The following is a 57,671-nucleotide window of genomic DNA, read 5'->3' as shown; positions in this document are numbered from 1 at the left end:
ATACACTCCCGGCTCTTCAAGCGCAGTTAGAACAAGCAGGAGATGATCTGAAAGCTGAAGCATACACGAAATCAGAAAGTGATGCTGAAAAAGCGGTTATTGAAGGTAAACTGGATGGTCTTTTGATCTTAGATAAAGATGCTTCAGGAATCATAACAGGTATGTATAAAGCTGAAGACGTAACACAGCAGAGTCTGATTTCTGATATAGAGATGGCATTGCAGCAGATCAAAAATAAATCAGCAGCTGAGTCAATCGGATTGAATCAGGAACAGCTTGCAGCCATCTATCTGCCGGTATCATTTGAAAAAGAGTCATTGTCTACAACGGCTAAAAGTGAAGAAGAAGCAGCACAAGTCTATATCCTTGTTTATGTTGTTCTGTTTTTCATGTATATGTCTGTCATGATGTACGGCAGTATGATCGCGGTTGAAGTGGCAACGGAAAAGTCCTCAAGGGTAATGGAGATTTTGATTTCATCTGTATCACCCGTAACACAGATGTTTGGTAAAATCTTCGGTATCGTTCTTATCGCGCTTACTCAGCTTGCACTTTTTGTAGCCGGAGGATTTGCGGCGGTAAAATTAAACGAAAATCTTAGCGGAAGCGAAAGTATTATCCAGGAGCTGAAGCTCAACGAAATACCAATTTCATTAATCGTTTATGCTCTCGTTTTCTTTATTTTAGGATTCTTCCTTTATGCTACTCTCTTTGCCATGATGGGTTCATTGATCAGCAGAGTAGAAGAAGTAAACAATTTAATGACTCCAGTGGTTATCGTGATTGTGGCTGCCTTTATGATTGCGATGTACGGCAGAGAGAATCCAGAGTCTGGATTTGTAGCAGCGGCTTCATACTTCCCGCTGTTTACACCGATGCTCATGCTGCTACGTGTAGGTATGCTTTCGCTGCCAGTCTGGGAAACAGCACTTGGAATCAGCGTATTAATCGGGGCTATTTTGCTGTTTGCAGTAATTGGTGCACGCGTTTATCGCGGAGGAGTTCTTATGTACGGCAACGCGCCGTCATTGAAATTATTCAAACAAGCGCTTCTTTTATCAAAAGAAGAGAAAAAGGATACAACTGGACTGTAAAAATAGAGAAAGCTGACCCAAAAGGTAGAAATAATACCTTTTTGCGTCAGTTTTTTATTTTTGTTGAGAATATTTTAATGAAGAGGAAAGGGGATGAGGAGAAAAGGAAGGGTCACTGGGTGAAACTGCTTGATGTTGGGGTGGAACACGAGCAAGTCGGGGTGAAACGAGCACTTCAACGGGTGAAAGTTCATCTCTAACGGGCGAACGTGTAATAAATATAAGAACACGTACCGTAAAAAAAATAATGCTCTCCAATTGTTGTTTAAAATAGCGAACGTGCTTTCGTATATATGTTAAAATGAGGGGAAGAATGGTAGAAAAAGAGGATGAGTGAAATGATAAAGTTTTTACATTGTGCAGACCTTCATTTAGACAGTCCGTTCAAAGGGCTTTCCTCGTTGCCGGAAGGGATGCTTAAGCGTCTTTTTGAAAGTGCTTTTTTGTCGTTTAATAGGCTTGTTGATATAGCAATTCAGGAAGAAGTAGATTTTGTAATCATCGCCGGTGACCTTTATGACAGCGGGCAGCGGAGCTTAAAGGCGCAATCCTTTTTAAAAAATTGTTTTGCAAAACTAGAGTCTCATCATATAGAAGTATACATCGTTCATGGCAACCATGATCCACTCGATGGCCAGTGGGTTTCACTTGAGTGGCCAAAGAATGTTCACTTTTTTCAAGGAAGAAGCATTCAAACTTTTTGCTATGAAAAAGAAGGGAAAAGGGTTGCTTGTCTTCATGGGTTCAGTTATGAAACATCAGCTGTAACGGACAACCGTACAATTCATTTTCCAGAAAAACAAGACGAACTGTACCATATCGGTATTTTGCACGGACAAGCGGACAGATATAGCGGACATAGCCGTTATGCTCCATTTTTATTATCTGAGCTTTTGAAGAAGGGCTATGATTACTGGGCTCTTGGACATATTCATAAAAAAATGGATATTAATGATGATCCCCCTATCCGTTATTCGGGAAACATTCAGGGTAGACATAGCGGTGAAACAGGTGAAAAAGGCGGTTATATCGTTACTCTTAACGGCAACCAGGCCACGAGCGTTTTTCATGCGACTTCAGATATTGAGTGGCATGAAGCCATGATCGAATGTGATGCGGCCGAAAATTTACAGGAAGTTATTACACTTTGCGAAAAAATAAAAGATACATACAGACATCCGCATAAAGGCATATTCCTTACGATTCGATTAACTGGGCCTACACCCCTATATGAAGAACTATTGGATGGGGTTTTCTTAGAAGACCTTGAGGAGATATTGCGAGAAGAGAATGCAGAGATTTCGTTCGTGCATACTGTTTCATTAAAAAATGATGTTCGTCCTGCTATCCAAGATGAGTTAACTATTAAGGAGTCTCAATTTTTTCTAGATATTATGAACGTTCTGCAAGACGATCGAGAGCTTGAAACTGCTTTGTCTGAATTGAAGACACATAGAACGGCAAGGAAATTCCTTTCACTCGATGAAGAGGATTGGGAAGATGTGAAGAAGCAGGCTGAGCAGCTATTATTATCAGAACTGTATAAGGGATAGGTGAGGTTATGAAAATAGTATCTTTGCATATCTATCATTTTGGAGCATTAAAGGACTGTAAACTTACTTTGGAACGTTCGGGTTTTCAATTGCTGTTTGGTGAAAATGAAGCAGGGAAAACAACATTGATGGATTTTATTAAATGTATGTTGTTCGGTTTTCCTTTGAAGAACCAGTCAAAGCGACAGTATGACCCTAAAAACGGCAGCCGGGCCGGCGGAAAGATGACAGTTGAACATACAAACCACGGGATATGGACAATCGAGAGAGTTGCCGGGACAAAAGCTGCTGGAGACGTAAGGATCTATGATGAAACAGGTCAGCAAAAAGATGAATCTTTTTTGATTCAATTATTAGACGGAATGGACCATTCTTTGTTTTCGGGAGCGTATTGCTTTGGACTTGATGGGCTGCAGAAGCTCGATAAGTTAACTTCGGAAGAACTAGGTAACTTCTTGCTTAGCACGGCGATCTCAGGTGATCGAGACCTTCTGGAAATTGAACAGACTTTTGAAAATAAACAATCCGGTTTGTTTAAAAAAGCGGGGAAAAAGCCTGTTATTAATGAAAAGTTGGAGCAGTTAAAGAATGCAGACCAATCCCTGCAAAAGCTTAGGGAAAAAAATGAAAACTATCAAATAATTGAAAAGCAAAAAGAATCACTCGAGACTAGGATGCACGAAACAAGCCGAGATCTGGGTCATATTCAAAAAGAGCTAAGATCTATTAAACGTTTGTTTGAGCTTCGTCCTGTTTTAGAAAAGTACAAACAGCTGAATCACGAACTAAAGTCATTTGGAAAGATTCAGCTGACTTTTCCGGAAAATGGTATTCAGCGATATGAGCAATGGCAAAAAGAAGTATCTCTATTAAATGGAGAATTACAATACATCGAAAACCGATTGCTCAAAATAGATAAGGATCAGCAAATTCTAAAAACAGATGAACAAATGCTGTCTTATCAAAAAGAAATTAAACAATTGTTTAATAAACTTCCTCAATATGAGCATTTACAAGAGCAGCTCATACAGCTTACCACCTTGATAGATAAGTGGCGTGATGAAGAATCAGGATTACTTGAAGCTATTGGAGAAACATGGCGTCAGGAGGAACTTAAAGAATTGGCGCTTTCTCTATCTTCTCTCCAAGAGCAAGAGGAGCTCCTGAAACAGCATAATGCCATTCTGGAGAAAAAGAGAAGATTTGAAGATGATTTAGAAGATTCCAGAGTGAAGCTTGAAAACCTGGAAAAAGAGGAAGCAGAACGAAAAGCTTTGCTCCTGCCAGATGAAGAGTTAGCTAGATATGAAACAGAAAGAAATAAAAAGAATCAAATGACAGCTTTTCCTGCATACGCTTGGATGCTGCCTGTTATTTCGGCAGTTGTTCTGATTTGGTCTGGCTGGTCTACGGAAAACACAGCGGTGATGTACGCGGGGATCGTGCTGCTGCTTTTAGCGGGTGTTCTAGCATTCATCAGTGGTAAAAAAGCTGTTTATCAACAAGATAGTAAGCCCCGAACTAATCAGCGTTTCCTTGAGGACGAGGAAAACCGAAAGCTTTGGATTCAACTAACAGCAGCACTTCAGCACGAGAATAATGTTTACCTGCAGCTTGCAAAACAGCTTGATTATTTAGAGATAGAAGAAGCAAAAGTGTATGAAAAAGCAGAAAAATGGGCTGAACAGTATGGATATACTGGCGATAAAGAGAAGCTGATGTTATCAGGCTATATGAGCAGCCTTATGAAAATTAAAGAGGTTATGAAACAAAAAGAAAATGCGATCAAGAAACTGGAGAATACAAAAGCAGAACTCGACCGTTTAAATAATGAAGCTAGTAAGCTTGCTGATATCTTGGGGATTGACGCTGCTGAAGACTTCTCAAAGATAATCGAAGCGATGTATACAAAACTTGAAAACCAGTTGAAAAATGAAGCTGAAAGTGAGCATTTAAGAAAAAGCTTTAGTGAGTTATCAGAACGAAAAGGCTCTCTATTAAATCAAATTCAGAACATTAACGATCGAATAGCCGAACTATGGAATGAAGCTGAAGCTGATTCAGAAGAAGCTTATTACGATATAGGCAAAAGAACTGCCGCCTTTACAAAGATATCTATTGAGCGGGATGCACTAAACAATCAGCTGCAGTCATTAGGATTTGAACCTCATGTGATTGAAAGCATGGCTGAAAAGATGACTGAGAAATACGAAGAAACTGTTCAGCTTTTTGAGGATCTTGAAAGAAAAGAAGAATTTCAGAAAAATGAGCACACCGCTGCAACAGAAGACAGAGCGAAACTGCATTGGGAATTGAAAAATCTTCTAGAGGATGGCACCTACTCGGAGCACTTGCACCGATATGAACTATTAAAGGATGAATGGAATCTTCTTGTTAAGAAGTGGGCAAGCCTGCGTCTTGCTCAGCATGCAATGCAGAAGGTGAAAGAAGACTACCAGCAAACGAAGCTTCCAGCAGTATTAGAGACTTCGAGTGGTTATTTTAGTAAAATAACAGAAGGTGAATATCAATCTATTTTATTTACGGATGCAAATGAACTAGTCGTGTTAAAAGGGGATGGAACTCGCTTTTATCCGCATGAATTAAGCCGGGGGACCGCAGAACAAGTTTATTTAGCGATCAGGCTTGCTGTTGCAGCGAATGCCGGTCCAGCAGAATTCCCGATATTTATGGATGATATTGCAGTGAATTTCGATCAAAACAGAACACGTCGCACGCTGTCATTGATTCAAGAAATTGCACGGGACAGGCAGGTTCTCTTTTTTACTTGCCACTCGCATTTAGAGCCGCTTGTGCCAAATGTTCCTTTTATCCACTGGCCAGAGGGTTCTGTTTTGGCTGAAAAATAATCGCTCTTTTCTAAAGGATTGTTGCTTTTGGCTATTTCTATTCTCATCATTTACAAGTTGTATGTGAAAACAGCCAAAATAATTTAAGGAGGGGAATGCACATGTCAAATGAGTATACGATTTACTTAGTAGAGGATGAGCAAGATCTTTCACATGTCCTAAAAGCCTACATGGAAAAAGAGGGTTGGAATGTTTCTGTTTACCACAATGGAGAAGAAGCATTAAAGAATTCTGAAGGATCCCCTCCGCATCTTTGGATTTTAGATATTATGCTTCCAGGTATGGATGGCTATGAAATTATTAAAGAAATTAAAAAGAATTCCGATATACCCGTCATTTTCATCTCGGCAAGAGATCAGGACCTCGACCGGATCGTGGGTCTTGAGCTCGGAAGTGATGATTATCTCGCTAAACCTTTCATGCCAAGGGAACTTGTAATTCGTGTTAAGAAACTTTTAACAAGAGTCTATGAAACAGGCAACAGAATGCCGCAGATCATTGAGATAACTGGGTATACGATTGATCCGATCTCCAGAAGAATCACACGGGATGGAGATATCATTAGTTTAACTGGAAAAGAAATAGACGTTCTGCTCTATTTGATTGAAAACAAAGGCAAGTCAAGAAAAAGAGAAGAGATTCTGGAATATGTTTGGGGAGACGATTACTTCGGTTCTGAACGGGCTGTAGATGATGTGATCAGACGTGTACGCAAGAAGATGCCGCGGCTGAACTTGGAAACCGTCTATGGTGCTGGATATAGGATCATCCCATCATGATTCGATTAAATCTGACGCAGCGCATCTGGCTTTCGTTCGGGCTGCTTCTGTTTACGATCGGTTTATTGACAGCTATTATCTATCCGCTGTCCATTAAAGATACGCTGACAGAGGAAACATACAGAATCATCGAAAACGAGCAGCAGAAAGTGCGTGATCCTCAAAAGCAGTTTCCTCAAAAAGGGGAGTCATCGGTTGATTTTATTGAAAGGCGAAATGCTGAAAGGTCTGTCGGGCATTTTTTAATTATAGATCAGTATGCCAATTCTCAAGGCGATCCAGTTCCTCAAGAAGTATTAGTTGAGATGGCGGAAAAGGCCTATGAGCAAAAAGTGAATAAAGGCAGATATGAGTTAACATATGAAGGCGCAACTCTATTTTATGTGATCTCAACAGGAACGAATGCCAAAGGTGAAGCCGTCTATTTAATCTCTTATATGTGGGATACATACCGTGATCAGATGGTTAACAGACTGTGGCTGAGACTTGTATTAATCCTGCTGTTCACAGGTGTCTTTTCAATTATTCCAGCGATCTGGCTGGCAAGATATCTTCGGTCACCGCTGACGATTTTAGGGAAGCGTTTTGAGCAGATCGCAAAAAGAAACTGGCAGGAACCCTTTCATTGGAAGGGGGATGACGAGTTTTATGTACTCTCAAAACAGTTCGAGGAGATGAGGCAAAATCTTCTGAGGCATGATCATGCACAAAAAACGTTCATCCAGCATGCATCTCATGAGCTGAAAACACCGATCATGACGATTAAAAGCTATGCACAGTCTGTAAAAGACGGCATCATGCCAAAGGGAACGACTGAAGACATGATGGACGTTATTTTAAAAGAGACACACAGAATGGAAAAGCGTGTTCAAAATATGCTGTATTATACAAAGCTCGATGCGATGAAGCTTGATGTCCTCTCTAAAGAAACATTTGAGTTTGGTGATCTGGCTGAAGATATCATTGAGCGGTTCAGATATCAGCGTGAGGATATAAACTTTGAAATTACAGGCAATCATTACAAGATTAATGGCGATCATGAACAATGGAGTATCTTGCTCGATAATCTGGTTCAAAATGCACTCCGTTATGCGAATGAGACGATCAGGCTATCTGCATTCTTTAAAGGCAGCTACTTCATCGTCGAGGTCTTTAACGATGGAGAGCAATTGACAGGTGTGACAGGAGAAGAAATCTTTCAGCCGTTCCGAAAAGGTAACAAGGGCCAGTTTGGACTTGGACTCGCTATTGTAAAACGGATTGCTGAACTGCATGGCGGTAAAGCAACTGCGCTTAATAAGAAAAATGGTGTGGCTTTCCAGATCAAAATACTAATAAACGACTTGCAGGATAAGGAATAACAAGCTATTGTAAATGTGTTTTTTAGAGTTTACAAAAGTAGTTAAATAAACTGATATGCTATACTTAAAACAAAGAAAGGCGGGGTGGAATATGAAAAAAGGACTTGCTTTTTATAAGGTAGGAGAAATGGTGGACGGGTTTTTTCTCGTCAAATCGTCTGTAAAAGGAACTGCCAGCAACGGAAAGCCGTTTTTGACGCTGATCCTCCAAGATCAAACGGGTGATGTAGAAGCGAAATTATGGGATAGCTCTCCTGAAGACGAGGAGCTTTATGCGGCACAAGCAATTGTGAAGCTTGCTGGTGAAATGGGCAATTACAGAGGAAAAATGCAGCTTAAGCTTAAAGCGATCCGCCCTGCAACGGAACTTGACGGCGTAAAAATAAGCGATTTTCTTGAAACAGCTCCACTCACACAAGAGGCTATGGTGGAGACGATCACACAATACATATTTGAGATGAAAAATCCGAATATACAGCGAATCACGAGGCACCTGCTTAAAAAATATCAAACAGATTTTCTGGAATACCCAGCTGCTGTGAAGAATCATCATGAATTCGTTTCAGGCCTTGCTTACCATGTTGTATCCATGCTCAATATGGCCAAGGCATTCAGCAAACTATATCCTTCCTTGGACACAGATCTTCTTTATTCCGGGATTGTTCTGCACGACCTTGGAAAAGTGATTGAACTTTCAGGGCCAGTCGCAGCGACATACACATTAGAAGGTAAATTGCTGGGGCATATTTCGATCATGGTAAATGAGATCGGGATGGCAGCAAAAGAGTTGGAGATTGAAGGAGAAGAAGTAACTGTCCTTCAGCATCTTGTGCTTAGCCATCATAGCAAGCCAGAATGGGGAAGCCCGAAACAGCCATTGATCAGAGAAGCAGAGATTCTTCATATGATTGATAATTTTGATGCACGAATGAATATGATGGACCGTGCGCTGGAAAAAGTACAGCCAGGAGAGTTTACTGAGAAGCAGTTCGCTTTAGAGAACCGTTCCTTGTATAAGCCTCAGTTCCAAGCGGAATTTGCCAAAAATTAATTTGGAAGAAAACGATTGTGAATTATTTGAAATTATGTTAAATTTGGAATTGGAAATATAAGAAAACATTCAGGAGGCAATGACTCATGAAAAGCATTGTTCAAATTAAGGCAGGAAAGCAAGCTAAATAACGTCCAATCCTTCTAGGAAAGGCTTATTTTGCTATGCGATCACCTTCTTTTGAGCGATCTTTCTTGTGTCATCTTCAGCCTTTTTATGAAAAGTCTGTGGTATGCACATGCAAGGGTGCTTATCCATGGGCTTTTTCTGTTTTATTAGAAATCCCGTTGTTTACTCCATATAGCGCTCAAAAGACAGGTATAAGTGATGAAAATATCGGAATTTAAATTACAAGAAAAGAGTGTGCAACATGAAATGGAAAGACTGGGATACAAATATTAAAGTTCGTTTAATCGGAGAGTTTTTTGTAAATCTATTATTCTGGATGTTCTTCCCGTTTATGGCTATCTATTTTTCAGATGAGCTGGGAAAACAAACAGCTGGTATTTTGCTTGTACTCTCACAAGTAGTGGGTGTTATCACAAACTTGGTCGGTGGATATTGTGCCGACAGGTATGGACGCAAAAAGATGATGGTTATTTCTGCAAGGGGGCAGGCTGCTTCGTTCGTATTCTTCGTTCTGGCAAACTCTCCTTGGATGGATTCACCTATTTTAACGTTTATCGCTTTTTCAGCATTAGGATTGTTTGGATCTCTATATTGGCCGGCGAGTCATGCCATGATTGCTGATGTAGTTGAAGAAAAGCATCGTACAGAAGTTTTTGCTGTGTTCTACACATCCATCAACATTTCTGTGGTATTTGGACCCGTTTTAGGAAGTATATTCTTTTTCTCTCATCGTTTCGAATTACTTCTTGCATGTTTAATAGGGAGTATTATCCTGGCATTTGTTCTTGCTAAATACATTAAAGAAACGGTTCCGGTTAAAAAAGAAATTCTTGAACAAGTAGGTCCCGATAAAAAATGGCATGAAGCCGTTTGGGAACAATTGAAGGACTATAGGGTTATTGCTAGTGATAAGTTATTTTTGCTGTTTATCCTAGCAGGAATTCTCGTAGCTCAAACATTCATGCAGATGGATTTATTATTAGCTGTCTATCTGACAGAAAAGGTACCGGAACAAACGCTGATTGCACTCGGAAATTGGGATCTTAAATTAACGGGTGAAAAAGTTTTCGGATATTTAATTTCCTTAAACGGATTGATGGTTGCACTTTGTACAGTTTGGATGGCTAAATGGATGAACCGATTTAATGAAGGAAGAGTATTTATTTTTTCTGCTCTTCTATACGGTGTATCTATGCTTGTTTTCGGCGGCACGACGATGATGTGGGTTCTGTTTGGAGCGATGGTCATCTTTACGACTGCCGAACTGATGGTGGTAGGGATTCAGGAAAGTTTTATTTCTAAACTGGCACCAGAGAACATGAGAGGTCAATACTTCGCGGCAGCAGGTCTTCGTTTTTCAATCGGCCGCACGATTGCTCCGATTTCTATTCCATTAACGATGTGGATTGGCTTCGATAATACGTTTTATCTGCTCTTCATTCTAGCTGTAATAAGTGCGGGAATTTACTACGTTATGTTCCGTGCATTTGATAAGAAAGTGAAAACAAATTCAACGGTTGAAACGAAAGCAAAACCTGCACTTTCGTGACATATCTTTTGCAGCTCCCTCATAGACTTGATTAAAAGCTTGTCTAACAAAAGGGGGAGTTTATCGATGAAAGGATACGCTGCTTTATTTTTTGGTGCGATACTTATTGCTGCATTTGTGCTGAAAGAATATTCGGCAGGAGTAAGTGAGTTCTTTGTAATGACTCCATGGTGGATGTATTTTGTACTTTCCGGCATTATTTATAGCGGATACAGGGCAACAACACTTTTCCAGGAAGACCGTGCTATTGAGCAAAAGGTGATAGAAGAAGAAGGAAAGGTGTACATGAAACGCCTGGAATTGGCGAGAGCACATGAAGAAGCCAAGGAAATGAATGAGCACTTCGAAATGGCTGCTGAAGAGGAATTAGAGCCAGAACAGAAAGCTTCTGGAGAATAAAAAGGAAGACCTGCTGAGTTCAGCAGGTCTTTTGTTATGGCTGATTCGTAAACTTTGTTGCTTTTGTAAGAGGTTAATTTCCGCTACAGAACTCGCTTTCCGTAGGGTGTGCGGTGAGCCCTCGTCGCCTCGCGACATTGAGTGGTCTCACCTGTCCCACTGATCCTGCAGGACAAGGAAGGCTGCGACAGCGTTACATCGCACGAAGAAAATGCGATTTTCATTTTCGAGGAGTCTCGTCCTTTCGCTCCAATTAACTATTCATTGAAGAATTTGACAAGAATCTCTCAGTTGCAATAATCTTTTAGAAAAGAGCGTATGTTATTTATATGAGTGTGTCTTCCTGGTACGAACAAATTTTGTATGAAAAGCATTTTTGTTCAGTGAGATCGATTTTTTGTACGGTTGCCCCAATTTTTTGTTCGGTTCAATTTCATTTTTGTTCGTTCATGTTTTTTTTCAGGAAAATGACGCTAGAAAAATAGAAACCAGGCCCTTCATAAAGGCCTGGTTTCATATTAATTGATTATTGTTGCGGTTGTGGCATTGCTGGTTGCTGCGGCTGTTCAGCTTTCTTTTCGATCTTTTCTTTTAGTTCTTTGTCTTTGATCTTAACGTCCGCTTTTTTGCGAAGATTTTCTAGAATTTCAGTGATTGGTTTAGCTTTTTGCTGTTTTAATTCTTGTTCAACTTGTTCTTTCTTGTCTTCGAACTTGTTTTCACGCTTGTCCGTTACTTTGATGATGTGGACACCATAATCAGACTTAACAAGGTCACTCGTTTCACCTTTATCAAGAGTGAACGCTACTTTTTCAAATTCAGGAACCATAGCACCTTTACCGAAGAAGCCAAGGTCTCCGCCTTTTGATTTAGAACCAGGGTCTTTAGAGTATTCTTCTGCTAGTTTAGCAAAGTCTCCGCCCTCATTAAGTTTCTTTTGAACTTCTTTAGCTGTTTTTTCATCATCAACTAAGATGTGGCTAGCTTTTACTTCTGTTTTGTATTTTTCTTCAAATACTTTCTTCATTTCATCTTCAGAAATCTTAACACCTTCAGTTGCAGCTTTTTCATTTAAAAGCATAGACTTTACGCGTTCTTTTAGCTGTTTCTCATCAGATAAGCCATTTTGCTCAAGTGCTTGTTTGAAAGCATCTTCTCCGCCAAGCTCTTCCTTGATCTTGTCGATTTCTTTATCAATTTCTTTGTCTGTTACTTTGTATTTATCTTCAAGTACCATTTCATCGATCATTTGGTTAAGTACTTGATCACCATATTGTTCTTTCATTTTATTGTAAAACTGTTCTTTTGTAATATCTCCAGCTTTAGATTCAACAATTGCTTCTGAGTCAGCACCAGCGTTATTACAAGCGGATAGAGAAATTAGTCCCGCTGTTAGCCCTAAAGATAACATCCATTTTTTCATTTTCAAACACTCCTACTGTGAAGTAATAATTTAACATCTCTAACTATAGCATAAACGTTGTGAGTATTCCTATTCAATAAACGAAATATGAGAAAATTTACACATTATATTTTGCGTGTTTTAGCGTATAGTAATCAAATTTCATAAAAAAATTTTTAAAACCCGGGACATTCGTCTAATCAAAACAGGGCACATCACTATATGATATGGAGAAAGAAAAGGGAGGTATGATGATGAGTTACGGTTATGGTTACGGGTGTGGGGGAGGATTCGCATTAATTCTTGTTCTTTTTATCCTTCTCATCATTATTGGAGCATCTCACTGTAAATAATGAAAGTATGAAAATTCAGCGATATGAGGGCAGATGCCTATGCGTATCTTACTCATGATGCATAGGATAGTGTACTGATTGATGAAGGAGGTGGCAACATGGGCTCAGGACACGGACATGGAAGAGGCTTTGCGTTGATTGTAGTGTTGTTTATCTTATTGATAATTGTAGGTGCTGCTTGTTTCTGCTAATATAAACGCTAGTCTTGCAGCCTTTTCTTTTGAAATGGACTGTATGGCTTGAACTATTTAAGCAGATTCGTTATTGTTGTTTTTACTACTCTTGATCAATAGGTGCAGCGCATATGTATGTTAAAGTTACACAAGGGGGAATGCAGTCTGGTTCCCCCTTTTACTATTTGCATTAAAGGATTGACTTAAATCGTGCAGCCAGCAAAGTTTTCTCTAAAAGACGTTTGAAATATAAGAAGAAATGAGAAGAATGGTAATAGAAACATTTATGGTTCGGTAAACTGAATCTTCCTGTTTTGGGGACAAGTTTTTTTTATCACAGAGCTTGTATGTGAGTGAATTGAATACAAATAAAAATACAGGTGCTAAAAAAACGAATAAATAGCCAGCCATTTAAAAACCTCCAACATGAACTACTTGTTTAACTTTACCAAAATATGTGGAATATGAATAGAAAAAATACTTTTCAAACAAGGGGAGAGAAGATGCGAAATAAATGGAAAGCAGCATTCTTTATATTATTACTTATAACAGTAGCAATTCCAGCAACAGTCATCATTTTACTTTTTACAGATCCGAAAGGCGGGCATTTGGATAGAAGTGCACTAGATTCAGATATTCGCGATAATCAAAAATTGTTAAGCATACATACCGAGAAGGAACAGGTGGAAGACTTGCTGAACAAAGAGCTGAAGAAAAAAGCTCCAAATGTAAATGTATACGTTAATTTACGGGATGAAGCTGTACTGAACGGTTCATTTGTGGCTTTTAACCAGGAACTTCCTTATCAGATTACCTTTGAGCCGGAAGTTATGGACAATGGTGATCTGTTATTAAAAGAGAAGGATATCCATGTTGGACGTTTTCCTTTGCCAGGGGACGAGGTATTTAAACTGCTGAAGAATACGGTTAAGTTTCCAGAATGGGTAGATGTTTATCCTTCAGATGAAAGCATTTTGATGAGGGTAACAGAAATGCCAACAAAACCAGGATATGCTGTAAAAACAGAAGAATTTGATTTAAAGAAGAATTCCATTAAGTTTGGCGTTTATACGAAAGAATAACGAGAAACACTCTGGTTCGCAGATTTTTGCGGGCTAGGGTGTTTTTTTAAAAGGGCTGTTTTTGTAGAGCATTATTGAACTTGAAAGTAGTTGATCTCCGTTCCAGGTGCTCGCTTTCCGGGGGGCGTGCGGTGAGCCTCCTCTGCGCTTTGCGTCACCTGTCCCGCTCCAAAAAAGTATCCTTGCTCCTGCGTCTACAAGTATATGCTAACGATGTGAGCTTCCTCGTCGCATGCCCTACGAGAAGCTTCTCAGGTGGTAGGCACGCACCTTACACTCCTATCAACTAGTCGATGAAGAATATAGCAAAGGACTTTTAGCAACACTCTATCAGTAAAAAATCTTACGTTAACATTCTTGTTTTTGTTTAATCTCCGTTCCATGGTGCTGAATTTCCACGGGGTGCGTGTGGTTGTCTTTCACAAAAACATCATGCTTTTAGAAAATTAAAACCATATCCAAATGGGGAAAGTTGGATTATAATATAGACATAGTATGACTAGAAAGCAGGGTATGTATGGAGACGGTTGAAGAGAGGTTAGAAAGACTGGAATTTTATAATCAGCTGACGATTGAAAGTGTCGATCTTACTTCGTATCCATTCTTCAGGCTAGTCATGGAAAAAAAGCTCACCGAAACAGAAGTGAATGATATCATTCAGCTTTGCGATGAGCTTGAAAAAATATTTTTTATGCAAAAAGAAGCAGGTTTTGTTCATTACACACCGCTGTTAATTCACTTTGCAGGTATGCTGACACCAAAGCTTAATCCTAGAGAAACAATCCTGGCATTACTTCATCAGGAAAAATATACTTCATTGATGGAAAAGCTATATGAACTTTCTGTTCGTTATGAATGAGAAGAAGCAATTTCTTCAGCTGCGATAACAGGTGAAGCTGCTTGTTCTTCGATTGTTGCTTCGATTTTTTCTTCCAGTTTGTTGAAGATAGACATGAAATCTTCACCATATAAATTGCGGATAATTGACATCAGCTCAGGGAACTCAGGAAATCTTCCAAAGAGTTCTTTAATTGGCATAGATGCGCTGAATACACCGAATTTGGCTGGATCATATGTGTTTAATGTTTGTAATAGAAGTTCTTCACCTTTATCTGTTAAACAGATGTATGTATTTCGTTTGTCGTCTTCTTTTTTAGAAAATGTAAGGTAGCCTTGTTCTTCAAGTTTCTTTGAAAAGTTAAAGGCTGTTGATACGTGCATAACACCGAATTTCGCGATATCCGAAATTGAAGCGCCTTCTAGATGATGAGCAATCCAAAGGATATGGTGTTCGTTAATGTTTAATCCATAATCTTTAATCCAATTTTGCCAGTCTTTTTCTACACTTTTCCATAAAGCTTTACTAATTTGTGAAAGTTTGTGACTATAGATCATGGCTTCTTGAAAACTATATAATTGATCTTTGTTCATTTTTAAAATGCCCCTCCATCTTATAAAACACATCCTATTCCTCATTATGCCAGTATTTCCTATAATAAGAAAGTAAAATTTTTCAATTTCTGCTTATTTTTTAGTAAATTAGAATTATAACTTTTAGCAGATATAGTGATAAAGTCAGAGAATCTATATGTTTGTACATAAAGAAAAAAATTCCCCACTGCTGGAGAATTTTTTTGTTATTTATTTCGTATCCTGCTCGATTTCTTCTTCCATGTTTTCAATAGTAGAAGCAGCTGTTTCTTGCATCGCTTCCTCTTTTTCTTTATTAGCAAATTTGATCTTTGCTCTAAGCTGAATCCCGTCGCGCTTAATGCTGGAGAATGTAGATTTCATTTTATCCATATTTTCTTTCAGATCTTTTCTTACCTCTTTGCCTGCCTTAGGTGTTGAAAGTAAAGTAGCTGCTGCTGTTACAACCGTTCCTAATGCGAAACCTACTACCATGGATTTTGATTTAGACATCTTAAAATTCCTCCTCATTCTTTTATTATCTAATAAATTCGTGAATTTCTCTTATAATCCTATGAAAAATAATGACGAATATAAAAATATTTCCCGATAGATTTCGTCATGTTTGGACAAGATACACGTTGTGGGATATATGCTTATGAATATGATTTCAACCCTTGGAATGACGATGTCTATAGCTGCTTTCATTGTTTTTCATTGGACGTGCTTAATAACTCGCTGTATGTCTGATTTAGTAGATTGCTGGCATACTTTGACGATTAGAAAAGCAAAAATTAAAAAAGGGAAATCGTGATAATATTTGACGAAGAATATAAAAAGAGGGTATACATATAAAAAAAGACCAGGAGGGGAATGGGTTTGAAGCAAAATACAATCGGCAATTATTTTAATAAGATGAAAGAAAAGGCGAATGCTGTTTTAGAAAGTTCGACACAAACAGGTGAGCTTGTTACAAAAGCCGAAGACAAAACTTCTCAATCAGATAAGCAAGGTTTGAGAGATCTAGGAGCACAGGTGAAAGCACTTGTCCGCTTAGTAAGATCCTATAAAAAAGGTGATTACCGAGACGTCTCTAAAAAATCAATGGTTCTTATCGTTGCTGGTCTTCTCTATTTTGTGAGTCCGATTGATGCGGTTCCTGATTTCTTGATTGGGGCAGGTTTATTGGATGATGCTACAGTTTTGGCGTTTTTGTTTAAAACATTATCGAGTGAAATTTCAGCGTTTCAATCTTGGGAAGAGACAGAAGAAGACACATACATAAAGCCAGCTCCTTAAAGGAACTGGCTTTTTAAATTTTATTTTATGCAGTTAAATTTGATCGTTTTGAGAAGCGGTTTGCCACCGGATAAATAAAGAACATGATTAGTCCGCTAATTATGCTAGTAGGAAGTACGATCATTCCAATAAAGCTGAACAATGATCCTGGCAGACCAGCGACCATCATGGCTACGAGCAAGAATAATGTTCCGCTGACAATTGTTCCGATAACGGTTAATAGAACAGCACTGTAAGTATTTACTTTTACTTTACGTGCTAATAAGAACATTCCTAAAAATATAAATGCTGTAATTGGTTTTTCCACAATGTTTGCAATTTGTCCTCCAGCCATTCCGGTTGTCAGTGCTGAAATGACACCTGCTGCCATACTTGCGATCAAAACATTCTGTTTCGTTGGTGCAAGCATGATGGCTAAGAACATCATTACCAGAAGCAAGTCAGGCTTCATCCCGAAGAATAATGGCGGCACAACCGTGTGAAAAACATACCCTAATGCAATAAGTACTGATGTTAACGCTAATGATTTTGTTTTCATTTCTCATCTCTCCTCAGCTATTTCTTTTAGCCTAAATTTCTTTCCAATAGTGCCCTCGTGGCCTATTGCGAAAGTAACTCTACTGTATCAAAGATATTGAAAAATTTAAAGGCTATATACTTATTTACCGTATTTTCCCTGAAAGTGAAGCATGAAATCGGCAAGTTTTTCGCATGATTTTTCTGGTACAGCGTTATAGATCGAAGCTCTGAAACCACCGACAGAACGATGCCCCTTCAATCCAAAAATACCGTTTTCTTCACTTTCTTTTATAAAACGTTTTTCTAATTCGGGATCACTTAATGTGAAGGTGATATTCATATGTGAGCGTGACTCTGGCGTCGCATAACCATTATAAAAACCATCGCTGCTGTCAATCGCGTTATAGATTATCTCTGCTTTCTTTTTATTTTTAACTTCTAATTCTTTTACACCGCCTTGTTCTTCGATCCATTGCAAAACAAGATTAAGCAGGTAAATTGAGTATACTGGCGGTGTGTTATAAAGAGATCTGTTCTTTGCATGTACCTGATACGACAGGATAGAAGGGAGCGATTCGTTTTCTTTTAATAGGTCTTTTCGGATAATAACAGCTGTAACTCCAGCTGGGCCAAGGTTTTTTTGGGCGCCTGCATATATCAGAGCATAGTTAGAAACATTAAAAGGCTTGCTCATTATGTCACTCGACATGTCTGCAACGAGAGCAGGATGAGAAAATGCATCCAAGTCTGGCCATTGAGTTCCATAGATTGTGTTATTAGAGGTGATGTGCAGGTAAGCGTCTTGATCGCTTGGTTTATAATTCATTTCTGGAAGCGTCCGGTATTTGGTGTCTTTCCCTGAGACGACAGCTTCAGTTGAACCGATTTTTGATGCTTCTTTAAATGCTTTTTCTGACCATGATCCAGTTAATACGTATTTAGCGGTTTTGCCAGAACTGAGTAAATTCATAGGGAGCATGGCAAACTGGAGACTTGCTCCGCCTTGCAAAAATAAAACATCATGTGTTTCAGGGATATCTAATAAATTCCGCATAAGGGTCTTAGCCTGTTCATGAATTTCTTCATATGTTTCCCCTCTGTGGCTGTGTTCCATAATATTTAACCCTGTTTCCTTAAAGTCATCCCACTCTGACTTAGCACGTTTCAAAACCTCTTTAGGCAGAGTAGTCGGTCCTGCTTGAAAATAAATGCGTTCCATTTCTTCTCCTCCTCTGATGATGTGATGCTCTTGAATATGAAAAAACTGCCTTGGTAAGATAGGCAGTTTTACTATGTAGTGTTAGTTCTAGACGTTTTCTTTAATGTTTTGAGCGATCTCAGCCATTTCATTGGCAGGGAGCTCCTGCGTTTTCCAGACTGCACCAAAACCATCACCAGAACCATATCGCGGAATAAAATGCATGTGGTAGTGGAAGACAGACTGGCCGGCAGCTTCGCCGTTGTTATTTAAAAGATTCAATCCAATTGGGTTAAACGTTTGTTTAATGCTTGAAGCGATTTTTGGCACAGCAGAAAAAAGCTTGGCTGCTGTTTCTTCAGACAGCTCAAAAACATCTTTTGAATGTTCCTTTGGAATGATCAGCGTATGTCCTTTTGTAACCTGGCTGATGTCTAAAAAGGCAAGAACATTTTCATCTTCATACACTTTGTAGGACGGAATTTCACCTGAAACAATTTTACAAAAAATGCAGTTTGAATCGTGGGACAAGCGGCTCACCTCATTTTTTTTACTTATCATAACACACATTAACGACGAGAAAAATAAGACTGTTTTCTAAATGATTTGTGTTTTTGGATTATTTTTATTGTAGACACTTCATTGACAAGTTGATTGGAGCGCAAGGTGCGAGACTCCAGCGGGATCAGTGGGACAGGTGAGACCCCGCCAGCGCGAAGCGATAGGGAGGCTCACCGCACGCCCCGCGGAAAGCGAGCATCCTGGAGCGGAAATCAACCACTACTAACAGCCAAAAATAAAGAAGAAGAGTCCTATTAGAAAATAGAACTCTCCTTCTTATAGAGGTTAGAGAAGAAAGGAGAACATGAAAACAAAGCAATAAGATTTTTTAGCCATGCACCTCTAGTTTAAGAATCTGCAATTGCTCAAGCACTGAATAGTCCAAGAGAACCATCTCCTTAAATGAAAAGCATTTTAAAAAAAATCTGAACCGTTGTATCTTTCTCCCTGAAGAAGGGGGGATACCTTCTTCCCTTATATCTTGTCCATACAGTCTTACTTGTTATACATATAAAATTGGAAAAAAGGGCTTGAATTGAGCTATTATTAGATAAGAATGAACAAGAGGAGGGTCCTCTGTGAAAAGAAGACAACTAGTAATGACGATGACTCTTGCTGCTGGTGTTCTCATTTCAGGATGCGGGAATGAGAAAGAAGAAGAGCATAAGAACCATCAAGGACAATCACAGCAAAAACATGAAAAAAGTGGACATGAAAAGCATCTTGCTAATGGTGATATTCAACAATTAACAGCTTCCGTTGACATTATGCCTGCATTTTTAGATAAACAGCCTAAAGAAATTTCAGCGATTTATGCCGCTGCACCAAAGTTTAAAGAAGTGCTGGAATCAATGCCTTGTTATTGCGGCTGCGGTGATTCTGCAGGGCATAAAAACAATTATGATTGCTTTGTAGCTGATAATAAAGAAGACGGAAAAATCGTATGGGATGATCATGGAACAAAATGCGGCACTTGTCTTGAAATTGCAGCAATCAGTATGAGTGAGTCTGCAGAAGGCAAAAGCACACTTGAAATCCGGAAAATGATTGATGAGAAATATAAAGAAGGTTATGCGGAGCCTACACCAACTCCAATGCCTGCTTCTTAAAGGGTAAAACAAAAAATATGGTAAATAATAGGTGTGTAAAGATAAACCAAAGAAAAGGGAGGGTAAAAAATGAAACCTATCCTAGAAGTCAGTGACTTAACAGGCGGTTATATGCCGAATCAGCCTGTCATCCATAACCTGAATTTTTCTGTGAAAGAAAGTGAAATTGTCGGGCTGATCGGATTAAACGGAGCTGGAAAAAGTACGACGATTAAACATGTTCTCGGACTGATGGAACCTATGTCTGGCAGCTCGAAGATTTTAGGGCAAACCTTCCGGGATGAACCGGAAATTTACCGCAGCCAGTTTACTTATATCCCTGAGATCCCCATTCTTTATGAAGAGCTTACATTATGGGAGCACCTTGAGTTAACGGCTATGGCTTATGGTCTTGAAGAACAAACTTTTTTAGCGAGGGTACGGCCTTTGCTTGAAGAATTTCGTATGGATAATAAGATTAAATGGTTTCCAAACCAATTCTCTAAAGGGATGAAACAAAAGGTAATGATCCTTTGCGCCCTATTAGTGGAGCCAAAGCTTTATATTGTAGACGAGCCATTCGTAGGTCTGGATCCTCTAGGTATTCAATCTTTCCTTGAATATATGGTTGCGTTTAAAAATAGCGGTGCAGGAGTTCTAATGTCCACTCATATCCTTTCTACTGCTGAGAGGTACTGTGACCGTTTCTTGATCATGCATGAAGGCAGATTAGTGTTAAGCGGAACTTTGGAGGAATTGAGGGAAAGAAGCGGGCTGACCGATGCTACCCTTGATGAGATCTACCTTTATGTAGCTCGAGGTAAAGTAACATGATCGATGTTAAAAAATTATGGCGCAAACGCCGCAACGCACATTTAACTCAAACGTTAAAATATTTTAGTTTAATGGCAAACAGCGGACTCATTGTTTCATTAATTTTACTCATCATTGTGGGCAGTATTTATTATGCAAAGCTTCTTAAAGCACTACCTCAGGATTTCCCTGCAGTGCTTATTCTGACGGTGCTGTTTTCGTTCTTGCTGACGAAAAGTGCAATAAGAACTTTATTAAAAGAGGGAGACCTTGTTTTTTTACTGCCTGTAGAATCTGGGATGAAGCATTATTTTTCACAGAGCTTATTTTCTGCGATCGCAAGCGGTTCGTTTTTAACTCTTTTTGTATTTACACTGACGTGGCCGATTGTCCAGGTATTCATTACAGATGGATGGAAAATGTATGTCACTTTTGCTTTCTTTTTAATCGCTGCGAAAGTATTTAATTTATATGTTTCGTGGGAAGAAAGAAGGTTGCCGTATAAAAGCCACCAATTAAACTATAAGATCATGAGATTTATCGTGAATTTTGTTTATGTATATCTTCTGTTTAACGAAGCTTTTGTCTTCTTGATTGCCATGTTTGCTATTATGTATGTTTTAAAGAACTTTGTGTTCGGTGTTTTTAAGAAGATTCACGGTTACCAATGGGAAATGCTTTTAGCTGAAGAACAGACGCTAAAGATGAAGGGATACCGTTTAGTAAATTACTTTACAGATGTTCCTGCACTGAAACAAACCGTTCATAAAAGACCTTTGCTGAACATGCTTGGTACGTTCTCTTTTAAGAAAAAGAATATGATGCCGGCACTTTTTATGAAAACATTTACGCGATCAGGTGATTACTTAGGTTTGTACATAAGGCTGGTTTTAATCGGTTTTATCTTTTTATATCTGATTCCACCCGGATGGTGGCAGCTGGCTGTAGTTATATTGTTTTTTCAAATGCTTGCGCTGCAATTGTTTACACTCTACACGCAATATAAATGGAATGTGATTTTTAACATATATCCAATCGAGAATAAATTAAAAATTGCGGCATTTATTAAGTGGCTGCGAGGTCTTTTGCTGATGCAGGGAATCTTGTATGGAGTGTTTTACGGAATCCTCACAGGTGATTGGCTGATTGCACTATTGATGCCTGTTTCAGCATTCGTGTACAGTCTGTTACGCCTGCCATCCATGACAAAGAAACATATAACACTATCTTCCTAGCCTTAGAGGTTAGGAAGTTTTTTTGTTTATTGTAATTTCATTAAGGATTGGCTTGAACAATGCTATTTTGAAAATCTGCCCCGGTTGATTAAAGTGAAAACAAAATATGATCCAGAAAATCTATTTAATTTTCCATTAGGCATTCCAACGAAAAGGGAATTATAAGTGTTTACTTGAAACTAATAAGATCGTTAATCCGTATGTCTAGGAGAGGAGGAGAAAGATGAACACTTATGAACAAAAGGTTTTTGAAGAACTGAAAAGCTGGGAAGTTGAAATGACGAAGCGGCCCTCGCTTTGGAACAAAGCAACAAAATCGATTCAGACAAAAATTAATGAGAAAATACCTCAAAAAGTGCATGACGTGATTACAACTAGTATGAAACATATGATAAAAGCAACATTAGTAGGCTCGGAATATACGACGAAGCGGACGACTCAGCTCGAAGCAGAGCTTCGTGAAAGAGACGAAAAACTGAAGGAGCGCCTCGCTTTTTATAAAAAAACAGCGGCTGTAGAAGGCGCTGGTACAGGGGCTGGAGGTATATTGCTCGGTCTTGCTGATTTTCCTTTACTGATGGGGATAAAAATGAAGTTCCTTTTTGAAGCCGCAAGCATATATGGATTGGATGTAAAAGACTACAGAGAACGGATTTTCATACTTCATGTGTTCCGTCTTGCTTTTTCCGATCCTCATAAAAGGAAAGAAGCGTTTGAAAAAGTAGTCTTTTGGAAAGAAACGATTCATGAATTTCCTGAACATCCAGGAGCGCTTGAGAATATCAATTGGCAAGAACTGCAGCAGGATTATCGCGATCATATCGATTTGATCAAGATGCTTCAGATGGTGCCAGGTCTTGGAGCGATTGTGGGAGCATATGCAAATTATCATTTTTTGGAGGATCTAGGGGAAGTGGCTCAAAACTGTTTCAGATGGCGTGTTTTAATGGAACAGAATAGAGATTTATAAGAAAAAGGTTGCTTTTCTAAGCAGCTTTTTTTATTTCTGTTTGAATAGGCTGGAAACGGAAGAAATAATGAAGATTTTGATATTCAAAATTCAAAATTCCTCCGTAATAGATAGTTGGGGTGAAACTTAAGTATCATCGGGTGAAAGCAGTAATTCACGGGGTGAAACTCGGCAGTATTGGGGTGGAACATTTGTATTTGGGGTGAAACGAGCCTTTCAATGGGCGAACGTGTAATAAATTTTAAGAGCACGTACCGTAAAAGCCTCAGACACCAACAAACGAAAAAGCCAGCTAAAATGTTAGCTGGCTTTTTAATCATATATTTATTTAGAAGCGGCTATCGCTTAGTAAGCGATCCATTTCTTCCTTATGCTTTGTTTCATCAGCGATCATATCTTCCAGCTGAACAACTAACTCAGTCAGCTTTAGGTTAGATGCTTGCTCTTTACGCTCTTCATAACGTCTGATTGTGTCTTCTTCAGCATTGCGTGCTTCTTCAAGCATTTCGCGCACGCTTTCTACTTGTTTAACTGGCTTCGGCTGAGTAGTGGGTGTTCCGCCTAACGTTTTGATCTTTTCTGCTAAATAAAGAGCATGTCCCTGCTCATCCGTAATTTCACTTTGGAAGAAAGGTTTTAAGATCTGACGGTACAATCCAGATACTGTTGCTGCATTATGGTTGTACATAATGATCGCTGAGTACTCGTTTGCAAGATCCTCGTTTAGTCCATCAATTAGTGCTTGTAAGTCTTTTTCCATTTGTATAACCTCCTGAATCTTGTTCTACAAAAGTATCCTTCCCTTTTTCTAATCATAGTAAACCGAAAGTATGAATAGAAAAAACTGAAATAAATCAAACTGTATAAATAAGTTTAAGTTGTGTGAAAAAAAGGTAAATGGATAACAGACCTAACACAATAGTTAAACAAAGGTCATACACACACACTTTTAAGGAGGTAAAAAAATGGAAAGCAAACACATGGTGGACAAAGAACGTGATGTTGACATGAGCAAGGTTGAGGACACAGCAAGCCGTATGAGTGAAAGCAAAAAAGACGAAATCTTGTCTAATTTTGAAGAATTCAAAAGCTATCTTCACAGCAAAGTTGAAGTCGGCGAGAAGATGGGTATGAGCGAGGAAACACTTGCAAAAACGGCAGAAAAAGTTGCTGATTATCTCGCTGCACATGAGGAGCCTCGCAACTCTGAAGAAAACCTCTTAAAAGAATTATGGAAAGTCGGAGAACAAGAAGAGCGCCATAAGCTGGCTCATATGCTAGTGAAACTTGTTAAATAGAATGTATGACCAAGGGGCTGTCCCAAAAACAAGGTAAACTTGCTTTTGGCAGCCCCTAATTTTTTATTTTTAACAAAATAAAAAATAAATAATATCGTCCAAATTTAGCTATCTAATATAGGTTTTTTAATAACTTAATCTAAGACATTATCTAAATTGTATCAAATATAAAAAAGGAGGCATGCCCTCAATGTACAGCCCAGCTGAGAAAAAAGTTTAATACTCATTGAAACGGTGAAAACTTGAGGTATATATAATTTATAAAAGAGGAGATCTTATGTTACGAGACTTAGCAAACAAGTTACCTTTTCCGATACTCCCCGTTATCTATATTTTAGCCGGTCTCTTTCTTTCTTTTTATTCCTTAAATGTATTCTTTGAACTGTCTGAGGATTTGATGGAACAGGAACGATTTACGTTTGACCAAGTTATCATCCAATATGTATCGAATATTCGAACCGAGACGTTAACGGAAATTATGAAATTTATAACCTTTTTAGGTGGTAAAACAATACTTACCCTCCTTTTGATAGGAAGTCTGGTTTGGCTGATCGTGAGACGGAAAAATTATTGGGGAGCAATATTTTATATAATTGCTGTAGCAGGCGGAGGTCTCTTAAATCTTGGTCTTAAGCACTGGTTTGGAAGAGTTCGGCCGGAAAACAGCCTTATCATTGAACAAGGATTCAGCTACCCTAGCGGTCATTCAATGGGAAGTTTAATTTATTATGGATTCTTAGGCTATTTAGTAATAAGAAGCCAGAGGGGAAGATCACTCAAACTATTGTTGGGGATAGGTTTTATCACTTTGATCTTGCTGATCGGATTCAGCCGGATCTACTTAGGAGTCCACTATCCATCTGATGTGCTGGCAGGCTTTTCTGCAGGTACTGTCTGGCTGCTTTTATGTATCGGCGGCCGTGAGTCTATTCGGGCATACAAAAAAAGGACGCTTCCTTTTTTTAAAAGGAAACATCCCCAGTAAGTGCTGATATATGCTGTTTAAGGCATTTAACGACAGAAGGTGTTTTATGTTCCCGTTCTCCATCACAGTCAATTAACTGCTGGGGAGCGGTTTTTATTTGAATTTCTGAGCTTTGAAAATAGTGATAGCCCTGTCCCTCATAGGATGTGTCGGTAAGCCGATTTTGCAGAACATCCCAAATAAACGAAATAGAAGGTTCTTCGATTAGCAAACAATCCAGTTTGCCATCTTGAATATCAGTGTCTGGAAAGAAAGGTCTGATCCCGCCTGTAAAAGGTCCGTTTACGGCTAAAAACATGGCTGCTTTCCCTTCGAACTGAAACTCATCAGATTGAACCGAGATCTCAAAAGGTTCCCACGTTTGCATTGATTTTGCTGCAGATAAATAATAAGACAGTCTCCCGAATTTTTCTTTTGTATCCGGGTCTATAGATTCTGATACATGTGTAATTAATCCGACTCCCCAAAAGTTCGTAAAGAAATGTCCGTCGAATTCTCCTATATCAATATGCCTGATATTTTTCTGACTCAGCTGTTCGGCGGCTTTTACAGGATTTTGGTTCATGCCGAGAGCCCGTGAAAAATCATTGCAGGTTCCTCCAGGTAAAATTCCGAATGCGGGTTTTCTTTCTTCTAATGATAATAATGCCTCTGCAATTTCATGTACGGTACCGTCCCCGCCAGCTGCAAGGATCACATCTGTATCTGCATGAAGCTGCTCTACAAAAGATGCACTTTCACCAGGGGCTGATGTTTCGTATACTTGTACGTCATGAAAACCATTTTTCAATTCTGTAATGACTTCGTTCCAATTGTTGAGAAGACGTCCCTGTCCCGCTTTAGGATTTAAGATAACAGAAACACGTTTTAGTTCTGATGCATTCATACTCATTGAACGACCATGTATTCTTTGACAAATGACTTGCCAGAGAAAAGAGTTTCAGGAAGTCCTTTAGAAGTGCCTCTGTCCTTATGAGCTTCTTCATATGCTTTTGATTGCTGCCAATTAATGAAATCAGCATGGGAGTTCCAGAGAGTCATTATAATATACGGGTCTTGGTGAAGCGGGCGGAGTACACGAATTCCAATGAATCCAGGTTCATTCTCAACAAGCCCTGCACGATTCTGAAAACGCTCTTCAAAAAGACTGCGGCCATCCTCTGTTACAGGAACGTGATTCATAACGACAAAGCCTGCGCCTGATAAGGATCCTCTCTGGTTGATCACTTCATATTCATGTTTTTCAGTAAAAGGATTCTCTCCATCTGTTTCATAAACGAGTGCGGAGTTTGAATCACCTTCTAGCAGGAGCGCCTGGTTGTATTTTTCTTGATAGCTGGATAGATAGTCGGTTGTTCCGTACGTGATATATGTCTTCATTTGCTAATCCCTGCCTTTTAATCGATTTATCTTTGTTTTACCCAACCAACATGCGGGTTAAACAGTGTAAGAATCTTACTGCTTGTAATATACTTTCCATCTGAGGGAAAATTATATAAAATGTACTTTTCGACCTAGAAGGAAATGAGGTTTAATTATGGTGAAGAAAAGTCTTGTCGCACTTGGTATTTTAGTTGGTTCATTGATCATCGGATTTTTTGCCTATCTTTTTATCATTATGGCGGGAGACTATGTGATTGATGAAAAAGACCTTGTAATGGATTCGGCGACGTTTTTGGTGAACGAAAAAGGTGAAAGAATCACAAAAATATATGATGAAAACAGGGAAATCGTTGATATAAATGATATTCCTGTTCATGTTCAGGAAGCTTTTGTAGCAGTAGAGGACTCACGTTTTTATAAACATAACGGAATTGATGCAAAAGCGATTTCACGTGCCATTTATAAAGATATTTTAGCTGGAAGCAAGGTTGAAGGCGGAAGTACGATCACGCAGCAGCTGGCTAAAAATGTTTTTCTATCACATGAAAAATCCTGGCTACGCAAAACAAAAGAAGCGGTTATCGCCATTAATCTTGAACGAAGATATTCAAAAAACAAGATTTTGGAGATGTACCTGAACCAAATTTATTTTGGACACGGGGCATATGGCATTCAGCTTGCTGCCAAAACGTATTTTAATAAAGATGTAAGTGAACTAACTGTTGCAGAGGGTGCAATGCTAGCCGGACTTCCGAAAGCTCCAGGTCATTACTCGCCTATTAAACATCCGGTTGCTGCAAAGGAACGCCGAGATCTAGTGCTGACCCTTATGGAGAAACAAAACTATTTATCTCCGAATGAAACAGTAAGAGCACAAGGGCAAACGATCGCCGTAAACTTTACTCAGGAAGAACGAAATCCGGCTTATTCTACTTATATTGACATGGTTATTAAAGAAGCGAGAGAGAAGTATCATATCTCGAGAGAAGAGTTGAGGCAGGGCGGGTATAAGATAGTCGTGCCAATGGATCCTGCTGCACAAAATTCTGTTTATAAAAGCTTTCAAGAAGGAAAGTATTTTATCGGGACCGGAAAGGAAAAACCTGAAGGAGCCATGGTTCTCATGGACAGCCAGACAGGGGGACTGCTCGCTGTTCAGGGCGGTCGGAACTATGTGACAGAAGGGCTTAACCGCGTTGAAGTAAACCGGCAGCCGGGATCAACCTTTAAACCATTATCCGTTTATGGTCCTGCTTTGGAATCGAAAAAATATAAGCCGTATTCCATGCTGCTGGATGAGGAAATGAGCTATAACGGATACGAGCCGAAAAACTATAACGGCAGATACGAAGGGAAAGTATCGATGGTAGATGCTGTCACACACTCTGTTAACTCATCAGCTGTATGGCTTTTAAACGAGATTGGTATTTCTTACTCCAAAAAGTATTTGGAAGACCTCGGTATGCCGATTGAAGATAAAGGACTCGGCATCGCGCTTGGCGGAATCGATCATGGGGTAAGTCCTTTGCAGATGGTTAAGGGCTACAGAAGTTTCCTTCATGAAGGGAAGACCGTCGAACCTTTTGTTATAAGCAAAATTTACAATCATGAAGGCGAGCTGATCGGCAAGGCTAAGCGTGAAGAAAAGAAAGTATGGACGAAGCAGAATGCATGGAACATGACACGCATGCTGCAGCAGGTTGTGGAGAACGGAACAGGTTCAGATGGTCCGGAAAATATGGAGATTGCCGGAAAAACAGGAACGACTAATTATCCGAATGTGGATAAAGGAAATAAAGATACGTGGTTTGTTGGGTATACCCCTCAAGTGGTCGGAGCTGTTTGGGTAGGTTATGATAAAACGACAAAAGAATCCTATTTAAATAGCGGAAGTGCACAGCCTACTCTTCTATTTAAACAAGTGATTAACGGGATGCCTTCACAACAAGGATTAGCCTTTAAGAAACCTGATGGAGTAAAGGATTTAGAACCTCCGATCGAAATGATCGAGGTCGGTGATCTTTCTGCTGAATTTGGTATGGGTGACTATGGCATACCATCTGTCAAGTTAAGCTGGACGCCATCTAAGGACAAGCGTCTCCAATATAAAATCTATGCTATAAATGATGGGGAAACAACGAAATTGGATACGGTAAAAGGAAAGGGAGAGTATGTTGCTTCAGGCAAGCATTTGTTCACACTGCCTGACTTTTATGTCGTTCCCTCTAATCCTCTTACTAAAGAAGACGGACACCCTTCCAACACAGTTTCAATCTCATTCTTCCCAGGCTTTGGTGATGATGACGATGATAAAAAAGAAAGCCGCGGAAAAGGGAACAATGGAAAGAAGAAAGACAAAAAGAAAAAGAAGAATGATGATTAAGTTAAGGGAGATGGCTTTTGTGCCATCTTCTTTTTTGCAGTTTTTATTAGGCTCTATTCTAAAAGATTGTTGCTACAGAGTTCTTCATCGAAAAGGTTGATTGCAGTGGAAGTTGCGAGACTCCTCGAAAATGAAAGACCACATTTTCTTCGTGCGATGCAGCGCTGTCGAAGCCTTCCTTGTCCTGCGGGACTGGCGGTCAGGTGAGACACTTAAAAGTGAAACGTACGAATGTGGCTCACCGCCTGCCCCGCGGAAAGCGAGCAATTGGAACGGAAATCAACATCTTCCAAAAACAACAAAGTTTACGAAAACAGCCTTTTATTAAGAGGACGTTTGTCGAAAGTTAACGGAAATAGTATTTAATTAAAATACCGTGCGATTCTATCACGCTAACGTGCGATTAAGCTTACTACGTATTAATCAGGGACCGTGTGATGCTCATAAACTGTTAAACGAACAAAAAAGATGGGTACGAAGCCCATCTTTCACACTGTATTTTCATTTAATTCGCAAATGGACTTTTCACATCTAGTGTAAATGGAACATTTGCACCGGAATACAGACCTACATAGATATAAGATGTACCACCAGGGACAATTCCTGTCTCATTCGCCCCCGCTGTTGCGATGCTGCCGATCAGATTGAATGATGAATCATAGAAATAAACATCAAGATCATGTGCCCCATCATCAGGACCTGTGACAGATAAGTTATGCAATCCATCACGATATTGTTCAGGAAGACTTACTACATATCCATCTACACCTTGTGATGCCGGTTCAGGGTTTTGGGTCGAAACGAATTCGTTCTGTGTTACACTTCCTGTCGCGTCCAAGTCAGCTAAGCTTCCGATTCCTGTTGCCGGGTTGCCTGCCTGGATTACCCCTTCACTTTTAAATGGTTCTGTAACAACAGGAGGCAATGCCTTAACTTTTGATGACCGTTCTGCAAAAACTTGAACTTCAGCAACCTGAACATGGCCGAGAGTATTATCTTGAGCATTATTAGCAATGAACTTAATAAAGTTTGCTTTTACCGGTTCAGCCAGATCGAACGTTTTATAATGCAGGTCTGGTGTTGCAGGACGAGGCTTTCCAGCGTTGAATGCACCGTCTTTAACAGCAGTCCAGTTTTCACCGTCAAGCGATGTTTGTACGGTAAAGTCTTTTAAAGCTGAAAAACGTGCTTTTGCAATGTCTTTAAATGCACTTACTTGGACACTTGAAACGGTGGCTGGTTTGTCTCCTGCAAGATCTACAACAAACTCAGATCCCGTAAAGCCCTCTTCTTTTGTTTGTGAAGCATACACGGTCGCTTCTGTATCATCCAGAGCATTTTTCGCAGGATGTGTTTCTGTTTCATCAGATACTGAAACTACTTCAGCTCCGTTTGCTGCAGAAGCAAGGTTAGGTGATAGATTCACCTCTAATGATTCAATCTCACCAGCTGTAATAGTTACGTTCTTAAATGTTGTTGAGCCGAAGCCGCGAGCCTGAATGGTAATATCATAGGTTCCCGAGACGATAGGCATGCTGAATCCGCCTGTATCACTTGATAAAGCTACAGGACTAGTACGGGCTTCATATTGTCCAATAATAATCTTTGCATCTTGTACCGGTTTTTTTGTTGAAGAATTTATAATCTTTCCGGCAAGCATACCGTTTTGTCCGGATACTGGGTGGTCATACGCTGGTACGGGATCTGTATCATCTCCAGATAAAGATTTGGCTGAAGCCCCTAGACCTCTTTGGGCAAAAGCTTTCCATAAAAGATTATAATGATCTCCACCGTATCTGTCTTGGTCAGCTGCAAGGATGGCTGTTCGCATATCATCCATTGACGGATCAGGAGCAGAGATTGGCATTGCATCCATGACGATATGTTCTGCGACAGATTCACCTTCTTCTTTTCCTAGCTCAGCTATTAGACTTTCTCTAACATGCCAAAGAATAGCCGCCCAAATCTCACCATCAGCGTGGACTTCAGGACCAACGATATCAAACCCAACGTCACCAAACTGAAGGGGAGCGTCATCAAGTGCCCAGCTTCGGATTCCGCGTTCCTGATTCCCCGTTACATATGCCCCGACAACAGGGTTTTTTTGCAGACCGTTTTTAACAAGATAGTGCATGGCGAACCAGTCCCCCCAAGCTTCACCCATGGATCCTGCTTGATGGCTGTTCAGAGATTCGCCTCCTGCTACATAACGGTTGGAGAGAGCATGGCTGTATTCGTGATAAATGATTCCGGCATCAAAGTCGCCATCTGTATATTCACCTTCGAAAGCCCCTTTAATCGGCTCCCATAAAAACATTCCGCTCCACGCAGGAATACCATCGGGAAGCGTAAGCATATAGGCGTTGTCACGGCCCGTATATGTCGGTTCTCCTCCTGATGCTGCGCCTGCTTGAACAAGACCGAGGATAGGGTCACCTTCCATACCGCCTTTTCCGAAATTCGCCGCTTGAAGATTACCTGCAGATTCTGTCCATCCCAGCTTATAAAAATAATCGTGAAACAGGTTGTGATGATAGAACAAATTCGTTGCTGCACTGTTTACATCTTCTGCATAAGATGGGGGGGCGGTTTGTCCTTCAGTTTTGTTCCAGGCGTTTTTAAACGGATATTTAAATTGCCCGAGGGGGTTTACCGGTCTGACAAGCCCAGCTCCTTCTGGGACGAGGAAATTACTCCAGTTTGCATACGTGTCCGCATTATTTCCAAGTGTTGTAACGCCAGCATCATTTGCAGGCAGCAGCCATCCTTGCGGAGAAGCTTCTGGGTCACCTTTTAAGGATTTCACAACCTGTGTGCCGCCTGTCGGGGAACCGGGATAATTTTCAAAAATTATGCCTTCTGGATCAAGGTTTTGAACAAGTGATCGTTCAAAAAGAGTTTTACCTGTTACTCCGTCAACAACAACTTCTTTACCTTTGTTCAGTTTTTCAATATAAAGTACACGGTAGGCAGGTCTTACACCACCGGATGTGACAAACGCTGATTTTTTAACGCGCTGAACAGTTGGAAGGTTATCGCCGCCAGCATATTCTTCCCAGCCTTTATTTGACCCCTTTAATACAGGCGAATAATTTAAATCAGGAAGATGTTCATTAACTACTGATAGAAGCGCATCTTTGCTTGATAGTTTATGTGCTTCATCCATTTCTGACGCCTTTGAAGCATTTGATGCAACTGAAAGAATACGTCCATCCTTATTGACAGAAATAATAAACCGTCCGCCGTTTGCCGATTCAATCCCAGAGAAGGTTTGCTGAAAAACAACGGTTTGAAGACCGCTGCCAGGAATAGAATGATTCTTTATAACTGAAAGGGAGTCTGCTTGATTGGAAGAGAGTCCGAACATTTGTAAATTCTCTTTAAGCCAGTTTCGAGCAATAGTCTCACTGTTATAACTGGATGGAGGAGTTAAGTATCCTTTGTTTTTTGAGATAAAAGAGGGTGTACCAAAAGTTGAATTCCAGGAGATTTTTGTTCCGGTGCCTGTTTCTTGAATAAATGAATTTGCAGCTTCTATTTGTGATCGATCAGGAAGCACTGCAGATAAATTTTTACGGATATCAAAATTCTCGTGATTATGTTCTTTTGCCAGTTCATTTGATGTAAGAGCATTCACGGGGAGATTACTGATTGGATATAACTGAGACAAAAGTAAAACAGAACTTACGGCTGAAACGGTAATAGTTTTTTTGTTGATGGACATTGTACCCACTCCTTAACGGAATTTTCTGACTTTTATTACAGTCATTAAACAATTGTCCTAAAAATGAGTCAATGCATTTCCTGAAAGATAGTTCTTTATCTAATAATTTTTAGCCTGAAGTTATAGTGCTCCAATACGACTAAGGTAATAGAGAAGTAGGAAATCCATGTAGGGGTTTTGTGAAAAGAGTCCAATTTTATAAAACCTAATTATCGATTAAAGAGATTCCTGTATAGAGGTTATACTGCCGGGTGACAATGGCAATTTGCCAAAATGATGACAATTGAACTTTCAGCCTATACTTTTATTATGAATTCCCTTACAATGTGTATGGATATTGACGTTTAGAGGTTTTAAGTTTCAGCAGCTAGGAGATAACAATAGTGCTGCAGCTTTTGGTCTTGATAGAAAGGTGTGTACGTTTTGACAATGAATGAAGAGTTTTTGAAGGCGTGTCGTAAGGAGAAAAATTCACATATTCCTGTATGGTACATGAGACAGGCGGGCCGTTCTCAGCCTGAGTACCGTAAATTGAAAGAGAAGTATTCACTGTTTGACATCACTCACAGACCTGAGATGTGCGCAGGCGTTACAAAGCTGCCAGTTGATCAGCACGGTGTTGATGCTGCGATCCTTTACAAGGATATTATGTCGCCGGTTCCTGCAATTGGTGTAGATGTAGAAATCAAGCCGGGGGTAGGACCCGTTATCGATAATCCTGTAAGAACACGCGAGGCTGTTGAAAGACTTGGAACGATTAACCCTGAAAAAGATGTTCCTTATGTACTTGAAACGATTAAAATTTTGCGTCAGCAATTGGAAGTTCCTCTAATCACTTTTGCAGGTGCTCCATTTACACTTGCAAGCTATATGGTTGAAGGGGGTCCTTCACGGGATTACCATAAAACAAAGCAGCTTATGTTCTCGGACCCAGAAAGCTGGTTCATGCTTATGGACAAGCTTGGAGACATGACGATTGCGTATGCGAAAGCACAGATCGCAGCTGGTGCACAAGCGTTTCAGATTTTCGATTCTTGGGTTGGCGCATTGAATGCACAGGATTATGCAAGATACATTATGCCTGTTATGGACAGAATCTTTTCTGAACTTCGCGGAGAAGGAGTACCATTGATTCTTTATGGAACAGGTGCACGCCACTTGGTGATGGAGTGGAACGAGCTGCCGCTCGATGTTATCGGTCTTGACTGGAGACTCTCTCCAAGAGAAGCGCGTCAGATGGGTGTAACAAAGGCACTTCAAGGAAACTTGGATCCTTCTATTCTGCTAGCTCCTTGGGAAGTGATCGAAGCAAGAACAAAAGAGATTTTAGATGAAGGAATGGAAGAGCCAGGATTCATCTTTAACGTGGGTAAAGGTATTTTCCCGGAGGTTAACATCGCAACATTGAAACAATTAACCACCTTTGTCCATGAATACACGTCTGAAAAACTAGGGTGATTATAAGTGACGAAAAAGAAAACAGGTTTGTTAGTGATGGCATATGGAACCCCAAGAAGTCTGGATGAAGTAGAAAGCTACTACACACATATTAGACGCGGCCGGAAACCTTCACCTGAACAGCTTCAGGAATTGACAGAAAGATACGAGCAGATTGGCGGAATCTCACCTCTTGCTAAGATTACAGAAGATCAGGCACAAAAACTAGAAGAAGAAATGAATCGCCGCTACCCAGATAAGGAGTTTAAAAGCTACCTAGGTTTGAAGCATATCAATCCTTTCATTGAAGATGCTGTTCATGAGATGAAAAAGGATGGTATCGAGGAAGCTGTAACTCTTGTACTTGCTCCGCATTATTCTACGTTCAGTGTTAAATCTTACAACGGACGTGCAGTAGAAGAGTCAGCGAAAATCGGCGGTCCCGAATTTGTGACGATCGACAGCTGGTATGACGAGCCTAAGTATATTCAATTTTGGGCGGAAGGAATTAAACAAACGTTTAATAACATTCCTGAAGGCGAACATGATAAAACGGTTGTTATCTTTTCTGCACACAGTCTTCCAGAGAAAATTTTGCAGATGGGAGATCCCTACCCGGTTCAATTGCAGGAAACAGCTGATTTGATCGCGAAAGAAGTCAGCGTTCCCCATTATACAATCGGATGGCAAAGTGCGGGGAATACGCCAGAGCCTTGGATCGGACCAGATGTTCAGGATCTGACGCGGGATCTGTATAATGAATACGGATATAAGCATTTCATCTATTGTCCTGTTGGGTTTGTTGCGGATCATTTAGAAGTTTTATATGACAATGATTATGAGTGCAAAATTGTTACAGATGAATTGGGCGTGAACTATTACCGTCCTGAAATGCCGAATGCAAAACCTGAATTTATTGACTGCTTAGCAACAACAGTTGAAAAAGCACTAGCAAAAGAAAGAATGTGAATAAGATGAGCGAGCGAAAGCACGTGATCATTTTGGGCGGCGGCATTACAGGTTTATCCGCTGCCTTTTATGTGCAAAAGTATGCAAAAGAAACAGGAAAGCCAGTAACTTTTACGTTATTGGAAAGCAGCAGCAGGCTGGGCGGGAAAATTGAAACCATTACAGAGGATGGTTATGTAATTGAAAGGGGTCCTGACTCCTATCTGGCTCGAAAAACCGTTATGACTGATCTTGTTAAAGAGGTAGGACTAGAAAAAGACCTGGTATCGAATGAAATGGGACAGGCTTACATTCTTCATAATATGAGGCTTCATCCAATTCCCGAGGGGGCGGTCATGGGTGTTCCAACTAAGATAATGCCGTTTGCATTTACCCCGCTTTTTTCAATATTTGGGAAAGCCAGAGCTGGTCTTGACCTTGTTCTGCCGAAGCGGTCAGATTCCAGTAGAGATGTTTCTGTAGGGCATTTTTTTAGAAGAAGGCTTGGAGACGAAGTGGTAGACCGTCTGATCGAACCTTTGCTGTCTGGAATCTATGCCGGTAAAATCGATCATCTAAGTTTGCAGTCTACTTTTCCGCAATTCGTTGAGACGGAAAAAAAGCATAGAAGTTTAATTTTAGGCATGAAAAAATCGCAGCCTAAGCCTGTTAAGACTCAGCAAACGGAAAAGAAAAAAGGCGCTTTTTTAACTTTGAAAAATGGATTATCTTCCTTTATTTCTGCGCTTAGAAACTCTCTGCCTGAAGAGAACATTAAGATGGGTGCAAAAGCGGATTCAGTAAAGCGTTTAGAAGATGGCACATACTCCGTTGAATTAGAGGATGGGACAGTCCTGGCTGCAGACCACTTAATTGTAACGACTCCGTATGCAGTAACGAAAAAACTTTTTGGCGAGAAAATGTTTCCATCTGATTTTCATAAAACGAAACCTACCTCGGTTGCAACAGTTGCGATGGAATTTAATGAAGATGAAGTATCATTTTCATTAGAAGGTACGGGTTTTGTTATAGCAAAAAGTGAAAAGACATCCATTACAGCTTGTACGTGGACTAGCCGTAAATGGCCACATACCACTCCTAAAGGGAAGGTTTTGTTAAGATGTTATGTCGGCCGTGCTGATGATCAGGGGATTGTTCACGAATCCGATGAAGCTATCTTAAGTAAAGTATTGAATGATTTAAAAAAGATCATGGGTGTAGATACTAAGCCCAAAAAATATTATGTATCACGAATGATTGATTCGATGCCGCAATATGAAGTTGGCCATGAAGAGTATATAGAGCAGCTTAGAGGAACTTTTGAAAAAGAGCTTCCGGGTGTCCTTTTAGCCGGTGCTCCTTATGATGGTGTCGGGCTTCCGGATTGTGTAAATTCAGCTAGAAAAGCTGTAGAAAGACTTTTATCCAAATGAAGAACGAATTCCATGATTTTCATGAGACGGCAAACGGATAAGTTTGCCGTTTTTCTTATTTTCTTGAAGAATGATTCTGCTATACTAAAGGAAGAAAAAAGGGGAGGGGGAGCATCATGCAAGCGTTTATAGAACCGTTATTCGTTAATATTGCAATTGTTTTCTCATTTACACATCTATTGAATATGTTCTTTCCCCTTCATCCTGGTGTCATTCCAAGCTTGAAAAACAAAGTCATCTTCGGAATCATAAGCGGATTTGGTGCTTTAGTTTGTATGATGTTTCCTATCGAAACGCTGAAGGACTCGTTTTTTGATCTTAGAAATGTTCCAATTATGATCGTTACACTTTACGTCGGCTGGCTGCCGGGTGCAATCTGTTCCTTGTTCGTTATTTTAGCAAGAATGGCAATGGGCGGCGATTTTGTATGGCTGGGTATTGTTCTTACCTTTTTGGCGTACGGGATTTCATTGACCTACCAGGGTTTTTTTGATGAGGATAAACGCAGGTGGATTTCAGCACTCTATATATCTGTAGTCTATACTTTATTTTATATCTTGCTCATCCACACGTACTTAGAATTTTTGACTCTTGATTTTTACCTTGTTTATTTTTCAAGTTTTTTAATTGCATTCTTTTCTTGCATTTTTCTTATTGAGAGACTCGTGAAAATAAATATGCAGTTAAAAGAATCCGTTTATCTTGATAAGCTGGCAGTAGCAGGTCAGATGGCGGCTGCGATCGCCCATGAAGTCAGGAATCCGATGACGACGATAAGAGGAATGATTCAATTTTTAGGCAGTACAACTATTGATGAAAAGCTGAAAGAGCATTCCCCGCTTTTAATTGAAGAGCTTGACCGGACGAACAAGATCATTACGGATTATCTTTCAATGGTTAAACCTGATGTTCCAAAATTGGAAAGAATAAATCTGAAGAACGTCTTAACAGATGTTGTCTCATTAACGGCGCCATATGGATCTATACACAATGTGGAAGTAACTGTGTGTGATATTGGTTCGCACATCGTTAATATTGATGAGCAAAAATTGAAGCAAGGACTAATTAATATTATTAAAAATGGTATCGAAGCCATAGACAACACTGGTTCAATTCATCTTTATAAGTACAAAATAACAAAAAGAAACATCACCATTGCTATTGAGGACAATGGTAAGGGGATGACAGAAAAAGAACTGGAACAGATCGGACTTCCATTTTACACGACGAAAGCAAAAGGGACTGGTCTCGGAATGATGGTGACTTATAAGCTCATTCGGGACATGGGTGGAAAACTGCACTATGAGAGTGAATTGAACGAGGGGACAAGAGTGCTATTAACTTTGCCTTTAAGTACGAAATCAAATCAGCTGCAAGAAGAGGTGGGAGTATAATGGATCGGAGAAAAAGTATATTAGAAGCAGCTGAACGTTCTTTTTCAATGTTTGGCTATAAAGCGAGTACAGTTGATCAAATCGCAAAGATCGCAAATGTTGGAAAAGGAACTATCTATACATTTTTCGCAAATAAAGAAGAACTGTTCTCTGAGATTATTACAAACCTTGTAAAAGAAACGAAGCTGGCAGCATCAAAAGCGATCAACGAAGACCGGCCGTTTTATGAGAACCTTCATTATGCATTGTATGAAGTTATAGAATTCCGTAAAACACATCAGTTAGCTGTGAAGCTTTCACAGGAAGTAAAAGAAATGAACACTTCACCTGTAACAGATGCATTGCAAAGAATTGAAAAAGCTGTCCTGAACTTTGTTCAAAAAGAGCTGGATAAAGCCGTAGAAAAAGGCGAGATTAAAGAATGTCCAACAGATATTGTGGCTTTCATGATGGTTAAACTGTATCTGGCTCTTATCTTTGACTGGGAAAGAGACAATCCTGCGATTCAAAAAGAAAAAATGCTAGAAGTCCTTGAAATGTTTGTGATGGATGGATTAAGAAAATCCTAGTATTGCAGAAGTTGAAAAAACGTGGTACATTAAGTTCTGACCAAAATTTAATTTCAGTCATTTTGTAAAAAGCAGACTATTAGAGGTCTCTTTTTTTGAAGTGAAATGACCGAATGACTAAAATAGTCATAAAGTATTGTAGGAGAGTGAAACATAGTGTTGAAAAGTATAGGAGCTCAATTTAGGGCGGTTTTTTCAAATAGAAAAATTGCTGTACCTGTCTTAGCGGTCCTGTTTATACCCGTGTTATACAGTGGAATGTTCTTGTGGGCCTTCTGGGATCCGTATGACAAGATGGAGGATCTGCCAGTTGCTGTAGTCAACCAGGATGAAGGCTATGAATACAACGGAGAAAACTTAACAGTCGGGGATGAGTTTGTTGAAAGGCTGAGAGAAAATCCACAGTTTAAGTGGAAATTTGTAAGTGAAGAAAAAGCAAAGCAAGGACTTGAACATAACGATTATTACATGATGATAGAGATACCAGAAGATTTTTCTGAGAAAGCTACATCATTATCAGGTGAATCAAAAAACAAACCTGAGATTATTTATTCGCCAAACGCAGGCTTTAACTTTTTAGCTGCACAAATTGGTGGTACTGCCGTCGATAAAATGAAAGAAAGTCTTTCGAATGAACTTACTAAAACGTATGCGGAGGTAATGTTCGAGCAAGTAGAGCAGCTTACTGGAGGTTTGGAACAAGCTGCTGATGGATCAGATCAAGTAACAGATGGCTTAGAAAAAGCGGCTGCTGGAAGTGGTCAGCTTGCGGCGGGTATGACTGAAAAAAAACCTCAGATTAAAGAGTTAGAAAGTGGGGCAGCTTTATTCAATTCTAAAATGACCGAGTTTGACAGCGGGTTGGATCAATTACTTGCTGCACATAAACAGCTAGCTGATGGTCAAGGGCAGCTTAGCGCAGGAGCTCAATCATTAAAAAGCGGGCTTAGTCAGGCGACAACGGGTTCTGAAAAGATTAAGGATGGAAGCATCGAGCTAAAAGACGGTGCTGAGAAACTGTCAAATGGAGCAAGTACTTTAGCGGGGTCTGTCAATGAATGGAACGCAGGAGCACAAAAAACAGCTGCAGGATCAAAACAGCTTGAACAGCAGATCAACCATTTGATTCAAAATCAAAGCAACATGTCTGATGAACAAATAGCGGCCTCTTTAAAACAGATAGCGGCTATTAGCAGTGGTGTGAATAATGGCCTGGATAGCTTAACTGCTGCAACAGGAAAAATTGCAGGAGGAGCCAATGAACTTGCAGCTGGTACGAAAAAAATAAGCAATTCCCAGACCGCCATGGCACAAGGAGCAGAAAAGCTTCATAACGGCCAACTTAAATTGGCAGACGGTGTTGGTCAGCTTGCGAGCGCTCAGGCAAAAGTAAACACGGGGACTCAAACATTCCAATCAAAACTTGGTGAAGCCTCGGCTGGTTCACAGCAATTACTCGCTGCTAGCGGAAAGCTTGCTGATGGAACGGCAACGGTATCTTCAGGATGGCAAGAGGTTACCAGTCATGTAAATGAAATTCATGACGGTGAACAAAAGCTCCTTGAGGGAAGCGGAAACTTATCTTCTAAATTGAGTGAAGCAGCAGACAAAACAGGTACGGTTGATCCTGATAGTGAAATGTTTGAACGAATCGCCAACCCTGTTTCTGTAAAGACAAAGAATTTTTCTGATGTTCCAAACTATGGAACTGGTTTTGCTCCTTACTTCTTATCACTAGGTTTGTTTGTCGGAGCATTATTGATGTCTATCGTGTTCCCGCTGCGTGATAAAGTAGGAGAGCCTCGATCTGGATTCGGATGGTTTGCGAGCAAATTTTCATTTTTAGCAGCGGTAGGTGTTGTTCAAGCGTTGATTGCTGATGCAGTATTGCTTTTTGGTTTAAACATCGAAGTGAGCAGTCTATCGGCATTTATCGGACTTAGCGTTATCACGAGTCTTACGTTTTTAGCGCTTATACAATTGCTCGTAACAGTTTTAGGTGATCCTGGCCGATTTGTAGCAATTATCATTTTGATTCTTCAGCTTACGACGAGTGCAGGAACATTCCCGCTGGAGCTTATTCCATACGGACTGCAAATCTTTAATACGTGGCTCCCTATGACATATTCAGTATCAGGATTCAAAGCCGTGATCTCAAGCGGAGACATGAGCAGTTTTATCTTCAACGTATGGATATTGGTTTGTTTCTTAGGATTATGTATGATAGGATCATGGAGTTATTTTGCAGTACAAATGAGAAAAAAGAACAGTAAAGCAGATGAGCTAACAACATAATCTATAAAAAACACTTGGAGACGTAAATCCAAGTGTTTTTTTCTACGAAATATATTTGTAGTTGGTATGTCCAATATCAAATAATGAAAGCCTTTAAACTGATACATTCATAAAAAGAGGTTTTCAAGCAAGCAAGCAAGGGAAAGATAATAATTGGACATTCTAATGGATGCAGCTTACATATGACATAAAGGAGAGAACCGCATTTGATTACTTTCAAAAACGTAGGGAAAAAGTTCCCTGACGGTTTTGAGGCCTTGAAAAACATCGACTTTCAAATTAAACAAGGGGAGTTAGTCGCGTTAATCGGCCCAAGTGGTTGTGGTAAAACAACAACCATGAGAATGATAAACCGTTTGATTGAGCCATCAAAAGGAACGATATTAATTGATGGAGAAGATATAGCAAAACAAAACCCCGTTGAGCTGAGAAGGAATATCGGATACGTAATCCAGCAGATTGGACTTCTGCCTCACATGACGATTGAAGACAACATTTCGCTTGTCCCGCGTTTAAAAGGATGGGAAAAAGAAAAGTATGATGGCAGAGTAGATGAATTGCTTGATTTAGTCGGCTTAGATCCTAAGACATTCAGAAAACGTTATCCTTCTGAGCTAAGCGGCGGTCAACAGCAGCGTATTGGCGTTATTCGAGCTTTAGCTGCTGAACCCCCAATCATCTTAATGGATGAACCATTTTCAGCGCTCGATCCGATCAGCCGTGAACAGCTGCAAGACGAGCTTGTTAAGCTGCAGGATACGATTAAGAAAACAATCGTATTCGTAACACATGATATGGATGAGGCGATTAAGATTGCAGACAGAATTGCGATTTTAAATAAAGGTGAGATCATCCAATTTGATACACCTGAAAGAATATTACGCCATCCTGCCAACGATTTTGTAAAAGGGTTCATTGGCGAAAATCGTTTGTCTAGAGAGGATGCCTCAATGCCTGAAGCGGTAGATTTAATGAGGCCGAATCCGGTTACTGCAAGAGTAACAAGAGGCCTTGCTGAAGCCTTAAAGATGATGAAGCGATATGGTGTAGACAGTCTTTTAATCACAGATCAGCAAAATAAACTGCTCGGGATTACGACGCTAGAAAAAATTGAGCATCATTATCCTGAGGAAGATAAAACAGTCGGCGACCTTATGGAAAAAGAGATCATCTCTGTTGATGTCTCTGCCACATATACTGAGGTAGCTGAAATTTTTGCTACAAACGGAGTCCATATGATCCCTGTACTCGAAAACGATAAGCTAGTTGGATTGATTACGAGAGCTTCGATGATGCGTGGACTTGCTGGGCTAAATATATCCGCACAAAAACCTGTCGAGGGGGGTGCGGGCATTGAATAATTTCTTTTTAACGATGAAGGATACGTTTGTAAACAGATGGCCTGAAATACTAACAGGACTTCAGCAGCACTTATTTCTGTCGCTCGTATCCATCCTAATCGCTGCAGTAATCGCAGTTCCGCTTGGGATCTTTATATCAAGGCGTAAGCGTGTAGCTGAACCCGTTATCGGCGTTACAGCAATCTTTCAAACGATACCGAGTTTAGCGCTGTTTGGATTTTTACTTCCTGTATTCGGTATCGGCAGCACAACGGCAATAATTGCTCTAACCGTATACGCGCTATTGCCGATTTTAAGAAACACGTATACAGGAATTACAGGTGTTGATCGATCAGCGGTGGAAGCGGGTAAAGGGATGGGGATGACGAATTCACAGATTCTACGTATGATTGAACTTCCACTCGCATTGCCGATCATCATGGCAGGTCTTAGAACAGCAACGGTCTTGACGATTGGTGTTGCAACACTTGCTGCGTTTATCGGGGCAGGTGGACTTGGAGATCTTATCTATCGTGGACTTTCTACAACACGAAATGAGCTTGTATTAGCAGGAGCTATTCCAGCAGCATTACTTGCTATTGTTTTTGACTTTATTCTTAGACGCATTGAATTAGCAACGGAGCCAAAAGCTTCAAAAAAGCGCGGTTCATGGAAACTGCCTGTACTTATCGGTGTACCGATTGCGGCACTTGTTCTTTTCTTCGCACTGCGCGGTGGTGATGAGGATGCCATCGTGATTACAGGTAAGAAGTGGACAGAGCAATATATCCTTCCTTATGTGATCTCTGAATATGTGAAAGATAAGACAGACTATCCTGTGGTTGTTAAAGAAGCAATCGGTGAAACGCCAATATTAACAGAAGCGATTAAGAAAGGTGACATCGATTTATTTGTGGAATACACGGGAACAGGATATTTAACGATTTTAAAAGAGAAGTATGATCCTAGCATGACGCCTGACGAGATATACAACGCTGTAAAAGAAGGATATGCAAAGGAATACAACTTGAAATGGACAAAGCCGCTTGGTTTTGAAAATACGTATGCAGTAGCACTGAATCCTGAGACAGCGAAACAAGTAAATGTCAAAACGATTTCTGAATTAGCACCCAAATCGAATCAGCTCTCATTTGGCGGTCCAACGGATTTTTTCGAACGTGAAGATGGCTATTCGCCATTTGTGGAAACATACAATTTGAACTTCCAATCGAAAAAGAGCTTAGATCCGAATTTAATGTACACTGCTGTAAAAGAAGGAAAAGTGGATGTCATTCCAGCATATACAACAGATGGGAGAATCCCTCGCTTTAACTTAAAGACGTTAGAAGACGATAAAAAATTCTTCCCGCCTTATTATGCGGTTCCTGTTGTAAGAGAGGAAACACTGAAGAAATATCCGAAGCTTGAAGGCGTACTTAATGAGCTTGAAGGTAAAATTTCAGAAAAAGATATGGCAGAAATGAACGCGAAAGTAGATTTGGATAAAGAAGATCCGCGTAAAGTTGCTCAAGAATTCTTAAAAAGCAAAGGATTAATCAAATAAGGTAAAAAACTGGACTCTTTAGAGGGTCCAGTTTTTTTGTTGTATTTGTCATTAAGTCTAAGATCAAAAATAATGGCCATTTTACAATTCTGCTGCATGAACCTTCTCATCAGAATAAACCGTAAAAAAGCCAGCTCACGTAAAAGCAAGTGAGCCGGCTTCTAATTACAATACTTTACTCAAAAACGCCTTCGTACGCTCATGCTGGGCATTGCCGAACAACTCCGACGGAACGTTTTCTTCGACGATATAACCGCCATCCATAAAAATTACTCGGTCGCCAACTTCACGGGCAAAGCCCATCTCATGTGTTACAACGACCATTGTCATTCCTTCTCGAGCCAGTTCTTTCATAACTTCTAGCACTTCACCGACCATTTCAGGGTCCAAAGCAGATGTTGGTTCATCAAACAGCATGATTTTTGGATCCATCGCAAGTGCACGAGCAATGGCAACACGCTGTTTTTGACCTCCGCTAAGCTGTGAAGGATATGCATTTGCTTTATCTTGCAAACCTACTTTAGCGAGCAGCTTTAGTGCTTTGTCACGTGCTTGATCTTTATTTGCATTTTTTACCTTTAGTGGTGCAAGCGTTACATTTTCTAGAACCGTTTTATGTGGAAAGAGGTTAAATTGCTGAAACACCATTCCCACATCTTCACGGATTTTATTAATGTTTGTTTTCGGATCCGTAATATCTGTTCCGTTTACCAAAACTTGTCCGCCAGTAATGTCTTCGAGTTTATTGATACAGCGGAGAAAAGTACTTTTACCTGAGCCAGAAGGGCCGATCACGCATACAACTTCTTGTGGTTTAATTTCTGCATTGATGTCTTTCAGTACCTCGAGATCACCGAAGGACTTTTTTAAATTTTTTACTTTAATCATGGTCCGGCTCCTTTCAAAGATCAAACAAATTGTGTATGTATTTTATCATAAGTTCGTTTGAATCGGTGTATCTCCTGCTTTATTTGATATCTTTAAATGCAAAACTTTCTGAAAAAAATGATTGACTGTGTATATTCAGTGAACTATACTCGGATTATGAAAACGATTTCATGATTTCGATTCCACAATTTTTAAGAGGAGAATCTGATGGCAACCATTCAAGATGTGGCGAAAAAGGCAGGATTATCCCGCACGACCGTTTCAAGGGTGATCAATGAACATCCTTATGTAACGGAGGAGAAAAAACGGCTTGTAACACAAGCAATGCAAGAACTGAATTACGTGCCCAATTCATCAGCAAGAAGGTTGAGGCGGCAACAGACAGAAACGATCGCTGTCTATGTTCCGCGAATCACTAACCCGTTTTTCAGTCACCTTGTTGAAGTAATGGAGAAGGAAGCGGCCAAAAAAGGCTATCAGCTTATTTTGTGCCAAACCCGTTACCGAAAAGAGCAGGAACGAAACTTCCTAGAGCTTTTAAAAACGAAGCAAGTAGATGGTCTGATCTTAACTTCTATTGAGAATGATTGGAGTGAGTTCGAACCCTATTTATCGTTCGGTCCGATTGTCGTATGCAATGAGTATTCGGATACGGCTCAAGTACCTTCAGTGTACTTAAATCAGATTGAAGGAAGCTACTTAGGAACGAAGCACCTGATCGATCAAGGGTACACAAAGATTGGTTATTGTACGGGTAACCACAAAAGCTCCAGGATTTCGAAAGACCGAAAGATTGGTTTTCTGAGAGCTCTTGATGATGCTGGCATCGCAATGAGGGAAGAGTGGTTCTTCTACAATGCTTATAGTGTGCAGAACGGTTTTGACGCATTTAAAGAATTGAGTAAGCTTGAGGATCCTCCGCATGCTGTTTTTACGGGCAGTGATGAAGTTGCAGCGGGCATAGCAAAAGCCGCATTTGATGCAGGATGGAAAGTACCTGAAGATCTAGCAATAATCGGTTTTGATAATCAGCCTCTAGCCGAACTGATGAATTTGACGACGGTTGAACAGCCGATTGATACCATCGCCCGTCAGGCAATGAATCTAATGGTTGAAGCGATTCAGTCGAAAAAGCAATTGAGACGCAAAGAAGTCATTCTGCCTTTTCAGCTAATCAAACGGTCCTCAACTTAAAAAATTTTTTTCGAAGGAATGTAATCGTTTACAAAACAGGAGATTTGGGGGAAAAACAATGAAAAAGCTTAAGAAAATCTCAAAAGTGATTTCTACTTCACTAGCGCTGTCACTTGTACTTGCAGCTTGTTCAGATAAAGAAGAAGGCAGCAGCAGCAAGAACACAGGCGGCGATAAAGATGAAAAAGTAACAATCGTTTACGCACGTGGTAAAGATGATACACAAGGGACTACAGCAATGGTGAAAGCTTTTGAAAAGAAATACCCTAACATTGACGTGAAATTTAAAGAGATGCCTGCAGATACTGGGAAACAGCATGATGCATACGTAACGGCATTCAACGCAAACTCTGATGAGATCGACGTTATTGACCTTGACGTTATCTGGCCGGCTGAATTTGCACAAGCAGGATTCTTAATGCCGCTAGACCGCTTTATGGAAAAAGACGGAATCAATCCAGAAGATTATAACCAAGGAGCAATCAGTGCTTCTAAATTTAAAGGCAAACAATGGGCGCTGCCTAAGTTTATCGATGCGGGTATGCTTTTCTACCGTACAGACTTAGTAGATGAAGGTTCTGTTCCAAAAACGTGGGATGAGCTTTTAGCAAAAGCGAAAGAAACAAAAGGTCAAGGCGGAACTCAATTCGGTTACTTGATGCAAGCGAAGCAATACGAAGGACTTGTATGTAACGCTGTTGAATTTATCGCATCATACGGCGGACAGATCATCGACGAAAACGGTGAGGTCAAAGTAGATTCTCCAGAAGCGATCAAAGGGATCGCAAAACTTGTTGAAGTTGTAAACTCTGATGTTGTACCGCAAAACATTACTACGTTTGCTGAGCCTGAGTCTCACACGGCATTCATTAATGGACAAGCTGGACTTATCCGTAACTGGCCGTACCAATTCGCACTAGCTAACGATGAAAAGCAATCTAAAATCGTAGGTAAAGTAGGAGTAGCTCCACTTCCAGCTGGTGATAAAGGTTCTGCTGCAGCACTTGGGGGCTGGATGGCTGGTATCAACAAAAACACGAAACACCCTGAAGAAGCTTGGAAGTTCTTAAGCTTCATGGCTGGTAAAGAAGGACAAAAGATCGACGCGATCAAAGGCGGACATGCTCCGACAATTCTTTCTCTTTATGAAGACCAAGAAATTTTAGATGCAAACCCTTACTACAAAGATGAAGGATTTGTAAAAGCTCTTGAAGCAGCAGTATCTCGTCCGGTAGCACCGAACTACCCTGAGATCTCTGACATCATTCAAGTTCAAATCTCTCAAGCGGTAGCAAAAAAGATCACACCAGAACAAGCAGCTAAAAACATGCAAAAAGAGATTTCAGAAAAGCTAGTGAAGTAAGGAAAAATAAATGATGAGGGGTATGCCTTTCTATAGGAAAGGCTCCCCTTAAATTTATAACTGGTATCGATTCCACAAGAGTGAAATGGATGGACGTTACAGCGCCCGTCCGTCGATTGCATTCGAATAGTAAGGAGCTGACCCTTTTGAAACCAGATCTAATGCCTAACAACCAAAAGCCTATCGCAGCAAAGACAAACTCTCAGAAGAAGAAAAAACGCTCTGACCGTTCCGTCGGCTATATGCTAATTGCACCATCCCTGATTTTAATCTTAATTATTGCGATATGGCCTGTATTTCAATCGTTTTATTACAGCATGTTTGATTTAAGACTGAATAATCCAGCAAAATCAGAAGCGCATGTTTCGTATAAAGTAAATTTGCAAACGTATTTGGATAACTATCCATTTTTAATCAGTACGTTAGAAGATGAGGTGGATACCGCCTCTGGAAATACAAAGACAGAACTTGAAACCATAAAAGCAAACTTAGAAAAAGTAGACGCAGAATTACAAAAAGACAACGAGATTAAGAGTAAATATGACCAAGTAGACGAGAAACTTACAGTTATGGAGCCGATCAGCGAAGAGCTTGCGGTTTCTGATCTTGATAAAGAAATTGCTTTAGACCTTGAGAAGGCTGTGAATGATTCAACAGACTCGATCAGAGGCTTAAAGGATGAGCTGAAAAATTCTGAAGACCTTATCGGATTATCTTCTTCATTAGAAGACGCTGTCATTACGCCTAACTTTATCGGTTTGAAGCATTATAAAGAAAATTTAACAGATAGCCGTATGTGGAAGGCGATTCAGAATACAACAGTCTTTACGTTAATCTCAGTTTTCGCAGAGCTCGTTATCGGTTTGGCGATCGCACTGCTTATCAACAAAGCCTTTTTCGGCAGAGGGCTTGTTCGTGCGACGATTCTTATTCCTTGGGCGATCCCGACTGCGGTATCCGCTTTCATGTGGAAGTATTTATATGACGGACAGAACGGAATCGTGGCAAAAACTTTTGCCGAAATCGGACTGTTTGACCAAATGACAGATATGCTCACAACAAGCACTGGCGCTATGTTTGCCGTTATCTTTGCAGACGTATGGAAAACGACGCCTTATATGGCACTCTTATTATTAGCAGGATTGCAGACGATTCCGAGTTCCCTGTATGAAGCCGCAGCGATTGATGGCGCGAGCAAATGGAAGCAGTTTTTAAAAATTACGCTGCCTTTATTAAAATCAAGCATTCTAGTTGCATTGTTATTCCGTACACTGGATGCATTCCGTGTATTTGACTTAATCTATGTTTTAACAGGTGGAGGGCCAGCTAACTCAACGGAAACGATCTCCATACTTGCTTATAAAGTAATGTTCGCACAAACCAATTTTGGTGAAGGTTCGGCGCTCTCGGTTATCGTGTTTGTCTGTGTTGCGATCATCTCTATGATCTACATTAAGTTCTTAGGCCGTGACCTTTTAAATGATAAATAAAAACGGAACAGATAAAGGAGTGAATAGGAAATGAACAAAAAAGCAGGCCCAATGTTTTATGTATTCTTAGCATTGTTTGTCTTCCTTGTCATGTTTCCGTTTTTATGGGTACTGGCAAGCTCTATTAAACCGGTTGCTGAACTTTTCGGTGATCGTGCGTTTATCCCATTTACGGATAATATGACGCTTGAAAACTATGAATCCGTATTTGTAAACTATCCATTTTTAAAGTATTTATGGAACAGCTTAGTCGTTTCAACGATTACAACGGTCTACGCTGTACTTGTAGCGAGCTTTGCGGCTTATGCAATCGCACGACTTAACTTTAAAGGTAAAACAGTCATTCTTGGATTGGTGCTGTCTGTATCGATGTTTCCACAGATCGCAACCATTTCACCGATTTATATCGTATTGAAAAACCTTGGTTTAACGAACAGCTACCTCGGTTTGATCATTCCGTATACGACGTTCACATTGCCATTATCCATCTGGCTTCTTGTTACGTTTTTCCGCAAGATTCCGTTTGATCTGGAGGAAGCAGCAAAAATCGATGGAGCGTCACTGATGCAAACATACTGGCGTGTTATTTTGCCGCTTGCGCTTCCAGGGATTTTTACAACAGCGATTCTTGTATTTATCTCAGCATGGAACGAGTTCCTGTTTGCGTTAACGATTAACACAGATGATGAGTTTAAGACGGTTCCAGTTGGTATCGCGATGTTTGAAGGACAGTTTACGATTCCTTGGGGAGAGGTTACAGCAGCGACTGTTATCGTAACTGTTCCTCTTGTTATCATGGTTCTTCTGTTCCAGCGCAGAATTGTGTCAGGATTAACTTCAGGTGCTGTAAAAGAATAGAAGTTTTGATGAATACCCTGCAGCAATATAAGCTGCAGGATTTTTTGTTATGGTATATTTTAAAATCACCAACATACAAATAGGATGATAATCGTTAAGATAGGGGGGTATTTAGTGCACGGTCACGATCTAAAACATATAAAATGGGAGGGCAGAAATGTTCATGTTCATCAATATTCTACCCAGACTTCAGTAAATGATGGACATTCACATACTGTCCAAGGGGTTACAAGTCCTGCAAAAAACTCGATGGGTCATGTTCATAACTATGAAGGAACTACTACTTTTAATGACGGTCATGTTCACCGCTTCTCTGGAACTACCGGACCTCCTATTTATTTAGCGGATGGAACACATTATCATATGATAGCTGGATCAACTACTTTTAATGATGGACACACGCATCAATACACTGGGTGGACGGATAAGAATGTTATTGGATGATATATAATGAAAACAAATATCGATATCTAATCCTTTGCTTTTAGCAGGGGATTTTTTATATATAACATATAAATTTATTTATAGGTAAAGTATAATTTTCTAATTTGTATTATGGTATTACAGGGTCTACAATAGGTTTTGTTAGCGAAATAACTTACTTTTAATTAGGAGGAATTATACAATGTCAAAACATATATTAATGGTCGTTACAACGGCTGATAACATGAATAATGAACACTCAACAGGGCTTTGGCTTTCTGAGTTTGGTGAAGCTTATGTGGAGTTTGCAAATGCAGGACACACGATTACGGTAGCAAGTCCTAAAGGTGGAAAAGCTCCAGTAGATGACCGCAGCCTTGAAGGTGAAGTGCCTCCAGAGATTTTAGATACAGCAATATATCTTGAAAACACTGTAAAACTAGAGGAGATTAAAGACGTTAATGAATTTGACGCAATCTTCTTGCCAGGCGGTCACGGAACCATGTTTGACCTTCCAGAGAACACAAAACTTCAAGAAGTGATTCGTGATCTGTATGAGCAAAACAAAGTAGTAGCAGCTGTTTGCCATGGCCCAGCCGGATTAGTGGGTGTTAAACTTTCTGATGCCACGCCATTAGTAGCAGGAAAGACAGTTACTGCGTTCACAGATGCAGAAGAAGTTGCAACAACACTTGATCAATACATGCCGTTCTTATTAGAAACACGCTTGCGCGAACTAGGTGCTGAGTTTGTAGCTGCTGAAAACTGGGTAAACCATGTGCAAGTGGATGATCACTTAATTACTGGTCAAAATCCGCAATCTACAATAGCTGTTGCAAAAGAAGTTGTTAAACAGCTAGCATAATTTTTGGAAACCTGCAGACCTTTATAACAGAAGAGGTTTGCAGGCTTTATTTGGCTCACCGCCTTCCCCGCGGAAAGCGAGCAACCTGAAACGGAAATCAACCACTACAAAATAGGAAGGTGATTGTTTTGTCTATTACAATTAACGCGATACTAAAAGCAAAACCAGGTAAAGAAAGTTCATTGCGCGAAGAATTAGTAAAAGTGGTACAAGCATCACGTAAAGAAGAAGGATGTATCAACTATACGCTGCATGAGTCAACCGAAGACTCTGATACTTTTGTGTTTTATGAAACGTGGCGGGATGAAGATGCGCTCAAATCACATATAGAATCTGAGCATTATATCAACTATCGGAAAAACATTGAAACACTCATTCAGCAACGGGAAGTTTATCGTTTAAACGTTATCGATTTATAGAGACCACTATGCACCGTTCAGCATTTAGAGCGGTGCTGTTTTCATGATTGGTGGAAGGGGGTTCAAATTATGATAGATTTTGAATGGTACCGGAGTTTTATCAGCATTTATAAACACCGCTCAGTTTCTGCGGCAGCGAAAGCAAGGATTTTAACACAGCCTGCGATGAGCCAGCATCTTGCGGCATTAGAAGCAGAAATTGGTGAACCATTGTTTATTCGAGCTCCGCGTAAAATGGTACCTACTGACAAAGGAAAAGAATTATATACAAAAATTGTTCCGCTCATCGAGAACTTAGAGAATACAACACTTGAAATGCTTCATAGTTCCTCCAGTAAAGGACTGGCCCCAGTGATCCGTATTGGATCGCCAGCTGAGTATTTTACAAAGCGTGCTCTTTCAAGTATTCAAGATTTAGAAATTCGTTTTTTAGCCCAGTTCGATGTGGCAGGTATATTACTAGAAAAACTTGAAAAAGATGAAGTGGATCTGATTTTGACTACTCAAAAATCACAGCATCAAGGGATTGAGTATAGAAAGCTTGAAGATGAAGTGTTTGTTTGCACGGCTCCTCCTGAGTATGAAACAGATGCGAAAAATGCTGAGGAGATTGAACAATGGCTGTTAAGTCAAAAGTGGCTAAGCTATGGGTTGGAACTTCCGATCATTAGAAGGTATTGGCGAGAACATTTTAATAAGCGGCCGGATTTTCAGCCGTGGCATGTTATTCCTGATTTGAGATCTATTTTAGAAGGTGTGGAAAATGGGCTGGGAATGAGCATCTTGCCCACCTACTTATTAGAAAAATCGGTTCAAGTGGATAGGGTCAAAGTAATGTTCCCAGAGCTTACGGCAGAGAACACGATCTATGCGGCATATAAAGTAGATCATAAAAATAATCCCATCTTGGAAAAAGTATTAGACGCATTTAAGCTGAATAACTAGTGTAAAGTGAAGTCCTTTGTGTAAACTAGTTAGTAAAAATGGAGGACGAAATCATGAAACTGACGGTTTTAGGTTATTGGGGAGGTTACCCATCAGCAGGTGAAGCAACATCCGGATATCTCTTGCAAAGTGATGGATTCAATCTGCTTATTGATTGTGGAAGCGGGGTGCTCTCCCAGCTGCAAAACTACATCAAGCCAGAAGAACTAGATGCTGTTGTATTGTCTCACTATCATGCAGATCACGTGGCAGATATTGGTGTGCTTCAATATAGCCGCCTCATCCAGTCCTTTCTACAGGAAGGTATAAAAACACTTCCAATCTATGGGCACAAAAAGGATGAAGGTGGGTTTCAGTCGCTCACACATGGGACGTATACACAGGGAATACCGTATGAACCAGAAGGAGAAATGAAGGTTGGGCCGTTTACGATTACGTTCCAGCTTACTAAACATGCAGCGGTGTGCTACGCGATGCGCATAACCGATGGAAAGCAAACAATTCTCTACACAGCAGATACGGCCTTGATTCCTGAACTTGTGCCGTTTAGTAAAGATGCAGACCTGCTTATTGCCGAATGCAACTTCTATAAAGGCATGGATGGAAGTGGGCCAGGCCACATGACATCAGAAGATTGCGGGAAGCTTGCTCAGCAGTCTGAAGCTCATCAGCTGCTCCTCACACATCTTCCTCATTTTGGTCAGTTATCACAGCTTGTCACAGAGGCAAAAGAGGTGTATAACAATAAAGTGGAGCTTGCCTCTTCCGGCTGGACGTGGGAAGCTTAAAGATAGGGACTGAAAGAGGAGAAAAACTATGCTTTTTATTGATAATGAAAATATTACAGACCCAAGAGTGAATCTGGCAATCGAAGAGTTCGCTTTGAAACATTTAGACATCAATGAAACGTATTTGCTTTTTTATATAAATGAACCATCCATCATCATCGGCAAAAACCAGAATACGGTTGAAGAGATTAACGCAGAGTACGTGCGTGATCAGGGGATTCATGTAGTACGCCGTTTATCTGGAGGCGGAGCTGTGTATCATGACCTTGGGAACTTGAACTTCAGCTTTATCACAAAGGATGAGGGGGACTCTTTTCATGATTTTAAGAAGTTCACTGATCCAGTAGTAAAAGCCTTGAAAAAATTAGGTGTGAACGCTGAGTTAAGCGGACGCAATGATATCCTGGCTGAAGGCAAGAAGATATCGGGCAATGCACAGTTTTCAACAAAAGGGCGTATGTTCAGCCACGGAACTTTATTGTTTGATTCTGAGATTGAAAATGTAGTATCAGCTTTAAACGTCCGCATGGACAAGATTGAGTCTAAAGGAATCAAGTCCATCCGCAGCCGTGTTACGAATATTCGTGAGCACTTGGATGAAGACATGACAATGGAAGAATTTAAAGAAATACTTCTTACTTACTTATTCGAAGAGTTCGATTCGATTCCAAAATACGAATTAACGGAAAGTGACTGGACTGAGATCCGTAAAATCTCCAGAGAGCGCTACGCGAACTGGGATTGGAACTACGGTAAGTCTCCGAAGTTTAACGTTGAATTATCTAATCGTTTTGCAGCAGGCTCTATTGATATCCGCCTTCATATCGTAAAAGGAATTATCCAGGAAAGTAAGATTTTTGGGGACTTCTTCGGTGTAGGTGATGTCTCAGATATCGAGAATAAGCTGAACGGTGTACGATATGATCGCGAAGAAATCGAAAAAGTGCTGGAAGATATCGATTTGAAGCACTATTTTGGTAATGTTTCTCGTCAGGAATTTCTGGATCTTCTATATTAATAGATATATTGTGAAAACCGCCTCTTTGAGGGCGGTTTTTTTGTATATGAAATAGGGTTATAGCTGTAGAAAGATCGATAGGGTTAAGACTTTTTTTTAAATGACGATTTTGATACTCAAAATCGCTTCGTTTTTGGTGCTACGGGTGAAAGTGAGGTGTGATGGGGTGTAAGTGCAAGTTCAACGGGCGAAACGTAGCCGTATAGGGGTGGAAAGTAAGTGTTTTGGGGTGAAACGGAGCTTCTATCGGGCGAACGTGTAATAATTAAAGGCTCTTATCTAAAGAAGGTTGCTTTTGAACATATTGTTATCTCTCTTCATTGATAAGTTGAGTGGAGCGGAAGGTGCGAGACTCCTGCGGGACTAGCGTGCCAGCTACCTGAGTATTCTTCTCGCAAGGCATGCGACGAGAAAACTCGCTCCGGCAGGAAAATACTTGTAGACGCAGGAGCAGTATTTTATATCTTTCCCAGGGGCTCACCGCACGCCCCGCGGAAAGCGAGCATCCTGGAGCGGAAATCAATTTCTCCTTGATGAAACACATAGTTTTGTCGCATTAAAACCAGACACTCAAACACTCAAAACCATTTGACAGAAAATTAATATAAATGATAAGCTTAAGTCAAATTACATTACACTAATATTCAATAACGCTATAAAAACGTCATATTTTTTTATCCTCAAATGTAATCGCTTACATAATCCTAAAAGGAGATGAACAATAAATGATTCTTCATCCTAAAGTGGAGTGCATGAATGGTGATGAGAAAGAAGAGCTTCAGCTTCATCGTTTAAAGCAGACAGTACATGCAGTTTATGAAAATGTGCCTTTTTACAAAAATGCATTTGATGAAAAAGAAATTGACCCATCTTCAATCAACTCACTGGAAGATCTGAAGAAGCTGCCGTTTACCGTGAAAAAGGATTTGCGAGATCACTATCCATTCGGACTTTTTGCGGTTCCGCAAGACCATCTAGTACGGCTTCACGCATCCTCAGGTACAAGCGGGAAACCTACCGTTGTAGGTTATACAGAAGGTGACATTGAAAGATGGAGTGACATGGTAGCGCGGTCTATAGCAATTGCGGGTGGTGAGCCGGGGAACGTCCTGCACAACGCTTATGGATATGGACTTTTTACTGGCGGACTAGGTCTTCATAACGGATCAGAACGGCTGGGAATGGTTACGGTTCCTGTATCTGGAGGTAACACAGAGAGGCAGATTTTGCTTATTGAAGATTTTAAACCGCAAGTGATTTGCGGAACACCATCTTACATTTTAACTATTGCTGAAAAGATGGAAGAGCTCGGGAAAGATCCAAGAGCCACTTCACTTCAATACGGTATCTTTGGTGCGGAGCCTTGGTCTGAAGAGATGCGGGGAACACTCGAAGAAAAGCTCAGAATCAAAGCTATGGATATTTACGGGCTAAGCGAAGTGATGGGTCCTGGAGTAGCGATGGAGTGTCACGAAGCACAGAACGGGTTGCATATTATGGATGACCACTTTATAGCTGAAATTATAAATCCTGATACGCTGGAACCTATGCCGGACGGCGAATATGGAGAACTTGTTTTTACGAGCTTAACGAAGGAAGCTTTCCCGATCATCCGCTATCGGACCGGAGATATCGCTAAACTTGACCGTACACCTTGCAGCTGTGGCAGGACTTCGGTCCGGATGAGCAGAGTGAAGGGGCGGATTGACGATATGATCATTGTCAGAGGAGTTAACGTTTTCCCTTCAGAAATTGAAAATTGCCTGCTTGCCATTGAGGATATCGTCCCTCATTACCAAGTGCACATAGAGACAGAAGGATTCAGAGAGCACATTGAACTTCATGTCGAGATGAGTGAAAAACTTTATGCAATCACGAATGGTGATGAAGCACATTCAGCGACCGAGCTGCTTAAACAAACCATCTTTAAAAAAATTAAAGACACTTGCCTTGTAACGATGAAGATAAAAGTGTTTCCGCCAAAAGCCATTCCGCGTTCTGAAGGGAAGGCAATCAGAGTTGTGAGGCATGCTCAGAAAAAAATGGGTGTTTAACCATTGTTTAAAAGTATGACGTTATTTTATAATTACGGTAATAAAACGTAATACAACAGGAGGGAATAACATGACAGTTGGTGTGAGCTTTAATCAACTTAGTGAAGAAGAAAAGATGCAGCATTTTTTAGATCGTATCAATGCTGATGAAAAAATTGAACCCGATGACTGGATGCCCGATGATTATCGTCTGCAGCTGATCCGTTTGATTTCCATGCATGGCATTTCGGAAATTATGGGAGCGCTTCCAGAGAAAGAATGGGTACCTAAAGCACCTTCCTTGCACCGCAAGCTTGCAATCATGGCTAAAGTACAGGACGAAATGGGGCATGGCCAATTGCTGCTTCGTGTAGCAGAAGACTTGATGGCGCCGCTTGGAAAGACGCGCCATGATATCATGGAAGACCTTTTTTCAGGGAAACTGAAGTTCCATAACGTTTTTCATATGGATGCTCCTACTTGGGGAGACGCTGGAATCATTGCATGGCTCGTTGATGGGGCTGCAATCATCTCTCAAAGTATGATGCTTGATTCTTCTTATGGCCCGTACGCTCGAGCGTTAAAGCGAATTTGTGCAGAAGAAGTATTTCACGCACAGCATGGAGAGAGCATTATTTTAGCGATGGCAGAAGGTTCGCCTGAACAGCGCCAGATGCTGCAGGACGCTCTTAACCGCTGGTGGGAGTCACTTATCATGTTCTTCGGGCCGAAATCAGCTAAAGAAACGGGTAACTCGAATGCGGATAAGAACATCATGTACAAAATCCGTACAAAAACGAATGAAGATTTAAGACAGGAATTTTTCACAAAATACATTCCCCGTATCTGGTCGCTCGGACTAACGATTCCTGATGATACGATCCGTTTTGATGAAGAAACTCAAATGTGGATCTATAAGGATGCTGACTGGAGCAAGTTTAAGCAGATCGTTTCCGGGAACGGGCCACAATCTCAAAATCGCTTAGACCTTCGCCGCCGCTCATACAAAAATAACGAGTGGGTACGTGAGGCATTGGCTGCAAAAAAAGCGATCTAACAGCGGAAGGGAGAGACAACCAACGTGAACGAACCGAAAAATGAGTTTTACAACGTATATGAAGTATTTAGCAAAAAGACAGATAGATCACCGTTTCAGCACAGCTTCAGCCTGCTCGCTCCTAACGCTGATATGGCACTCATCATGGCAAAAGAGAACTTTTTCAGAAGAGAGACGGTTGCTGACATCTGGGTTGTAAAAAGAGAGAACATCCGCGGTCTGAATCAGGATGAGAGAGAGATGCTCAAAAGGCTTGATAAGGAATATAGAGAAACAAAAGGATACGGTTATTTAAAGAAAAAATGGCGTGACTACAACCAGGAGCAGTTTACAGAACAGCACATCCTTGGCGGAAGGGGAGACAATTAATGACACAGGAAACATTAAAGCCACAAGAAAAAGCCGCATTGATCGAGCTCCTCTATCAGATGGGAGACGATGATTTTCTTCTTTCGTTCCGTGGATCTGAATGGCTTGGGCTGGCACCGCATATTGAAGAGGACGTTGCGTTCTCATCCATCTCTCAGGACATGATGGGGCATGCAAATCTTTACTACCGTCTTTTAGAAGACCTTGGAGAAGGGGAAGCAGACAGAATTGCTCACCTTCGTACACCTGATCAATTTCGCAATGCCATCATTTTAGAAGAAGTGAATGGACCGGGAACGTATTTAAAAGAACCTGAGTAT

At 40.3% G+C, this 57,671-nt stretch carries 55 protein-coding genes (2 of these 55 cut by a window edge); 44 read left to right on the top strand and 11 right to left on the bottom strand.

The window, feature by feature from the left end; genetic code table 11:
- The 8 genes from ACFW35_RS16230 to ACFW35_RS16195 all read left to right on the top strand — a co-directional run.
- Positions 1 to 1,094: the 3' portion of an ABC transporter permease gene (locus ACFW35_RS16230; RefSeq protein ID WP_379847199.1), read on the top strand. 181 nt of this gene lie to the left of the window's left edge; only the last 1,094 of its 1,275 coding nucleotides appear in the window; its start codon lies beyond the left edge, outside the window; it ends in the stop codon at positions 1,092 to 1,094.
- 338 nt (positions 1,095 to 1,432) lie between these two features.
- Positions 1,433 to 2,647, top strand: a complete 1,215-nt coding sequence (locus tag ACFW35_RS16225; protein WP_379847198.1) for a metallophosphoesterase family protein — start codon at positions 1,433 to 1,435, stop codon at positions 2,645 to 2,647.
- A gap of 8 nt (positions 2,648 to 2,655) precedes the next feature.
- On the top strand, positions 2,656 to 5,517 hold the full coding sequence (locus tag ACFW35_RS16220; RefSeq protein ID WP_379847196.1) for an ATP-binding protein: 2,862 nt from the start codon (positions 2,656 to 2,658) through the stop codon (positions 5,515 to 5,517).
- Positions 5,518 to 5,618: 101 nt separating this feature from the next.
- The gene (locus ACFW35_RS16215; protein ID WP_379847195.1) at positions 5,619 to 6,296 is read left to right on the top strand and encodes a response regulator transcription factor; all 678 of its coding nucleotides are present in this window, start codon (positions 5,619 to 5,621) and stop codon (positions 6,294 to 6,296) included.
- Complete coding sequence (locus ACFW35_RS16210) at positions 6,293 to 7,657, top strand: HAMP domain-containing sensor histidine kinase (RefSeq protein ID WP_379847193.1); 1,365 nt, start codon at positions 6,293 to 6,295, stop codon at positions 7,655 to 7,657. The genes ACFW35_RS16215 and ACFW35_RS16210 overlap by 4 nt, the downstream gene beginning before the upstream one ends.
- Before the next feature lie 91 nt (positions 7,658 to 7,748).
- Positions 7,749 to 8,708 (top strand): 3'-5' exoribonuclease YhaM, encoded by a 960-nt coding sequence (gene yhaM / locus ACFW35_RS16205; protein ID WP_379847192.1) that lies wholly within the window; start codon positions 7,749 to 7,751, stop codon positions 8,706 to 8,708.
- 370 nt (positions 8,709 to 9,078) lie between these two features.
- Positions 9,079 to 10,386, top strand: a complete 1,308-nt coding sequence (locus tag ACFW35_RS16200) for an MDR family MFS transporter (RefSeq protein WP_379847191.1) — start codon at positions 9,079 to 9,081, stop codon at positions 10,384 to 10,386.
- A gap of 66 nt (positions 10,387 to 10,452) precedes the next feature.
- Positions 10,453 to 10,785, top strand: a complete 333-nt coding sequence (locus tag ACFW35_RS16195; protein WP_379847189.1) for a sporulation YhaL family protein — start codon at positions 10,453 to 10,455, stop codon at positions 10,783 to 10,785.
- A gap of 526 nt (positions 10,786 to 11,311) precedes the next feature.
- On the opposite strand, the gene ACFW35_RS16190 is transcribed toward ACFW35_RS16195, so the two are convergent.
- Positions 11,312 to 12,208: a peptidylprolyl isomerase gene (locus tag ACFW35_RS16190; protein ID WP_379832657.1), complete on the bottom strand. Its 897-nt coding sequence runs from the start codon at positions 12,206 to 12,208 to the stop codon at positions 11,312 to 11,314.
- 206 nt (positions 12,209 to 12,414) lie between these two features.
- Between ACFW35_RS16190 and ACFW35_RS16185 the strand changes: the two genes are divergently transcribed.
- From ACFW35_RS16185 to ACFW35_RS16170, 4 genes are all read left to right on the top strand, one after another.
- On the top strand, positions 12,415 to 12,540 hold the full coding sequence (locus ACFW35_RS16185; protein ID WP_083207638.1) for a YjcZ family sporulation protein: 126 nt from the start codon (positions 12,415 to 12,417) through the stop codon (positions 12,538 to 12,540).
- A gap of 98 nt (positions 12,541 to 12,638) precedes the next feature.
- Complete coding sequence (locus ACFW35_RS16180; RefSeq protein WP_077363456.1) at positions 12,639 to 12,731, top strand: YjcZ family sporulation protein; 93 nt, start codon at positions 12,639 to 12,641, stop codon at positions 12,729 to 12,731.
- 485 nt (positions 12,732 to 13,216) lie between these two features.
- Positions 13,217 to 13,795 (top strand): YpmS family protein, encoded by a 579-nt coding sequence (locus tag ACFW35_RS16175; RefSeq protein WP_379847187.1) that lies wholly within the window; start codon positions 13,217 to 13,219, stop codon positions 13,793 to 13,795.
- A gap of 517 nt (positions 13,796 to 14,312) precedes the next feature.
- Positions 14,313 to 14,654: a DUF1878 family protein gene (locus tag ACFW35_RS16170; protein ID WP_077363450.1), complete on the top strand. Its 342-nt coding sequence runs from the start codon at positions 14,313 to 14,315 to the stop codon at positions 14,652 to 14,654.
- Here the strand turns inward: ACFW35_RS16170 and ACFW35_RS16165 are convergent.
- Both ACFW35_RS16165 and ACFW35_RS16160 read right to left on the bottom strand, forming a co-directional pair.
- Complete coding sequence (locus ACFW35_RS16165) at positions 14,645 to 15,226, bottom strand: HTH-type transcriptional regulator Hpr (protein WP_379832660.1); 582 nt, start codon at positions 15,224 to 15,226, stop codon at positions 14,645 to 14,647. The genes ACFW35_RS16170 and ACFW35_RS16165 overlap by 10 nt on opposite strands.
- Positions 15,227 to 15,436: 210 nt before the next feature.
- On the bottom strand, positions 15,437 to 15,718 hold the full coding sequence (locus ACFW35_RS16160) for a YtxH domain-containing protein (protein ID WP_379847186.1): 282 nt from the start codon (positions 15,716 to 15,718) through the stop codon (positions 15,437 to 15,439).
- Positions 15,719 to 15,863: 145 nt separating this feature from the next.
- Here ACFW35_RS16160 and ACFW35_RS16155 point away from each other — a divergent pair, with 145 nt between their 5' ends.
- Positions 15,864 to 16,019 carry a hypothetical protein gene (locus ACFW35_RS16155; protein WP_379847185.1) on the top strand — a complete coding sequence of 52 codons (156 nt, stop codon included), beginning with the start codon at positions 15,864 to 15,866 and terminating at the stop codon, positions 16,017 to 16,019.
- A gap of 65 nt (positions 16,020 to 16,084) precedes the next feature.
- Positions 16,085 to 16,504, top strand: coding sequence for a YkvA family protein (locus ACFW35_RS16150; RefSeq protein WP_379847183.1), 420 nt, complete (start codon positions 16,085 to 16,087; stop codon positions 16,502 to 16,504).
- Between the two features lie 25 nt (positions 16,505 to 16,529).
- On the opposite strand, the gene ACFW35_RS16145 is transcribed toward ACFW35_RS16150, so the two are convergent.
- The 3 genes from ACFW35_RS16145 to ACFW35_RS16135 all read right to left on the bottom strand — a co-directional run bounded on the left by ACFW35_RS16145 (position 16,530) and on the right by ACFW35_RS16135 (position 18,782).
- Positions 16,530 to 17,042, bottom strand: a complete 513-nt coding sequence (locus ACFW35_RS16145) for a tryptophan transporter (RefSeq protein WP_379847182.1) — start codon at positions 17,040 to 17,042, stop codon at positions 16,530 to 16,532.
- A gap of 120 nt (positions 17,043 to 17,162) precedes the next feature.
- The gene (gene serC, locus ACFW35_RS16140) at positions 17,163 to 18,242 is read right to left on the bottom strand and encodes a phosphoserine transaminase (protein WP_379847180.1); all 1,080 of its coding nucleotides are present in this window, start codon (positions 18,240 to 18,242) and stop codon (positions 17,163 to 17,165) included.
- A gap of 87 nt (positions 18,243 to 18,329) precedes the next feature.
- On the bottom strand, positions 18,330 to 18,782 hold the full coding sequence (locus tag ACFW35_RS16135; RefSeq protein WP_379847179.1) for an HIT family protein: 453 nt from the start codon (positions 18,780 to 18,782) through the stop codon (positions 18,330 to 18,332).
- A gap of 578 nt (positions 18,783 to 19,360) precedes the next feature.
- On the opposite strand from ACFW35_RS16135, the gene ACFW35_RS16130 reads away from it, so the two are divergent.
- The 5 genes from ACFW35_RS16130 to ACFW35_RS16110 all read left to right on the top strand — a co-directional run bounded on the left by ACFW35_RS16130 (position 19,361) and on the right by ACFW35_RS16110 (position 22,888).
- Positions 19,361 to 19,891: a PCYCGC motif-containing (lipo)protein gene (locus tag ACFW35_RS16130; protein ID WP_379847177.1), complete on the top strand. Its 531-nt coding sequence runs from the start codon at positions 19,361 to 19,363 to the stop codon at positions 19,889 to 19,891.
- Positions 19,892 to 19,960: 69 nt separating this feature from the next.
- Positions 19,961 to 20,704 carry an ABC transporter ATP-binding protein gene (locus ACFW35_RS16125; protein WP_379832666.1) on the top strand — a complete coding sequence of 248 codons (744 nt, stop codon included), beginning with the start codon at positions 19,961 to 19,963 and terminating at the stop codon, positions 20,702 to 20,704.
- Positions 20,701 to 21,918, top strand: a complete 1,218-nt coding sequence (locus ACFW35_RS16120) for an ABC transporter permease (RefSeq protein WP_379847176.1) — start codon at positions 20,701 to 20,703, stop codon at positions 21,916 to 21,918. The genes ACFW35_RS16125 and ACFW35_RS16120 overlap by 4 nt, the downstream gene beginning before the upstream one ends.
- Positions 21,919 to 21,957: 39 nt before the next feature.
- Positions 21,958 to 22,083 carry a BBE domain-containing protein gene (locus ACFW35_RS16115; protein ID WP_379836980.1) on the top strand — a complete coding sequence of 42 codons (126 nt, stop codon included), beginning with the start codon at positions 21,958 to 21,960 and terminating at the stop codon, positions 22,081 to 22,083.
- 58 nt (positions 22,084 to 22,141) lie between these two features.
- On the top strand, positions 22,142 to 22,888 hold the full coding sequence (locus ACFW35_RS16110) for an EcsC family protein (RefSeq protein WP_379847174.1): 747 nt from the start codon (positions 22,142 to 22,144) through the stop codon (positions 22,886 to 22,888).
- A gap of 328 nt (positions 22,889 to 23,216) precedes the next feature.
- Here the strand turns inward: ACFW35_RS16110 and ACFW35_RS16105 are convergent, their stop codons facing one another.
- Positions 23,217 to 23,648: a ferritin-like domain-containing protein gene (locus tag ACFW35_RS16105; RefSeq protein WP_191754781.1), complete on the bottom strand. Its 432-nt coding sequence runs from the start codon at positions 23,646 to 23,648 to the stop codon at positions 23,217 to 23,219.
- A 220-nt stretch (positions 23,649 to 23,868) separates the two neighbouring features.
- On the opposite strand from ACFW35_RS16105, the gene ACFW35_RS16100 reads away from it, so the two are divergent.
- A complete protein-coding gene (locus tag ACFW35_RS16100; protein ID WP_379847538.1) occupies positions 23,869 to 24,186 on the top strand; it encodes a DUF3243 domain-containing protein in 318 nt (105 codons plus the stop codon).
- 277 nt (positions 24,187 to 24,463) lie between these two features.
- Positions 24,464 to 25,171, top strand: coding sequence for a phosphatase PAP2 family protein (locus ACFW35_RS16095; RefSeq protein ID WP_379847173.1), 708 nt, complete (start codon positions 24,464 to 24,466; stop codon positions 25,169 to 25,171).
- On the opposite strand, the gene ACFW35_RS16090 is transcribed toward ACFW35_RS16095, so the two are convergent.
- Both ACFW35_RS16090 and ACFW35_RS16085 read right to left on the bottom strand, forming a co-directional pair.
- Positions 25,149 to 26,063 (bottom strand): diacylglycerol/lipid kinase family protein, encoded by a 915-nt coding sequence (locus ACFW35_RS16090; RefSeq protein WP_379847171.1) that lies wholly within the window; start codon positions 26,061 to 26,063, stop codon positions 25,149 to 25,151. The genes ACFW35_RS16095 and ACFW35_RS16090 overlap by 23 nt on opposite strands.
- A complete protein-coding gene (locus ACFW35_RS16085) occupies positions 26,060 to 26,551 on the bottom strand; it encodes an antibiotic biosynthesis monooxygenase family protein (RefSeq protein WP_379847170.1) in 492 nt (163 codons plus the stop codon). Before ACFW35_RS16085 ends, ACFW35_RS16090 begins: the two co-directional genes overlap by 4 nt.
- Positions 26,552 to 26,708: 157 nt before the next feature.
- Here ACFW35_RS16085 and ACFW35_RS16080 point away from each other — a divergent pair, with 157 nt between their 5' ends.
- Positions 26,709 to 28,937: a transglycosylase domain-containing protein gene (locus ACFW35_RS16080; protein ID WP_379847168.1), complete on the top strand. Its 2,229-nt coding sequence runs from the start codon at positions 26,709 to 26,711 to the stop codon at positions 28,935 to 28,937.
- 505 nt (positions 28,938 to 29,442) lie between these two features.
- On the opposite strand, the gene ACFW35_RS16075 is transcribed toward ACFW35_RS16080, so the two are convergent.
- Positions 29,443 to 32,661: a M36 family metallopeptidase gene (locus ACFW35_RS16075; RefSeq protein WP_379847167.1), complete on the bottom strand. Its 3,219-nt coding sequence runs from the start codon at positions 32,659 to 32,661 to the stop codon at positions 29,443 to 29,445.
- Positions 32,662 to 33,090: 429 nt separating this feature from the next.
- Here ACFW35_RS16075 and hemE point away from each other — a divergent pair, with 429 nt between their 5' ends.
- The 8 genes from hemE (at position 33,091) to ACFW35_RS16035 (ending at position 43,641) form a co-directional block, all read left to right on the top strand.
- Entirely contained in the window at positions 33,091 to 34,119 is a 1,029-nt protein-coding gene (gene hemE / locus ACFW35_RS16070; protein WP_379847536.1) for a uroporphyrinogen decarboxylase, read from the top strand.
- A 6-nt stretch (positions 34,120 to 34,125) separates the two neighbouring features.
- Positions 34,126 to 35,067 (top strand): ferrochelatase, encoded by a 942-nt coding sequence (gene hemH, locus ACFW35_RS16065; RefSeq protein ID WP_379847165.1) that lies wholly within the window; start codon positions 34,126 to 34,128, stop codon positions 35,065 to 35,067.
- A gap of 5 nt (positions 35,068 to 35,072) precedes the next feature.
- Positions 35,073 to 36,479 carry a protoporphyrinogen oxidase gene (gene hemY / locus ACFW35_RS16060; RefSeq protein ID WP_379847164.1) on the top strand — a complete coding sequence of 469 codons (1,407 nt, stop codon included), beginning with the start codon at positions 35,073 to 35,075 and terminating at the stop codon, positions 36,477 to 36,479.
- A 116-nt stretch (positions 36,480 to 36,595) separates the two neighbouring features.
- Entirely contained in the window at positions 36,596 to 37,873 is a 1,278-nt protein-coding gene (locus ACFW35_RS16055) for an ATP-binding protein (RefSeq protein WP_379847162.1), read from the top strand.
- A complete protein-coding gene (locus tag ACFW35_RS16050) occupies positions 37,873 to 38,442 on the top strand; it encodes a TetR/AcrR family transcriptional regulator (RefSeq protein ID WP_379847161.1) in 570 nt (189 codons plus the stop codon). The genes ACFW35_RS16055 and ACFW35_RS16050 overlap by 1 nt, the downstream gene beginning before the upstream one ends.
- 156 nt (positions 38,443 to 38,598) lie before the next feature.
- Positions 38,599 to 40,737, top strand: a complete 2,139-nt coding sequence (locus tag ACFW35_RS16045) for a YhgE/Pip family protein (RefSeq protein ID WP_379847159.1) — start codon at positions 38,599 to 38,601, stop codon at positions 40,735 to 40,737.
- 206 nt (positions 40,738 to 40,943) lie between these two features.
- Positions 40,944 to 42,098, top strand: a complete 1,155-nt coding sequence (locus ACFW35_RS16040) for an ABC transporter ATP-binding protein (protein WP_379847158.1) — start codon at positions 40,944 to 40,946, stop codon at positions 42,096 to 42,098.
- Entirely contained in the window at positions 42,091 to 43,641 is a 1,551-nt protein-coding gene (locus ACFW35_RS16035) for a glycine betaine ABC transporter substrate-binding protein (protein ID WP_379847156.1), read from the top strand. The genes ACFW35_RS16040 and ACFW35_RS16035 overlap by 8 nt, the downstream gene beginning before the upstream one ends.
- Before the next feature lie 165 nt (positions 43,642 to 43,806).
- Here ACFW35_RS16035 and ACFW35_RS16030 read toward each other — a convergent pair whose 3' ends face one another.
- Positions 43,807 to 44,529, bottom strand: a complete 723-nt coding sequence (locus ACFW35_RS16030; protein WP_379847155.1) for an amino acid ABC transporter ATP-binding protein — start codon at positions 44,527 to 44,529, stop codon at positions 43,807 to 43,809.
- A 207-nt stretch (positions 44,530 to 44,736) separates the two neighbouring features.
- On the opposite strand from ACFW35_RS16030, the gene ACFW35_RS16025 reads away from it, so the two are divergent.
- The 14 genes from ACFW35_RS16025 to paaC form a co-directional block, all read left to right on the top strand.
- The gene (locus tag ACFW35_RS16025; RefSeq protein ID WP_379847153.1) at positions 44,737 to 45,723 is read left to right on the top strand and encodes a LacI family DNA-binding transcriptional regulator; all 987 of its coding nucleotides are present in this window, start codon (positions 44,737 to 44,739) and stop codon (positions 45,721 to 45,723) included.
- A 58-nt stretch (positions 45,724 to 45,781) separates the two neighbouring features.
- Positions 45,782 to 47,086: an ABC transporter substrate-binding protein gene (locus ACFW35_RS16020; protein WP_379847152.1), complete on the top strand. Its 1,305-nt coding sequence runs from the start codon at positions 45,782 to 45,784 to the stop codon at positions 47,084 to 47,086.
- Between the two features lie 161 nt (positions 47,087 to 47,247).
- Complete coding sequence (locus ACFW35_RS16015; protein ID WP_379847535.1) at positions 47,248 to 48,576, top strand: ABC transporter permease subunit; 1,329 nt, start codon at positions 47,248 to 47,250, stop codon at positions 48,574 to 48,576.
- A 30-nt stretch (positions 48,577 to 48,606) separates the two neighbouring features.
- A complete protein-coding gene (locus ACFW35_RS16010; protein ID WP_066240055.1) occupies positions 48,607 to 49,434 on the top strand; it encodes a carbohydrate ABC transporter permease in 828 nt (275 codons plus the stop codon).
- Between the two features lie 114 nt (positions 49,435 to 49,548).
- Positions 49,549 to 49,878: a YmaF family protein gene (locus ACFW35_RS16005; RefSeq protein WP_379847150.1), complete on the top strand. Its 330-nt coding sequence runs from the start codon at positions 49,549 to 49,551 to the stop codon at positions 49,876 to 49,878.
- A gap of 181 nt (positions 49,879 to 50,059) precedes the next feature.
- Positions 50,060 to 50,722 carry a type 1 glutamine amidotransferase domain-containing protein gene (locus ACFW35_RS16000; protein ID WP_379847149.1) on the top strand — a complete coding sequence of 221 codons (663 nt, stop codon included), beginning with the start codon at positions 50,060 to 50,062 and terminating at the stop codon, positions 50,720 to 50,722.
- Positions 50,723 to 50,850: 128 nt separating this feature from the next.
- Entirely contained in the window at positions 50,851 to 51,141 is a 291-nt protein-coding gene (locus ACFW35_RS15995) for a putative quinol monooxygenase (RefSeq protein ID WP_379847147.1), read from the top strand.
- Between the two features lie 69 nt (positions 51,142 to 51,210).
- Positions 51,211 to 52,086: a LysR family transcriptional regulator gene (locus ACFW35_RS15990; protein ID WP_379847146.1), complete on the top strand. Its 876-nt coding sequence runs from the start codon at positions 51,211 to 51,213 to the stop codon at positions 52,084 to 52,086.
- A 53-nt stretch (positions 52,087 to 52,139) separates the two neighbouring features.
- A complete protein-coding gene (locus ACFW35_RS15985) occupies positions 52,140 to 52,874 on the top strand; it encodes an MBL fold metallo-hydrolase (protein WP_379847144.1) in 735 nt (244 codons plus the stop codon).
- 28 nt (positions 52,875 to 52,902) lie between these two features.
- On the top strand, positions 52,903 to 53,892 hold the full coding sequence (locus tag ACFW35_RS15980) for a lipoate--protein ligase (protein ID WP_379847143.1): 990 nt from the start codon (positions 52,903 to 52,905) through the stop codon (positions 53,890 to 53,892).
- Positions 53,893 to 54,617: 725 nt separating this feature from the next.
- Positions 54,618 to 55,946, top strand: coding sequence for a phenylacetate--CoA ligase family protein (locus ACFW35_RS15975; protein ID WP_379847141.1), 1,329 nt, complete (start codon positions 54,618 to 54,620; stop codon positions 55,944 to 55,946).
- Between the two features lie 70 nt (positions 55,947 to 56,016).
- On the top strand, positions 56,017 to 56,982 hold the full coding sequence (gene paaA / locus ACFW35_RS15970; protein ID WP_379847140.1) for a 1,2-phenylacetyl-CoA epoxidase subunit PaaA: 966 nt from the start codon (positions 56,017 to 56,019) through the stop codon (positions 56,980 to 56,982).
- A 24-nt stretch (positions 56,983 to 57,006) separates the two neighbouring features.
- Positions 57,007 to 57,351, top strand: a complete 345-nt coding sequence (gene paaB / locus ACFW35_RS15965) for a 1,2-phenylacetyl-CoA epoxidase subunit PaaB (RefSeq protein WP_379847138.1) — start codon at positions 57,007 to 57,009, stop codon at positions 57,349 to 57,351.
- Positions 57,351 to 57,671, top strand: the start of a protein-coding gene (gene paaC / locus ACFW35_RS15960; protein ID WP_379847137.1) for a 1,2-phenylacetyl-CoA epoxidase subunit PaaC. Its footprint extends 486 nt past the window's final position; 321 of the gene's 807 nt are visible here — the first part of the coding sequence; its start codon is at positions 57,351 to 57,353; its stop codon lies off the right edge, out of view. The genes paaB and paaC overlap by 1 nt, the downstream gene beginning before the upstream one ends.

This window comes from Fictibacillus sp. NPDC058756, from assembly GCF_042746035.1.
Taxonomy (GTDB): Bacteria; Bacillota; Bacilli; order Bacillales; family Fictibacillaceae; genus Fictibacillus.
The sequence above is the reverse complement of the archived record's forward strand: the minus strand, read 5'-3'. Positions and strand labels throughout refer to the sequence as shown.

Coding starts and splice junctions, on each gene's coding strand:
- ACFW35_RS16225 (WP_379847198.1), top strand. CDS start 1,433: ATGATAAAGTTTTTACATTGTGCAGACCTTCATTTAGACAGTCCGTTC.
- ACFW35_RS16220 (WP_379847196.1), top strand. CDS start 2,656: ATGAAAATAGTATCTTTGCATATCTATCATTTTGGAGCATTAAAGGAC.
- ACFW35_RS16215 (WP_379847195.1), top strand. CDS start 5,619: ATGTCAAATGAGTATACGATTTACTTAGTAGAGGATGAGCAAGATCTT.
- ACFW35_RS16210 (WP_379847193.1), top strand. CDS start 6,293: ATGATTCGATTAAATCTGACGCAGCGCATCTGGCTTTCGTTCGGGCTG.
- yhaM (WP_379847192.1), top strand. CDS start 7,749: ATGAAAAAAGGACTTGCTTTTTATAAGGTAGGAGAAATGGTGGACGGG.
- ACFW35_RS16200 (WP_379847191.1), top strand. CDS start 9,079: ATGAAATGGAAAGACTGGGATACAAATATTAAAGTTCGTTTAATCGGA.
- ACFW35_RS16195 (WP_379847189.1), top strand. CDS start 10,453: ATGAAAGGATACGCTGCTTTATTTTTTGGTGCGATACTTATTGCTGCA.
- ACFW35_RS16190 (WP_379832657.1), bottom strand. CDS start 12,208: ATGAAAAAATGGATGTTATCTTTAGGGCTAACAGCGGGACTAATTTCT.
- ACFW35_RS16185 (WP_083207638.1), top strand. CDS start 12,415: ATGGAGAAAGAAAAGGGAGGTATGATGATGAGTTACGGTTATGGTTAC.
- ACFW35_RS16180 (WP_077363456.1), top strand. CDS start 12,639: ATGGGCTCAGGACACGGACATGGAAGAGGCTTTGCGTTGATTGTAGTG.
- ACFW35_RS16175 (WP_379847187.1), top strand. CDS start 13,217: ATGCGAAATAAATGGAAAGCAGCATTCTTTATATTATTACTTATAACA.
- ACFW35_RS16170 (WP_077363450.1), top strand. CDS start 14,313: ATGGAGACGGTTGAAGAGAGGTTAGAAAGACTGGAATTTTATAATCAG.
- ACFW35_RS16165 (WP_379832660.1), bottom strand. CDS start 15,226: ATGAACAAAGATCAATTATATAGTTTTCAAGAAGCCATGATCTATAGT.
- ACFW35_RS16160 (WP_379847186.1), bottom strand. CDS start 15,718: ATGTCTAAATCAAAATCCATGGTAGTAGGTTTCGCATTAGGAACGGTT.
- ACFW35_RS16155 (WP_379847185.1), top strand. CDS start 15,864: ATGAATATGATTTCAACCCTTGGAATGACGATGTCTATAGCTGCTTTC.
- ACFW35_RS16145 (WP_379847182.1), bottom strand. CDS start 17,042: ATGAAAACAAAATCATTAGCGTTAACATCAGTACTTATTGCATTAGGG.
- serC (WP_379847180.1), bottom strand. CDS start 18,242: ATGGAACGCATTTATTTTCAAGCAGGACCGACTACTCTGCCTAAAGAG.
- ACFW35_RS16135 (WP_379847179.1), bottom strand. CDS start 18,782: ATGATAAGTAAAAAAAATGAGGTGAGCCGCTTGTCCCACGATTCAAAC.
- ACFW35_RS16125 (WP_379832666.1), top strand. CDS start 19,961: ATGAAACCTATCCTAGAAGTCAGTGACTTAACAGGCGGTTATATGCCG.
- ACFW35_RS16120 (WP_379847176.1), top strand. CDS start 20,701: ATGATCGATGTTAAAAAATTATGGCGCAAACGCCGCAACGCACATTTA.
- ACFW35_RS16110 (WP_379847174.1), top strand. CDS start 22,142: ATGAACACTTATGAACAAAAGGTTTTTGAAGAACTGAAAAGCTGGGAA.
- ACFW35_RS16105 (WP_191754781.1), bottom strand. CDS start 23,648: ATGGAAAAAGACTTACAAGCACTAATTGATGGACTAAACGAGGATCTT.
- ACFW35_RS16100 (WP_379847538.1), top strand. CDS start 23,869: ATGGTGGACAAAGAACGTGATGTTGACATGAGCAAGGTTGAGGACACA.
- ACFW35_RS16095 (WP_379847173.1), top strand. CDS start 24,464: ATGTTACGAGACTTAGCAAACAAGTTACCTTTTCCGATACTCCCCGTT.
- ACFW35_RS16090 (WP_379847171.1), bottom strand. CDS start 26,063: ATGAGTATGAATGCATCAGAACTAAAACGTGTTTCTGTTATCTTAAAT.
- ACFW35_RS16085 (WP_379847170.1), bottom strand. CDS start 26,551: ATGAAGACATATATCACGTACGGAACAACCGACTATCTATCCAGCTAT.
- ACFW35_RS16080 (WP_379847168.1), top strand. CDS start 26,709: ATGGTGAAGAAAAGTCTTGTCGCACTTGGTATTTTAGTTGGTTCATTG.
- ACFW35_RS16075 (WP_379847167.1), bottom strand. CDS start 32,661: ATGTCCATCAACAAAAAAACTATTACCGTTTCAGCCGTAAGTTCTGTT.
- hemE (WP_379847536.1), top strand. CDS start 33,091: ATGAATGAAGAGTTTTTGAAGGCGTGTCGTAAGGAGAAAAATTCACAT.
- hemY (WP_379847164.1), top strand. CDS start 35,073: ATGAGCGAGCGAAAGCACGTGATCATTTTGGGCGGCGGCATTACAGGT.
- ACFW35_RS16055 (WP_379847162.1), top strand. CDS start 36,596: ATGCAAGCGTTTATAGAACCGTTATTCGTTAATATTGCAATTGTTTTC.
- ACFW35_RS16050 (WP_379847161.1), top strand. CDS start 37,873: ATGGATCGGAGAAAAAGTATATTAGAAGCAGCTGAACGTTCTTTTTCA.
- ACFW35_RS16030 (WP_379847155.1), bottom strand. CDS start 44,529: ATGATTAAAGTAAAAAATTTAAAAAAGTCCTTCGGTGATCTCGAGGTA.
- ACFW35_RS16025 (WP_379847153.1), top strand. CDS start 44,737: ATGGCAACCATTCAAGATGTGGCGAAAAAGGCAGGATTATCCCGCACG.
- ACFW35_RS16020 (WP_379847152.1), top strand. CDS start 45,782: ATGAAAAAGCTTAAGAAAATCTCAAAAGTGATTTCTACTTCACTAGCG.
- ACFW35_RS16015 (WP_379847535.1), top strand. CDS start 47,248: ATGCCTAACAACCAAAAGCCTATCGCAGCAAAGACAAACTCTCAGAAG.
- ACFW35_RS16010 (WP_066240055.1), top strand. CDS start 48,607: ATGAACAAAAAAGCAGGCCCAATGTTTTATGTATTCTTAGCATTGTTT.
- ACFW35_RS16000 (WP_379847149.1), top strand. CDS start 50,060: ATGTCAAAACATATATTAATGGTCGTTACAACGGCTGATAACATGAAT.
- ACFW35_RS15990 (WP_379847146.1), top strand. CDS start 51,211: ATGATAGATTTTGAATGGTACCGGAGTTTTATCAGCATTTATAAACAC.
- ACFW35_RS15985 (WP_379847144.1), top strand. CDS start 52,140: ATGAAACTGACGGTTTTAGGTTATTGGGGAGGTTACCCATCAGCAGGT.
- ACFW35_RS15980 (WP_379847143.1), top strand. CDS start 52,903: ATGCTTTTTATTGATAATGAAAATATTACAGACCCAAGAGTGAATCTG.
- ACFW35_RS15975 (WP_379847141.1), top strand. CDS start 54,618: ATGATTCTTCATCCTAAAGTGGAGTGCATGAATGGTGATGAGAAAGAA.
- paaA (WP_379847140.1), top strand. CDS start 56,017: ATGACAGTTGGTGTGAGCTTTAATCAACTTAGTGAAGAAGAAAAGATG.